The 57671-nt window shown below is 28.5% G+C and carries 62 protein-coding genes and 1 tRNA gene; 34 read left to right on the top strand and 29 right to left on the bottom strand.

Annotated elements, in window-relative coordinates; translation table 11 throughout:
• Positions 1–68: 68 nt before the first annotated feature.
• The 3 genes from proS to rpsT all read left to right on the top strand — a co-directional run bounded on the left by proS (position 69) and on the right by rpsT (position 2017).
• Positions 69–1547 (top strand): proline--tRNA ligase, encoded by a 1479-nt coding sequence (gene proS / locus ABJG40_RS01210; protein ID WP_348022753.1) that lies wholly within the window; start codon positions 69–71, stop codon positions 1545–1547.
• 108 nt (positions 1548–1655) lie between these two features.
• Positions 1656–1727, top strand: a tRNA-Glu gene (locus tag ABJG40_RS01205).
• Between the two features lie 38 nt (positions 1728–1765).
• Entirely contained in the window at positions 1766–2017 is a 252-nt protein-coding gene (rpsT, locus tag ABJG40_RS01200) for a 30S ribosomal protein S20 (RefSeq protein ID WP_249981932.1), read from the top strand.
• A gap of 224 nt (positions 2018–2241) precedes the next feature.
• On the opposite strand, the gene rodA is transcribed toward rpsT, so the two are convergent.
• The 9 genes from rodA to ABJG40_RS01155 all read right to left on the bottom strand — a co-directional run bounded on the left by rodA (position 2242) and on the right by ABJG40_RS01155 (position 10277).
• Positions 2242–3522, bottom strand: a complete 1281-nt coding sequence (rodA, locus tag ABJG40_RS01195; protein WP_348022752.1) for a rod shape-determining protein RodA — start codon at positions 3520–3522, stop codon at positions 2242–2244.
• Positions 3503–5389 carry a penicillin-binding protein 2 gene (gene mrdA, locus ABJG40_RS01190; RefSeq protein WP_348022751.1) on the bottom strand — a complete coding sequence of 629 codons (1887 nt, stop codon included), beginning with the start codon at positions 5387–5389 and terminating at the stop codon, positions 3503–3505. The genes rodA and mrdA overlap by 20 nt, the downstream gene beginning before the upstream one ends.
• Positions 5389–5892 carry a rod shape-determining protein MreD gene (gene mreD, locus ABJG40_RS01185; protein WP_348022750.1) on the bottom strand — a complete coding sequence of 168 codons (504 nt, stop codon included), beginning with the start codon at positions 5890–5892 and terminating at the stop codon, positions 5389–5391. The genes mrdA and mreD overlap by 1 nt, the downstream gene beginning before the upstream one ends.
• Positions 5885–6715, bottom strand: coding sequence for a rod shape-determining protein MreC (gene mreC / locus ABJG40_RS01180; protein ID WP_348022749.1), 831 nt, complete (start codon positions 6713–6715; stop codon positions 5885–5887). The genes mreD and mreC overlap by 8 nt, the downstream gene beginning before the upstream one ends.
• A 17-nt stretch (positions 6716–6732) precedes the next feature.
• Complete coding sequence (locus tag ABJG40_RS01175) at positions 6733–7761, bottom strand: rod shape-determining protein (RefSeq protein ID WP_348022748.1); 1029 nt, start codon at positions 7759–7761, stop codon at positions 6733–6735.
• Between the two features lie 78 nt (positions 7762–7839).
• Positions 7840–9366: a bifunctional phosphoribosylaminoimidazolecarboxamide formyltransferase/IMP cyclohydrolase gene (gene purH / locus ABJG40_RS01170; protein WP_348022747.1), complete on the bottom strand. Its 1527-nt coding sequence runs from the start codon at positions 9364–9366 to the stop codon at positions 7840–7842.
• Between the two features lie 92 nt (positions 9367–9458).
• Positions 9459–9587, bottom strand: coding sequence for a hypothetical protein (locus ABJG40_RS01165; RefSeq protein ID WP_348022746.1), 129 nt, complete (start codon positions 9585–9587; stop codon positions 9459–9461).
• Positions 9588–9605: 18 nt separating this feature from the next.
• Entirely contained in the window at positions 9606–9734 is a 129-nt protein-coding gene (locus tag ABJG40_RS01160; protein ID WP_348022745.1) for a hypothetical protein, read from the bottom strand.
• A gap of 87 nt (positions 9735–9821) precedes the next feature.
• Entirely contained in the window at positions 9822–10277 is a 456-nt protein-coding gene (locus tag ABJG40_RS01155) for a GAF domain-containing protein (RefSeq protein ID WP_348022744.1), read from the bottom strand.
• Positions 10278–10326: 49 nt separating this feature from the next.
• On the opposite strand from ABJG40_RS01155, the gene xrtF reads away from it, so the two are divergent.
• The 5 genes from xrtF to ABJG40_RS01130 all read left to right on the top strand — a co-directional run bounded on the left by xrtF (position 10327) and on the right by ABJG40_RS01130 (position 14523).
• Positions 10327–10863 (top strand): exosortase family protein XrtF, encoded by a 537-nt coding sequence (gene xrtF / locus ABJG40_RS01150; protein WP_348022743.1) that lies wholly within the window; start codon positions 10327–10329, stop codon positions 10861–10863.
• Positions 10860–11291, top strand: a complete 432-nt coding sequence (locus tag ABJG40_RS01145) for an exosortase F system-associated protein (protein ID WP_348022742.1) — start codon at positions 10860–10862, stop codon at positions 11289–11291. Before xrtF ends, ABJG40_RS01145 begins: the two co-directional genes overlap by 4 nt.
• Before the next feature lie 44 nt (positions 11292–11335).
• A complete protein-coding gene (locus ABJG40_RS01140) occupies positions 11336–11737 on the top strand; it encodes a hypothetical protein (protein ID WP_348022741.1) in 402 nt (133 codons plus the stop codon).
• Between the two features lie 74 nt (positions 11738–11811).
• A complete protein-coding gene (locus tag ABJG40_RS01135; protein WP_348022740.1) occupies positions 11812–14076 on the top strand; it encodes a carboxypeptidase-like regulatory domain-containing protein in 2265 nt (754 codons plus the stop codon).
• A 36-nt stretch (positions 14077–14112) separates the two neighbouring features.
• Positions 14113–14523, top strand: a complete 411-nt coding sequence (locus ABJG40_RS01130) for a cation transporter (RefSeq protein WP_348022739.1) — start codon at positions 14113–14115, stop codon at positions 14521–14523.
• Between the two features lie 207 nt (positions 14524–14730).
• Here ABJG40_RS01130 and gcvP read toward each other — a convergent pair whose 3' ends face one another.
• Positions 14731–17616, bottom strand: coding sequence for an aminomethyl-transferring glycine dehydrogenase (gcvP, locus tag ABJG40_RS01125; protein WP_348022738.1), 2886 nt, complete (start codon positions 17614–17616; stop codon positions 14731–14733).
• 188 nt (positions 17617–17804) lie between these two features.
• On the opposite strand from gcvP, the gene ABJG40_RS01120 reads away from it, so the two are divergent.
• Positions 17805–18626 carry a hypothetical protein gene (locus tag ABJG40_RS01120; RefSeq protein WP_348022737.1) on the top strand — a complete coding sequence of 274 codons (822 nt, stop codon included), beginning with the start codon at positions 17805–17807 and terminating at the stop codon, positions 18624–18626.
• A 140-nt stretch (positions 18627–18766) separates the two neighbouring features.
• The gene (gene serA, locus ABJG40_RS01115; RefSeq protein WP_348022736.1) at positions 18767–20659 is read left to right on the top strand and encodes a phosphoglycerate dehydrogenase; all 1893 of its coding nucleotides are present in this window, start codon (positions 18767–18769) and stop codon (positions 20657–20659) included.
• Positions 20660–20848: 189 nt separating this feature from the next.
• Here serA and ABJG40_RS01110 read toward each other — a convergent pair whose 3' ends face one another.
• A complete protein-coding gene (locus tag ABJG40_RS01110) occupies positions 20849–22036 on the bottom strand; it encodes a C40 family peptidase (protein ID WP_348022735.1) in 1188 nt (395 codons plus the stop codon).
• Positions 22037–22134: 98 nt separating this feature from the next.
• On the opposite strand from ABJG40_RS01110, the gene kynU reads away from it, so the two are divergent.
• From kynU to ABJG40_RS01070, 8 genes are all read left to right on the top strand, one after another.
• Complete coding sequence (gene kynU, locus ABJG40_RS01105) at positions 22135–23394, top strand: kynureninase (protein WP_348022734.1); 1260 nt, start codon at positions 22135–22137, stop codon at positions 23392–23394.
• The gene (locus ABJG40_RS01100) at positions 23395–24804 is read left to right on the top strand and encodes an NAD(P)/FAD-dependent oxidoreductase (protein WP_348022733.1); all 1410 of its coding nucleotides are present in this window, start codon (positions 23395–23397) and stop codon (positions 24802–24804) included.
• 91 nt (positions 24805–24895) lie between these two features.
• The gene (locus ABJG40_RS01095) at positions 24896–25216 is read left to right on the top strand and encodes a GIY-YIG nuclease family protein (RefSeq protein WP_348022732.1); all 321 of its coding nucleotides are present in this window, start codon (positions 24896–24898) and stop codon (positions 25214–25216) included.
• A 31-nt stretch (positions 25217–25247) separates the two neighbouring features.
• On the top strand, positions 25248–25772 hold the full coding sequence (locus ABJG40_RS01090; protein ID WP_348022731.1) for a DUF1697 domain-containing protein: 525 nt from the start codon (positions 25248–25250) through the stop codon (positions 25770–25772).
• A 1-nt stretch (position 25773) separates the two neighbouring features.
• Complete coding sequence (locus ABJG40_RS01085; protein ID WP_348022730.1) at positions 25774–26910, top strand: FAD-dependent monooxygenase; 1137 nt, start codon at positions 25774–25776, stop codon at positions 26908–26910.
• Positions 26911–26912: 2 nt separating this feature from the next.
• Positions 26913–27131, top strand: a complete 219-nt coding sequence (locus ABJG40_RS01080) for a DUF6500 family protein (RefSeq protein WP_348022729.1) — start codon at positions 26913–26915, stop codon at positions 27129–27131.
• A 19-nt stretch (positions 27132–27150) separates the two neighbouring features.
• Positions 27151–28323, top strand: coding sequence for an aminotransferase class V-fold PLP-dependent enzyme (locus ABJG40_RS01075; RefSeq protein WP_348022728.1), 1173 nt, complete (start codon positions 27151–27153; stop codon positions 28321–28323).
• Positions 28324–28358: 35 nt separating this feature from the next.
• The gene (locus ABJG40_RS01070) at positions 28359–28886 is read left to right on the top strand and encodes a 3-hydroxyanthranilate 3,4-dioxygenase (protein WP_348022727.1); all 528 of its coding nucleotides are present in this window, start codon (positions 28359–28361) and stop codon (positions 28884–28886) included.
• A 65-nt stretch (positions 28887–28951) separates the two neighbouring features.
• On the opposite strand, the gene ABJG40_RS01065 is transcribed toward ABJG40_RS01070, so the two are convergent.
• The 15 genes from ABJG40_RS01065 to dnaK form a co-directional block, all read right to left on the bottom strand.
• Positions 28952–29575 carry a hypothetical protein gene (locus ABJG40_RS01065; RefSeq protein WP_348022726.1) on the bottom strand — a complete coding sequence of 208 codons (624 nt, stop codon included), beginning with the start codon at positions 29573–29575 and terminating at the stop codon, positions 28952–28954.
• 11 nt (positions 29576–29586) lie between these two features.
• Entirely contained in the window at positions 29587–30207 is a 621-nt protein-coding gene (locus tag ABJG40_RS01060) for a DUF2306 domain-containing protein (RefSeq protein ID WP_348022725.1), read from the bottom strand.
• Position 30208: 1 nt separating this feature from the next.
• Positions 30209–30628: a DUF2141 domain-containing protein gene (locus tag ABJG40_RS01055; RefSeq protein ID WP_348022724.1), complete on the bottom strand. Its 420-nt coding sequence runs from the start codon at positions 30626–30628 to the stop codon at positions 30209–30211.
• 77 nt (positions 30629–30705) lie between these two features.
• A complete protein-coding gene (locus tag ABJG40_RS01050) occupies positions 30706–31509 on the bottom strand; it encodes an alpha/beta fold hydrolase (protein ID WP_348022723.1) in 804 nt (267 codons plus the stop codon).
• A 143-nt stretch (positions 31510–31652) separates the two neighbouring features.
• Positions 31653–33809: a carboxypeptidase-like regulatory domain-containing protein gene (locus tag ABJG40_RS01045; protein ID WP_348022722.1), complete on the bottom strand. Its 2157-nt coding sequence runs from the start codon at positions 33807–33809 to the stop codon at positions 31653–31655.
• Between the two features lie 105 nt (positions 33810–33914).
• Positions 33915–34544, bottom strand: a complete 630-nt coding sequence (locus ABJG40_RS01040) for a GyrI-like domain-containing protein (RefSeq protein WP_348022721.1) — start codon at positions 34542–34544, stop codon at positions 33915–33917.
• 10 nt (positions 34545–34554) lie between these two features.
• A complete protein-coding gene (locus tag ABJG40_RS01035) occupies positions 34555–35472 on the bottom strand; it encodes a helix-turn-helix domain-containing protein (RefSeq protein ID WP_348022720.1) in 918 nt (305 codons plus the stop codon).
• The gene (locus ABJG40_RS01030; protein WP_348022719.1) at positions 35459–35821 is read right to left on the bottom strand and encodes a hypothetical protein; all 363 of its coding nucleotides are present in this window, start codon (positions 35819–35821) and stop codon (positions 35459–35461) included. Before ABJG40_RS01030 ends, ABJG40_RS01035 begins: the two co-directional genes overlap by 14 nt.
• A gap of 1 nt (position 35822) precedes the next feature.
• Positions 35823–36131 (bottom strand): hypothetical protein, encoded by a 309-nt coding sequence (locus ABJG40_RS01025; protein WP_348022718.1) that lies wholly within the window; start codon positions 36129–36131, stop codon positions 35823–35825.
• Positions 36132–37427, bottom strand: coding sequence for an NAD(P)/FAD-dependent oxidoreductase (locus tag ABJG40_RS01020; protein WP_348022717.1), 1296 nt, complete (start codon positions 37425–37427; stop codon positions 36132–36134).
• A gap of 44 nt (positions 37428–37471) precedes the next feature.
• Complete coding sequence (locus ABJG40_RS01015) at positions 37472–38347, bottom strand: hypothetical protein (RefSeq protein WP_348022716.1); 876 nt, start codon at positions 38345–38347, stop codon at positions 37472–37474.
• Complete coding sequence (locus tag ABJG40_RS01010; protein WP_348022715.1) at positions 38347–39783, bottom strand: MBOAT family O-acyltransferase; 1437 nt, start codon at positions 39781–39783, stop codon at positions 38347–38349. The genes ABJG40_RS01015 and ABJG40_RS01010 overlap by 1 nt, the downstream gene beginning before the upstream one ends.
• 32 nt (positions 39784–39815) lie before the next feature.
• On the bottom strand, positions 39816–40343 hold the full coding sequence (locus ABJG40_RS01005) for a hypothetical protein (RefSeq protein WP_348022714.1): 528 nt from the start codon (positions 40341–40343) through the stop codon (positions 39816–39818).
• A gap of 163 nt (positions 40344–40506) precedes the next feature.
• Positions 40507–41922 (bottom strand): RICIN domain-containing protein, encoded by a 1416-nt coding sequence (locus tag ABJG40_RS01000; RefSeq protein WP_348022713.1) that lies wholly within the window; start codon positions 41920–41922, stop codon positions 40507–40509.
• 535 nt (positions 41923–42457) lie between these two features.
• The gene (gene dnaK / locus ABJG40_RS00995) at positions 42458–44362 is read right to left on the bottom strand and encodes a molecular chaperone DnaK (RefSeq protein WP_348022712.1); all 1905 of its coding nucleotides are present in this window, start codon (positions 44360–44362) and stop codon (positions 42458–42460) included.
• Between the two features lie 252 nt (positions 44363–44614).
• Between dnaK and ABJG40_RS00990 the strand changes: the two genes are divergently transcribed.
• Both ABJG40_RS00990 and ABJG40_RS00985 read left to right on the top strand, forming a co-directional pair.
• Positions 44615–44953: a DUF2853 family protein gene (locus ABJG40_RS00990; protein WP_348022711.1), complete on the top strand. Its 339-nt coding sequence runs from the start codon at positions 44615–44617 to the stop codon at positions 44951–44953.
• Positions 44954–45039: 86 nt separating this feature from the next.
• The gene (locus ABJG40_RS00985) at positions 45040–46464 is read left to right on the top strand and encodes an L-serine ammonia-lyase (RefSeq protein ID WP_348022710.1); all 1425 of its coding nucleotides are present in this window, start codon (positions 45040–45042) and stop codon (positions 46462–46464) included.
• Between the two features lie 71 nt (positions 46465–46535).
• Here ABJG40_RS00985 and yaaA read toward each other — a convergent pair whose 3' ends face one another.
• The gene (gene yaaA, locus ABJG40_RS00980; RefSeq protein WP_348022709.1) at positions 46536–47294 is read right to left on the bottom strand and encodes a peroxide stress protein YaaA; all 759 of its coding nucleotides are present in this window, start codon (positions 47292–47294) and stop codon (positions 46536–46538) included.
• A 203-nt stretch (positions 47295–47497) separates the two neighbouring features.
• On the opposite strand from yaaA, the gene ABJG40_RS00975 reads away from it, so the two are divergent.
• The 11 genes from ABJG40_RS00975 (at position 47498) to ABJG40_RS00925 (ending at position 53710) form a co-directional block, all read left to right on the top strand.
• The gene (locus ABJG40_RS00975) at positions 47498–48037 is read left to right on the top strand and encodes a sigma-70 family RNA polymerase sigma factor (protein WP_348022708.1); all 540 of its coding nucleotides are present in this window, start codon (positions 47498–47500) and stop codon (positions 48035–48037) included.
• 41 nt (positions 48038–48078) lie between these two features.
• Positions 48079–48615 carry a hypothetical protein gene (locus tag ABJG40_RS00970; RefSeq protein WP_348022707.1) on the top strand — a complete coding sequence of 179 codons (537 nt, stop codon included), beginning with the start codon at positions 48079–48081 and terminating at the stop codon, positions 48613–48615.
• 71 nt (positions 48616–48686) lie between these two features.
• On the top strand, positions 48687–49562 hold the full coding sequence (locus ABJG40_RS00965; RefSeq protein ID WP_348022706.1) for a hypothetical protein: 876 nt from the start codon (positions 48687–48689) through the stop codon (positions 49560–49562).
• Positions 49563–49614: 52 nt separating this feature from the next.
• On the top strand, positions 49615–50091 hold the full coding sequence (locus tag ABJG40_RS00960) for a hypothetical protein (RefSeq protein ID WP_348022705.1): 477 nt from the start codon (positions 49615–49617) through the stop codon (positions 50089–50091).
• A gap of 7 nt (positions 50092–50098) precedes the next feature.
• Positions 50099–51004 carry a hypothetical protein gene (locus ABJG40_RS00955; RefSeq protein ID WP_348022704.1) on the top strand — a complete coding sequence of 302 codons (906 nt, stop codon included), beginning with the start codon at positions 50099–50101 and terminating at the stop codon, positions 51002–51004.
• A 68-nt stretch (positions 51005–51072) separates the two neighbouring features.
• Positions 51073–51399, top strand: coding sequence for a metalloregulator ArsR/SmtB family transcription factor (locus ABJG40_RS00950; protein ID WP_348022703.1), 327 nt, complete (start codon positions 51073–51075; stop codon positions 51397–51399).
• Positions 51400–51413: 14 nt separating this feature from the next.
• Complete coding sequence (locus ABJG40_RS00945; RefSeq protein ID WP_348022702.1) at positions 51414–52037, top strand: protein-tyrosine-phosphatase; 624 nt, start codon at positions 51414–51416, stop codon at positions 52035–52037.
• A 6-nt stretch (positions 52038–52043) separates the two neighbouring features.
• Positions 52044–52496, top strand: a complete 453-nt coding sequence (locus ABJG40_RS00940; protein ID WP_348022701.1) for a DUF6428 family protein — start codon at positions 52044–52046, stop codon at positions 52494–52496.
• 1 nt (position 52497) lies between these two features.
• Positions 52498–52986 (top strand): N-acetyltransferase family protein, encoded by a 489-nt coding sequence (locus ABJG40_RS00935; RefSeq protein ID WP_348022700.1) that lies wholly within the window; start codon positions 52498–52500, stop codon positions 52984–52986.
• A 203-nt stretch (positions 52987–53189) separates the two neighbouring features.
• Complete coding sequence (locus ABJG40_RS00930; RefSeq protein WP_348022699.1) at positions 53190–53423, top strand: CopG family transcriptional regulator; 234 nt, start codon at positions 53190–53192, stop codon at positions 53421–53423.
• Entirely contained in the window at positions 53423–53710 is a 288-nt protein-coding gene (locus tag ABJG40_RS00925) for a type II toxin-antitoxin system RelE/ParE family toxin (RefSeq protein WP_348022698.1), read from the top strand. Before ABJG40_RS00930 ends, ABJG40_RS00925 begins: the two co-directional genes overlap by 1 nt.
• A gap of 135 nt (positions 53711–53845) precedes the next feature.
• Here ABJG40_RS00925 and ABJG40_RS00920 read toward each other — a convergent pair whose 3' ends face one another.
• Both ABJG40_RS00920 and ABJG40_RS00915 read right to left on the bottom strand, forming a co-directional pair.
• Positions 53846–54886, bottom strand: a complete 1041-nt coding sequence (locus ABJG40_RS00920) for an RluA family pseudouridine synthase (protein ID WP_348022697.1) — start codon at positions 54884–54886, stop codon at positions 53846–53848.
• A 44-nt stretch (positions 54887–54930) separates the two neighbouring features.
• Positions 54931–55488, bottom strand: coding sequence for a PASTA domain-containing protein (locus tag ABJG40_RS00915; RefSeq protein ID WP_348022696.1), 558 nt, complete (start codon positions 55486–55488; stop codon positions 54931–54933).
• A 92-nt stretch (positions 55489–55580) separates the two neighbouring features.
• Between ABJG40_RS00915 and ABJG40_RS00910 the strand changes: the two genes are divergently transcribed.
• From ABJG40_RS00910 to ABJG40_RS00900, 3 genes are all read left to right on the top strand, one after another.
• The gene (locus ABJG40_RS00910) at positions 55581–56561 is read left to right on the top strand and encodes a D-alanine--D-alanine ligase (protein ID WP_348022695.1); all 981 of its coding nucleotides are present in this window, start codon (positions 55581–55583) and stop codon (positions 56559–56561) included.
• A 90-nt stretch (positions 56562–56651) separates the two neighbouring features.
• Positions 56652–57110, top strand: a complete 459-nt coding sequence (gene coaD, locus ABJG40_RS00905; protein WP_348022694.1) for a pantetheine-phosphate adenylyltransferase — start codon at positions 56652–56654, stop codon at positions 57108–57110.
• 17 nt (positions 57111–57127) lie between these two features.
• Positions 57128–57671 (top strand): hypothetical protein (locus tag ABJG40_RS00900; RefSeq protein WP_348022693.1); only part of this gene is annotated, 544 nt, incomplete at its 3' end.

The raw sequence follows: 57671 nt of genomic DNA, 5'->3' as shown, positions 1-57671 counted from the left end.
AAACAGATAAAAATCTTTAACAAAACTTACACTTTAAAGGTAACAATTTTTGTGCCAAACTTTTTATTATGAGTAAACATTTAACAAAGAGAGCAGACGATTATTCTAAATGGTATAATGAGTTAGTAGTAAAAGCAGACTTAGCAGAGAATTCTGCTGTTAGAGGTTGTATGGTTATAAAGCCTTATGGTTATGCAATTTGGGAAAAAATGCAAACAGAGCTTGATAGAATGTTTAAAGAGACTGGGCATGAAAATGCTTATTTTCCTCTTTTCGTTCCTAAAAGTTTATTTGAAGCTGAAGAAAAAAATGCAGAAGGTTTTGCTAAAGAGTGTGCTGTAGTTACACATTATAGATTACAAAATGATCCTGATAATGAAGGGAAATTAAGAGTAGATCCAGAAGCTAAATTAGAAGAAGAGTTAGTTGTTAGACCAACTTCTGAAGCTATTATTTGGAATACTTATAAAGGGTGGATTCAATCTTATAGAGATTTACCATTATTAATTAATCAATGGGCAAATGTTGTACGTTGGGAGATGAGAACTCGTTTATTTTTAAGAACAGCAGAGTTCTTATGGCAAGAAGGTCATACTGCACATTCTACAAAAGCAGAAGCTGTTACAGAGTCTAAACAAATGCAAGATGTTTATGCTGAATTTGCTGAAAATTTTATGGCAATGCCAGTTGTAAAAGGTGTAAAATCTGATAGCGAACGTTTTGCAGGTGCAGAAGATACTTACACTATAGAGGCATTAATGCAAGATGGAAAAGCATTACAAGCTGGAACAAGTCATTTTTTAGGTCAAAACTTTGCAAAAGCATTTGATGTGAAGTTTACTTCTAAAGAAGGAAAACAAGAATATGTTTGGGCAACTTCTTGGGGAGTTTCTACACGTTTAATAGGTGGTTTAATTATGACGCATTCCGATGATAAAGGATTAGTATTGCCACCAAAATTAGCTCCTATTCAAGTTGTAATTGTGCCTATTTATAAAGGTGAAGAACAATTAGAAGCTATTTCAGAGAAAATGAATGTAATTGTAAAAGAATTACGTAAAAAAGGTATTTCTGTTAAGTTTGATACAAGAGATACTTATAGACCTGGAGCAAAATTTGCTGAATATGAATTAAAAGGAGTGCCAGTAAGAATTGCTATTGGAAATAGAGATTTAGAAAATGGTACTTTAGAAATAGCCAGAAGAGACACATTTGAGAAGCAAACAATTGCTCAAGATGATGCAGTTTCTTTTATTGAAAATCTCTTAGAAGAAATACAGGATAATTTATTCTCTAAAGCTGTTAACTTTAGAAAAGAACATACAACCGTAGTTAACGATTTTAAGGAATTTAAAAAAGCTATTAAAAATAAAGGAGGTTTTGTTTCTGCTCATTGGGATGGAACAGAAGAAACAGAAGATAGAATAAAAGAATATACGAAAGCAACTATTAGATGTATACCTAATGATGCGAAAGAAGAAGAAGGAGTATGTGTTTTAACAGGTAAACCATCTAAAAAAAGGGTTCTTTTTGCAAAAGCATATTAAATTTAAAAAAAAAAATAATTTTTTTTTTGAAATTAGTTGCAGAAGTTAAAAAAGGTTGTATATTTGCACCCGCAATTGAGACATATTTTAATATCTATTAATTGTTATGGTCCGTTCGTCTAGGGGTTAGGACGCATGGTTTTCATCCATGTAACACGGGTTCGATTCCCGTACGGACTACAAAGTTTTAATTATAAAAAACTAATAAATTAAGAATTATGGCAAATCATAAGTCAGCATTAAAAAGAATTAGAAGTAACGAATCTAAAAGATTACGTAACAAATATCAGCATAAAACAACTCGTAATGCTGTAAGAGACTTACGTTCTTCTGAAGATAAGAAAGAGGCAGAAGGTAAATTAGGAAAAGTTATTTCGATGTTAGATAAGTTAGCTAAGAACAATATTATTCACAAGAATAAAGCTGCTAATTTAAAATCTAAGTTAACAAAGCATGTTGCTGCAATGTAAGATTTTACAATTATAAGATATCAAAAACTCTGAATTATATTCAGAGTTTTTTTTGTTCTAATTTTAACTATAGTTTACTTTAAGGTTACAAAATAAAATAAATGCTATGGAGTAAAACCCATTTAAAACGGTTTATTAAACGCTAGAGTCAAAATTTTACTCTATTATATATTCTTAAAAAAGATAAATATAATTAAGAGTAAGTGATTTTATAAAAATCTAAATTACCAATCGTAATTTTTATGAGCATCTAGTCTGATAAAAATAAAAAGTAGTACAGTAAATCCCCAAAGAGAAGAACCTCCATAGCTAAAAAAGGGGAGGGGTATGCCAACAGTAGGTAACAAGCCAATAACCATCCCAATATTAACGATTATATGAAAAAATAAAATTGAAGCTACACTATAACCATAAATTCTACCAAACTTATTAGAATGTGTTTCAGAAAGGTAAATAATCCTATAAAGCATTAACATAAAAAGAACGATTACAAAGCTACTACCTATAAAACCCCATTCTTCACCAACAGTGCTAAAAATGTAATCTGTGTGTTGTTCTGGTACAAAATCTCCTTTTGTAATATCTCCTTTTAAAAAACCTTTCCCAGTCCAACCTCCAGAGCTAATTGTTAATTCTGATTGATGAGAGTTATAGCCAATGTTCTTTGTGTCAGTTTTAAGTCCTAAGAGAACTTCAAAACGATCTCTATGATGTTGTTTAAAAACTTTGTTGTAAGCAAAATGGGTTCCAAAAATAAAAAGAGTAGTTGTTAAATAAATAGCTAAAACTTTATACCAGTTGAAACGAATAAATCTTTTTCCTCCTTTGTAAATAGCGTAAAAGGTTCCTATTGTTACTAAAAATAATAGAAAAATTAAAATAGTTACATACCCAAAGAAGATAGTTAATATAAAAATAAGGATAAGTAATGTGCCTAAAATGGTGTAGTTTAAAGTAAGACCTTCTCTATTTAATACAAAAAAGAAAGCTAAATATATTAGAGCAGAACCAGCATCTGGTTGAAGTGTAATTAATATTGCAGGAGTAAAAATAATTATAAAGGCTTTTATCTGATTTTTGATTAAGCTTAGGTTGTATTGTCTGTCACTTAATAATTTTGCTACTGCTAAAGCTGTAAATGCTTTTACAAATTCTGATGGTTGTAAACTCATTGCACCAAAATTAAACCAAGATTTTGCACCATTTATTTCTTTTCCTAGGGGAAATAAAAGAACTAAAACTATTAATGAAATAACATAAAAGATACTAGAAAATCGTTCGTAAAACTTCGAATTAAAAAATAGAATAATAACAATTAGCGGAATGCTTAAAAGAATCCAAAGTATTTGTTTTCCATATTTAGTAGAAAAATCTAAAATTTGATAATTATCTTCAGTTTTAGAAGCTGCGTAAATATTCATCCACCCAAAACCAACAAGAGTAATGAATAGAAAAACCAATATCCAATCTATATTTGCAAAAATATTATTTCGTTCCTGACGCAATTTCTTTTGGTTTTTGATTTAACTTAGTATAAATGTCTTGTAAACTCAAGTTTAGCATATTCTGTTCTCTATATTTATTTGCTTTAGAGATTTCTCCATTTAAATATTTTTCAATTAATAAGCTTGTAATAGGTGCCGCAATTGTAGAGCCATAACCACCATTTTCTACAAAGATTGCTAAGGCAATTTTAGGGTTTTCTTTTGGTGCAAAAGCAACTAATATAGAATGATCTGGGAGTTGAATTTTTTGCCCCTCTATTCTAATAAAATTTTCAGCAGTTCCTGTTTTTCCGCAAATTTCTATGCCATTTACTTGACTAAATTTTCCGGTACCTGTTTTAAAAACTTCATGCATAGCTTCAATAACTGGAGTAAAATGCTTTTTATCAATAGTAGTGTGTTTGGCTTTTGTGAACTTCGAGTTTTCGATAGCTTTTTTATCAACCTCTTTTAAAATATGAGGAGTATAAAAATAACCTTTATTAGCAATTGCAGCCGTAAAATTTGCTAATTGAATAGGTGTTGTTAAAACTTCTCCCTGACCAATTGCATTAGAAATAGTTGTAGAACCATTCCAAGAGTATCTGTATGCATCGTCGTAATATTTACCTTGTGGAATAAAACCAGGGCTTCCTGCGGGTAAATCGTACCCTAGATAATTTCCTAAACCAAAACTAGAAATATGTTTGTGCCAATTATCTAATCCTTCTGAAGGTTTGTTATTTTTTTCTACTATTCTCTTATATGTATTCGAAAAAAAACTGTTACAAGATTTAGCAATTGCAGTTTTAAGTTTTATAGGTCTTCCTATAATGCCACAATGACACTTCATAAAATCAGTAGATTTTTTACCATATTTATATCCATGATAACATTTAAAAGAAGTTTTATCATTAATAACATTTTCTTGAAGTCCAATTAAGGCATTCATCATTTTAAAAGGAGAACCAGGTGCATATGCAGCTAATAAGCCTCTATCATAAGAGGGTCTACTAATGGTGTCATTAAACAATATAGTTGAATTTTTAGAGCGTTTTCTACCAACTAACATATTTGGGTCATAAGAAGGAGCTGTAACTAAAGTTAATATTTCTCCAGTTGCTGGTTCAATAGCAACAATCCCCCCTCTTTTGCCAGACATTAATTGTTGAGCATATACTTGTAAATCAATATCTAAAGTTAAAGTTAGGTCTTTCCCGTTTTCAGGAAGAGTATCATATTTACCATTTAAATAAGATCCTGTAACTTTATTTAAATTGTTTCTTTGAAGAAGTTTTTTTCCTTTTTTTCCTCTTAAATAATTTTCATATTGTTTTTCAATTCCATCTTTACCAATTAATTCTCCTGGTTGATAATAGTTGTTTTTTTTTGCTAAAACTTCGTTTACTTCACCAATATAGCCCAAAACATTTGCGGCAGCATTTATTGGATATTCTCTAATAATTCTTTTTTGAATAAAAAAACCAGTGTATTTATGTAGTTTTTCTTGTAAAAAAGCAAAATCTTCTTTTGCTAATTGCTTAAGAAATACCGAAGGTAAATATGGTGCGTAATTTTTAGCTTTTTTAAATCTCCTTAAAAAATCAGTTTTGTTAATTTTTAAAAGGTTACAAAACTCTAAAGTATCTAGAGTTTTAACCAGATTTGGTTGCACCATAACATCATAAGAAAGCTGATTGGCAACCAAAAGCTTTCCATTTCTATCATAAACATAACCTCTTTCTGGATAATCGTATTCTGTTTTTACAGCAGAATTATGTATTGGATCATAATTTGAGCCTCTAATTATTTGTAGTTGAAAAAGTCTTCCAATAAAAATAACTCCAATTAAGGTTATTAAAAAATAGAGTAAAAAACTTCTTTTCATTATTCGCTTTTAGTAAAAATATAGTTGCCAAAGAAAAATAAAATCAACGTAAATACACTAGAATATAAAGTATTAAAAAAAACCATTGATAAATTTTGAAAACTAAAATTAGCAAAAGAAAAATAGATAAGGTGATGAATTAATGTTAAAGTTACTACATAGTTAAAAACTTTTCCAAAAGACTCTGATTTAAGTGTAAAAAAAGGATAGTCTGCAGGTATTTTTCTAAAATAAACATTAATAAAAAATAGTCGGATGTATGCAATAAATAAAGTTGAAAAAGCGTGGATTCCTCCTGAGTCTGAGAAAAAATCGACAAATAGACCTAATAAAAAACTAAAAAACAGAAAAGAAAATCTTTTTTCTTTTAAGGGGAATAAAAATACAAATGCGATATATAAATATGGATTTATGTAACCAAGAAAGTTAATATTATTTAATACTATTACTTGCAGTAATAATAAGAAAACAAAAAATAAAATTTGATTTATACTTTTATTCATTGCTTATGTTTTCTAAAGATTTAATTTCCTCTTTATGTAAATTTTTTATAATGTAAACATGTCTTAAATTACTCATGTCATTAAATAATTTAACATCTACCTTGTTGTCTGCTGTGTTTCCTTTATTAATTTTCGAGATAGTTCCAATTGGTATACCTTCAGGGAAAATAGTAGATTTTCCACCAGTTTCAATAGTGTCTCCAATTTTTAAAGGAGCTTGTCTAGGAATGTCATGTAATTGTACAATATTATAGTTTGTGCTGTTCCATTTTAATGTGCCGTAATAAAAAGTATTCCCTTTAAGACGAGCGTTAATTCCGCTGTTTTTATTTAGAATAGACTGAACTCTTGTATAATTATTTGATGTGTTTTCTGTAATACCAATAATTCCTAAACTATTAATAACAGCCATTTCTTTATCAATATGATCGTTTTTACCTTTATTGATAGTTAAAAAATTAAACGTTTTAGAATAGTTGTTATTGATGATTTTTGCCTCTGTATAGACGTATTTTTGATGATATTTTAAAGAATCTATTACAGTAGAATCGTTGTCAAATCTAACAGAAATATTTTTTTCGATTGAGTTTCTTAAACGAGTGTTTTCTTCAGATAAACGTATGTTTTCTGATTTTAAATTTAAATATTCTGATGAGTTTGAAATTGTTGTAAAAATGCCTCCTGTAATATTATTGGCAGAGTTAACAAATTTACTTTTATGAAAATTAAGATTATTAAAAGTGAATGCAAGAGCAATAAACTCTAACAATAAGAAAAACAGAAAATATTTAAACTTCTGAAAAAAATAGATAATCTGCTGCATTGTTAGACCTTAAATTACTATTTCATTAAAACATTCTTGTATTTTTTTAATTCTTTTAAAGCAATTCCAGTTCCACGAACTACAGCTCTTAATGGGTCTTCTGCAACATAAACTGGTAAGTCTGTTTTTCTAGATAAACGTTTATCTAAACCTCTTAACATAGAACCACCACCTGCTAAATAGATACCAGTATTGTAAATATCTGCAGCCAATTCTGGTGGCGTTTTAGACAAGGTTTCCATTACAGCATCTTCAATTCTTAAAATAGATTTGTCTAATGCTTTAGCAATTTCTCTATAAGAAACTTGTACCTGTTTTGGTTTACCACTCAACAAATCTCTACCCTGAACTAACATTTCGTCTGGTGGAGTTTCTAAGTCTTCAGTAGCAGCACCAATCTGAATTTTAATTTTTTCTGCAGTGGTTTCACCAACATGTAAGTTGTGTTGTGTACGCATATAATACATAATATCACTAGTAAATAAATCACCAGCAACTTTTACAGATTGATCACAAACAATACCACCTAAAGCAATTACAGCAATTTCTGTTGTACCACCACCTATATCTATAATCATATTTCCTTTTGGCTCCATAATGTCTATACCAACACCAATTGCGGCAGCCATAGGCTCATAAATTAAATAGATTTCTTTAGCATTCATATGTTTAGCAGAATCACGTACAGCACGTTTTTCTACTTCTGTAATTCCAGAAGGAATACAAATTACCATTCTTAAAGCCGGTGGAAATAATTTCTTTTTAATTGAAGGAATTTGTTTTACAAATTCTTTAATCATTTGTTCTGATGCTTCAAAGTCAGCAATAACTCCATCTTTTAATGGACGAATAGTTTTGATATTTTCATGGGTTTTTCCTTGCATTAAATTAGCTTCTTTACCAATTGCAATGATGTTACCAGAAATTCTGTTTCTTGCAACTATAGAAGGACTATCAATAACCACTTTTCCGTTGTGAATTATTAATGTGTTTGCGGTTCCTAAATCAATCGCAATATCCTCCGTCATAAAATCGAAAAAACCCATAAATTATCTTTGTTGTATTATTTTTGATGTATTCTTACAAACTTACTAAATTTCTGAGTGTAAATAACATCAAATTTATTAATGTTTAAAATGTCTTGTACCTGTCATAACCATAGATAAATTATTGTCATTACAATAATCTATACTTAATTGGTCTTTAATAGAGCCTCCAGGTTGAATAACACTTTTTATACCTGCTTTGTCTGCAATTTCTACACAATCTGGAAAAGGGAAAAAAGCATCACTTGCCATTACGCATCCATTTAAATCGAAGTTAAAAGAAGTTGCTTTTTCTATTGCTTGGTTTAAAGCATCAACTCTACTTGTTTGTCCTGTTCCTCCTGCTAATAATTGTTTGTTTTTAACAAGAATAATCGTGTTAGATTTTGTGTTTTTACACAATTTAGAAGCAAATAATAAATCATCTAACTCATTTTGAGTTGGTTTATTGTTTGTAACATAAGTTAAATCTTCTAATGTATCAGTAATACTGTCTTTATCTTGAACTAGAGAGCCATTTAAACAAGTTCTTACAGTAGTTGTAGGTAGTTCTACTTCTTTTTGAATTAAGATAATTCTGTTTTTCTTTCCTTTTAAAACAGCCAAAGCATCATCAGAAAAAGATGGAGCAATTACAACTTCACAAAATAAAGTATGAATTTCTTCAGCAGTTTCTTTATCAATTTCTGTATTAGCAATTAAAATTCCACCAAAAGCAGAAACAGGATCTCCTGCTAAAGCATCTACATAAGCTTGTTTTATAGTGTCTCTTTGCGCAAAACCACAAGCATTGTTGTGTTTTAAAATGGCAAAAGTTGGTGCTTCTCCTTTAAATTCTGCAATTAAATTTACAGCAGCATCTACATCTAACAGATTGTTATAACTTAATTCTTTACCATGAAGTTTATCAAACATTGCTTCTAAATCTCCAAAGAAATATCCTTTTTGATGTGGGTTTTCTCCATAACGTAAAACTTTAGATTTTTGTTCACTAGCTTTGTATGCAATTTCATCTTCATTAAAATAATTAAAGATTGCAGTATCATAGTGAGAAGAAATATTAAATGCTTTTGCAGCAAATTTCTTTCTCTGAGATATTGTAGTTACTCCATTATTCTCTGAAATAATATTTAAAAAATCATCATACTGACCCATAGAAGAAACAATAAAAGTATCTTTAAAATTCTTAGCAGCAGCTCTAATTAAAGAGATTCCTCCAATGTCAATTTTTTCTACAATATCTTGTTCAGGTGCTCCAGATGCAACTGTTTTTTCAAACGGATATAAATCTACAATTACTAAATCTATTTGCGGAATATTAAACTCAGCTAATTCAGCAACATCACTTTCGTTTTCTTGTCTGTTAAGAATTCCTCCAAAAACTTTTGGGTGTAGCGTTTTAACTCTACCACCAAGAATTGATGGATAAGAAGTAACCTCATCTACAGGGATCACGTTTATCCCTAAATCTTTAATAAACCTTTCTGTTCCTCCTGTAGAGTAGATGGTTACATTTAATTCATTTAATTTTTTCACTAACGGCTCTAAACCATCTTTGTGAAATACCGATATTAATGCGGATTTAATTGTTTTTGAACTGCTCATTTTGTGTTGTCTTGTTAAGATTTGCAAATTTAATAAAAGCAAACTTAAAAAGACAACAAAAGATAGTAACAAAACGAGCAAATAGTTAACAACTAATCTACTTGAACTCGAGTTTTAAAATGTTCTACTAATGTAGAATAATCTCTAGGTGTTCGTTTGTCTTGTTTTTTTTCTAAAAACGGAAGCATTTTCAGCAAAATGCTGTTCGACTGTTTTTTCATAATTAGGGGATTAAAAAGTTATTCTGCGTTTTCTATAAAGTCGTTAAACCAAAAGATAATTTTGTCTATAAAAGAAGTTTTACTTCGATAAAGATTAGGGTTTTTGTTGTTAGATACAACGTAGGTGTTTTCTTCTTTTTTTCTCATTACTTAGGGGATTAATGATTAATAGAATGGTTAAATAGACATTTATTAAGAAACAAACTTACTTAAAAATAAATAAAAAAACAATTTTTATTCTAAAATATTTACTACTTTTTTGCAGATATATTCTAAAAGTTCTTCATCTTTTTTTGTAAAAATATTTGCAGTATGAGAATCTATGTCTATTTGACCAATATTTTCGTTATTTACAAAAATTGGTATTACAATTTCAGATTTTACTTTCCATCCACATGAGATGTAATTATCTTGTTCAGAAACGTCTTGTACAACAAAATTCTCATTACTCACTGCAACTTGTCCGCAAATACCTTTACCAAAAGGAATGATAACATGTTCTGTTTCTTCTCCTGTATATTGTGCTAATTTTAATTCTTCTTTGTTGCCGTTTTTAAAATAAAATCCAACCCAATCATAATAAGCTATTTCATTTTCTAAATAATCACATATAGTTTGTAGTTTTTCATCCCGAGATTTATTGGATAAAATAATTGTATCTATTTCTTGTTGTATTATATCTATATTCATTTTGTATATTCGTAATGTAAATAATTTGCTAAATTAATTAAAAATCATTTTGAAGAAACATAAAAGTATCATCATTTTTTTGTTAAAGTTCTTTGTTACATATTTTTTGTTGGTTTCAATTTATAATACTTACTTACAAAAATCTCAAAAGAAAGATAATTTTTATCAAACGTCATCAATTACGGCAGCTGTTGCTAATCAAACTGTAGATGTACTTTCTGTTTTTAATTATAATGTTAAAGCAGCTCAACACGATAAAGAAATGTCAGTTAAGTTGATAATAGAAGGTAAGTATACTGCAAGAGTTATAGAGGGTTGTAACTCTATTAGTTTAATTATTTTATTTGTTTCTTTTATTGTTGCTTTTTCAGGTTCTTTAAAGGCAACTATTTTATTTTCTATTTTAGGTAGTGTTTTTATATATGTTGTAAATGTTTTAAGAATCGCTTTTTTAACGGTTATGATTTATAAATATCCTAATCAGGTGGGGGTTTTACATGATTTAATTTTTCCGGCAATTATTTATGGAACAATATTTTTACTTTGGGTTCTTTGGGTTAATAAGTTTTCTAATTATAAAAAATGAACAAATACATAAAATTTTTTTTGGCTTTTACCTTAATTCTATTATTGTTTTTAGTAAGAGGATATGCTTCTAAATTATTTTATGATCCGTTAATGGAGTATTTTAAGAATGATTATTTGTATAAATATATTTACAATATAGATATCTGGCGTCTTACTGTAAATATGTTGTATAGGTATACTTTAAATTCTTTAATTTCTTTAGGGTTAATTTGGGTTTTGTTTGAAAGAAAAGATTACTTTAAATTTTCAGGATTTTTCTTTATGCTGGCATTTATGATTTTAATAGTTGTATTTGTAATTCTTATAAGAGATGATTTTGAAAGTGGTTATTTGCTACCTTTTTATATTCGTAGATTTATAATTCATCCAATTTTTTTATTAGTTCTTCTTCCTGCATTTTATTATCAAAAACTACACAGAAGATAATTTAACATCATATTAATTTTAGATTTTGTAATTTTACATTTATAATGAAGCACAGTATATCTAAAATATCCTCAATTTTATTAGCACTTTTAGTGTTGTTTTCTACCTTTTCTTTTACGGTAGAAAAACATTATTGTGGAGAGTTTTTAATGGATGTTTCTTTTATAGGTGATGCTGTAGATTGCGGAATGGATATGGAAAAAATTTCTGCAAAAAAGAGAGGTTGCTGTAAAGATGAAGTGCATCATATTGAAGGTCAAGACGAATTACAACAAACTTCAGTTGATGAATTCGATTTTTCAAAACAACAGTTTTTAGCATCGTTTTATATTACTTATAATGATTTATTTATAGAGATTCAATCTAAAGAAATAAACTATAAAGACTTCTCTCCACCTGAAATACTCAAAGATTATCAGGTTTTACATCAATCTTTTTTAATTTGATATTTTTTTTTAACAAACCAGATTCATCTTTTTAAGGTGATAAAGAGTCATGTTATTAAATAAAAATCAAAACAATGAAAAAAATAATATTAAGGAGTTTCTTACTACTTATTCCATATTTAATCTTTTCTCAAAATACTTTAAAAGGTAAGATTATGGAAAAAAATAAACCCAAAAATAATTTAGGAATAGAAGGTGTTAGTGTGCATTGGTTACACACAAATATTAGTGCAATTACAAATAAAAAAGGATGGTTTACAATTCCTTATAAAACTGAATACAAAAAATTAGTTGTTAGTTACTTAGGTTATAAAACAGATACAGTTTCAATAACAAATTTAAAACCAATTCATCATTATTTAACAATAGAAAGTGAATTGGAAGAAGTTATTGTTAGAACAAAAAAGAAAACAATATTCAAATCGTTTTTATCTACAGCCAATGTTTTTACGGTTAATGCAGATGAGTTATTAAAAGCAGCTTGTTGTAATTTAGCAGAAAGTTTTGAAACAAATCCATCTATAGATGTTAGTTTTTCTGATGCTTTAACAGGAACAAAACAAATACAAATGTTAGGTTTAACAAGTCCGTATTTGTTAATTTCTCAAGAGAATATTCCATCTGTAAGAGGAGCATCACAAGTTTTTGGGCTCACATTTACACCAGGAACTTGGGTAGAAAGTATTCAAATAACAAAAGGAGCAGGATCTGTTGTAAACGGATATGAAAGTATTTCTGGGCAAATAAACGCAGAATTGGTAAAGCCTTTTTCTGACAATAAATTCTTTTTAAATGCATATTCATCTCTAAATGGAAGGCTAGAGTTAAATACACATTTTAATCAAAAAGTTTCCGATAAATGGCAAACAGGTTTATATATTCATGGAGATTATAGAGGAGAAAAGTTCGATAAAAACAACGATAATTTTTTAGATAACCCTTTATCAAATCAAGTAAATGTTATGAATCGTTGGCAATATGTAGATGCAGAAAAAGGATGGGTAAGTTTTGTAAACATTCGTTTTTTAAATGATAAAAAACAAACAGGTGAAATTGATTTTAATCCAGATACTGATAGGTTATTTCCAAGTTCTGTACCAACTGCTAATGATACTTGGGGAAGTGAAATAGATACAAGGCGTTTTGAAACTTCAGCAAAATTAGGATATGTTTTTCCAGAATTACCTTTTCAAAGTATAGGTTTTCAAATGGCTTACAGCAACCATCAACAAGATTCTTATTTTGGACAAAAAATTTACGATATAGAGCATGAAAGTATATTTTCTAATATTATTTTTAATTCTATCATAGGAGACACCAGAAATAAATTTAAAACAGGTCTTAGTTTTACACATGATAATTATGAAGAGTTGGTAAATATTACTAATTATAATAGAAAAGAAACATCTGCAGGTGCCTTTTTTGAGTATGCGTATGATAATTTAAACGATTTTAGTTTAACTGCAGGTTTACGAGTAGATACACATAATTTATTAGGAACTTTTTTAACACCAAGAATTCATGCAAGATATGTTCCTTGGCAAAATAGTGTAATAAGAGCTTCTTTAGGAAGAGGAAAAAGAAGTGCAAACATTTTTGCAGAAAATCAACAATTATTTGCGAGTTCTAGAGAGATTAATATTGATAACTCTGGAGGAGATATTTATGGATTGAATCCTGAAATTGCATGGAATTATGGAGTTTCATACATGCAAAAATTTAATATTTTTGATAGAAAAGGAGATATTACATTCGATTTTTATAGAACAGATTTTAATAATCAAGTTGTTATAGATTGGGAAAATCCACAAGAAATTTCTTTCTATGATTTAGACGGAAAAAGTATTGCAAATAGTTTTCAGGTTGAATTAAACTATAATATTGCACCATTTTTTAATTTTAGAACGGCCTATAAGTATTTTGACATTTCTACAGATTATAAGTCTGGTAATTTGCAAAAACCAATTCAGCCACAAAATAGATTTTTTGCAAATCTGTCTTATGAAACTCCTCAAAAAGACAATGGTTCTCAATGGAAATTTGATGCAACTTTTAATAGTATTGGTAAACAACGTTTACCCAATACAATGTCTAATCCTGTTCAATATCAATTACAAGAATATGCTAGTGCATATCAGATGTTAAATTTGCAAATTACAAAAGTGTTTTCTGATAAATTTGAAGCTTATGTTGGTGGAGAAAACCTAACAAATGTTCAACAGAAAAATCCTGTTTTAGCAAGTGATGATCCCTTTGGTTCAAATTTTGATACTACAATAGTGTATTCACCCATTTTTGGAAGAGCGGTATATACAGGTTTAAGGTTTAAAATAAAATAAATAGTTAGATTAAGTATAATAATAAAAATATTAAAGATGAAAAAAATAATATTCATATTTAGTTTGTTTTTGATTGGGTTTACTATTCAATCACAAGAAGTAAAAAAGAAAAAAAATGCAAAAGTATCTTTTGAAGTAGATGGAATTTGTGGAATGTGTAAAAAACGAATAGAAACTGCTGCTTTAAAAACAAAAGGTGTAAAGTTTGCTCTTTGGGATGTTAGTTCTCATCAATTAAATTTAATTATGGATGAACGTAAAACAGATGTTTTAACAGTTCAAAAAAACATTTTAAAAGTTGGTCATGATATTATTTTGGATAAAAAGAATAAGTTGTCTGCCACAGAATTAGCTTATAATTCTGTTCATCCATGTTGTAAATATAGAGATGAAGAAATAATATTAGATCATAGTGGGGAGTTAAAAAAACAAAAGAAAAAAAATTAAAGTAAATTATTTTTTTATGCTTTTTAATAGGTTCATCATTTGTTAGAGATGATAACCTTATGCAGGTTTAATCAGTTTAAGTTTTAAAAAAACATCTAAATTTTGATGACTTAAATTTGTAAAAGTAACATCAACTTGTGTAATTTTATTTACATTAAAACCGTTTCTTTTTTAAAACGGTTTTAATGTTTGTATGCAGGCTTTGTCTTACATATAATCTTCAATAGGGTTGCAAGAGCAATTTAAGTTTCTATCTCCAAAAGCGTCATCAACTCTTCGTACAGAAGGCCAAAATTTGTTATCAGCAATATAATCTAAAGGAAAAGCAGCTTGTTTTCTAGTGTATGGTAAAATCCATTCATCAGTAGTTAACATTTCTTGTGTATGAGGTGCATTTTTTAAAGGGTTGTTAGCATCTTCTTTTGTTGCATTCGTAATTTCTGTTCTAATAGCAATCATTGCGTCACAAAAACGATCTAATTCAGCTATAGATTCAGATTCAGTTGGTTCTATCATCATAGTTCCTCCTACAGGAAAAGAAACTGTTGGTGCATGAAAACCGTAATCCATTAAACGTTTTGCAATGTCTACAACTTCAATTCCGTTTTGTTTAAAATCACGACAATCAATAATCATTTCGTGTGCAGCTCTGTTCATTTCACCAGTATACAAAGTATTATAATGTCCGTGTAAACGTTCTTTTATGTAGTTGGCGTTTAAGATGGCGTTTTTGGTAGAGTCTGTCAATCCTTTTGCACCTAACATTGTAATGTATCCATAAGAAATTAAACAAACTAAAGCAGAACCCCAAGGAGCAGAAGAAATTGCAGTAATTGCATTTTCTCCTCCAGTAGCAACTACAGGATTTGTTGGTAAATAAGGCACTAATTGTGGAGCAACACAAATTGGGCCAACTCCAGGGCCACCACCACCATGTGGAATTGCAAATGTTTTGTGTAAGTTTAAATGACAAACATCTGCACCAATTGTTGCAGGGTTTGTTAAACCAACTTGCGCATTCATATTTGCACCATCCATATAAACTTGTCCGCCATTATCATGGATAATTTGCGTAATTTCCCTAATTGCTTTTTCGTAAACCCCATGTGTAGAAGGGTATGTAACCATTAAAGCAGCTAGGTTTTCTTTGTGTACTTCTGCTTTTTCGCGTAAATCGTTTACATCAATATTTCCTTTTTCATCTGTTTTGGTAACAATTACTTTCATGCCTGCCATTACAGCAGAAGCAGGGTTAGTACCATGAGCAGAAGCAGGAATTAAACAGATATTTCTATGAGTATCTCCATTTGCTTGATGAAAAGCTCTAATTGTCATTAAACCAGCAAACTCACCTTGTGCACCAGAATTTGGTTGTAAAGATGTGCCAGCAAAACCAGTAATAATATTTAACTGATGTTCTAATCTTTTTAAAACTTGTTGATATCCTTCTGCCTGATTTAAAGGAACAAAAGGATGAATGTTTCCCCATTGTGGGTTACTTAAAGGTAACATTTCTGAAGCAGCATTCAGTTTCATTGTACAAGATCCTAAAGAAATCATAGAATGATTTAAAGCTAAATCTTTACGCTCTAATTTTTTAATATAACGCATCATATCTGTTTCTGATTGATACGTGTTAAATACTTGGTTTTCTAAGAAAGGTGTATTTCTTTTTGTGGTTTCAGGTATAACTTCAAAATCAGAATTAAAAGACTCATGTGTTAAAATTTGATTGAAATTACCTACATTTTCTGCTTCAGAAGCATCTGGTTTTTTCTTTAATTGACCGAAAATGGTAAATAATTTCATTAAATCTTTTTGGGTGGTTGCTTCATTTATAGAGATAGAAATATGTTTGTCATCTATATAATTAAAGTTAACTTTAAAAGATTCTGCAATCGATTTTAGTTTAATACAATCTACTTCTATTAATAAAGTATCAAAATAAGAAGTGTTTTTTTGATTAAAACCTGCCTTTTGTAAGTAATCTGCTACTAATTTTGTTTTATTGTGAACGGAATCTGCAATAAATTGTATACCTTCTTTACCATGATAAACAGCATACATTCCTGCCATTACAGCTAATAAAACTTGTGCAGTACAAATATTAGATGTCGCTTTTTCTCGCTTTATATGTTGTTCTCTGGTTTGTAAAGCCATACGTAAAGCGCGTTTACCACTTCTGTCTTTGGTAACTCCAATAATACGTCCAGGAATACTTCTTTTGTATTTGTTTTTAGTAGCAAAATAACCAGCATGTGGGCCACCATAACCTAGTGGAATCCCAAAACGTTGTGTAGTACCTACAACAACGTCTACTCCAAATTCTCCTGGAGCTTTTAATTTTGCTAATGATAAAATATCTGCAGCAACTGCAACTTTTATATTATTTTCATTTGCTTTTGCAACAAATGCAGAATAATCATATACTTGACCATGTTTACCTGGATATTGTAAAATTGCTCCGTAAAAGTCATCAGAAAAATTGAATTCTTCATGGTTACCAATTACCAATTCTATACCAATGGGAATTGCTCTTGTTTGTAAAACAGATAAGGTTTGTGGTAAAATTTCTTCAGAAACAAAAAATTTATTTACGCCAGTTTTCTTTTGTTTTCTTTCTCTAACATCATATAATAAAGCCATAGCTTCTGCAGCAGCTGTACTTTCATCTAACAAAGATGCGTTTGCTAATTCCATTCCACTTAAATCACAAACCATGGTTTGAAAATTTAACAAAGCTTCTAATCTACCTTGTGCAATTTCTGCTTGGTAAGGTGTGTAAGCTGTATACCACCCTGGGTTTTCTAGAATATTACGCTGAATAACACTTGGCACAATGGCTTCGTGATATCCTAAACCGATGTAAGTTTTAAAAACTTTATTTTTTTCAGATAGATTTTTAATATGTGCTAAGTATTCATATTCACTCATTGCAGGAGCTAAATCTAACTCTTTTTTTAAACGAATATTTTCAGGTACAGTTTGGTAAATTAACTGTTCTAAATTGTCAACTTTTATAGTTGATAGCATTATTTCTTGTTCCTTTTTATTAGGGCCAATATGTCTATTTTGAAACGAATTTGTATTCATTAATTAAAGTTTTAATTAGGCTTTTTTTAGCCAATTTAGTTTATTGTTATGAATAATTTAAAAACTATTGAATTTTGCGCTGCAAAAATAAGGATTTTATAGGTTTGTTTTTTGGGTGATTTTAATAAAAAAGAATGTAATTATTAACCATTTTAAAAGGTTATGAACATAAAAGCTATTTTTGTGATATGAAATTTTTAAAACTAGTATTCGATTTTTATTTAAATGCAAGTATTCATGTTGCTTTATCTGTTTATGCATTTTTAAGAATTACTGAAGTATATTTTAATTTACCTTATAATAATCATCTTAATTATTTTGTCTTTTTTGGCACTATTACTGGCTATAATTTTGTAAAATATGCAGGTGTTGCAAAATTGCATCATAGAAGTTTAACTAAAAGTCTAAAAACGATTCAAGTTTTTTCTTTTTTTTCTTTTTTAGCTTTAGGTTATTATGTATTTCAAATTGCTATTGAAACTATTTATTATACAATTCCTTTTACTTTAATTACCATTTTATATGCAGTTCCTTTTTTAAGTGGTTTTGACAAAAATTTAAGGCAAGTAAGTTATTTAAAAATTATAGCAGTAGCTTTAGTATGGTCAGGTTTTACGGTTTTAATTCCGTTAGTAGATGCAAATAAAGAAATTATCTTAAATGTTTATTTATTAATGCTACAGCGTTTTTTAATTGTGGTAGTTTTAATACTTCCTTTTGATATAAGAGATGTGATGTATGATGCTATTTCGTTACAAACAATACCAAAGAAAATAGGAATAGAGAAAACAAAAAAACTTGGATTAATAATGTTGATTTTTTCTTTGGTTTTAGAATATTTTGTTTCAACACAACAAATTTTAAAAACACCTTTTATGATTTTTGTTTTTTTAATGATCATTTTCTTAATGAGAGCAAAAACAGACCAATCTAAATACTATAGTTCTTTTTGGGTAGAGTCGCTACCAATTGTATGGTGGTTAGTTCTTTTAGGATTTCATAATTTTTAAGGATTAAATTCGTTTTTTTTATAAATAAATTTCAATATTCTTAAAAAATAAAATAGATATCATAAAACTGTAATATAGCTTCATATTTCTCTACTATAGTTGTAGATTTACTGACTTAAATTCAACAAAGATTTAAAGTAATGATTACCACAAAAAGAAATTATGTTTTCGATTTTGATAGCACTTTAACAAAAGTAGAAGCGCTAGACGTTTTAGCAGAAATTACGCTAGAGAACAACCCTAATAAAGCAGCAATTATTCAAGAAATAATTGATATTACCAATTTAGGAATTGATGGTGAAATATCCTTTACAGAATCTTTAGAAAGAAGAATTAAACTTTTAAATGCAAATAAAGCAGACTTATCTGGTTTAATAGTTGCTTTAAAAAAACAAGTTTCTAAATCTATAGAAAGTAATAAAGAGTTTTTTGAAAAGTACGCAGATAATATTTATGTTATATCTTGTGGCTTTAAAGAATTTATAGATCCTATTGTAAAAGAATACAATATACCTTCAGAAAGAGTGTATGCAAACACATTTGAGTTTGATAAAGATGGAAAAATAGTAAGTTTTGATGCTAATAATCCTCTTTCTCAGCACAATGGAAAAATCAAGTGTTTAAAAGACATGAACCTAGAAGGAGAAATACAAGTTATTGGCGATGGGTATAGTGATTATGTAACTCGTGAAGCTGGTATAGCAGATAAGTTTTTTGCCTATACAGAAAATGTTTCTAGAGAAAAAACTACAGAAAATGCAGACCATATTGCCCCAAATTTAGATGAATTTTTATACGTTAACAAGTTGCCAAGAAATATAAGTTACCCAAAGAATAGAATTAAAATTTTATTATTAGAAAACGTACATTCAGATGCTTTTAAAAAGTTATCTGAAGATGGTTTTTCTGTAGAAACAGTATCTAAAAGTTTGTCTGAAGATGAGCTAATAGAAAAAATAAAAGATGTACATGTTTTAGGAATTCGTTCTAAAACACAAGTTACACAAAAAGTTGTTGATGCTGCAGAAAAATTAATGGTAGTTAGTGCTTTTTGTATTGGTACCAAACAAATAGATTTAGAGGCGTGTAAAGAAAAAGGAATCGTTGTTTTTAACGCACCTTATAGCAATACACGTTCTGTTGTAGAATTAGCGATCGGAGAAATTATTATGTTAATGCGTTCTGTGTTTCAAAGAAGTACAGAAATTCATAACGGACAATGGAAAAAAACAGCAGAAGGATCTAAAGAAGTTCGTGGTAAAAAACTAGGTATTGTAGGTTATGGTAATATTGGTAAGCAATTATCAGTTTTAGCAGAAGCTTTAGGTATGGATGTTTGTTATTATGACGTAGAAGATAAATTATCTCTAGGAAATGCAACTAAAATGAGTTCTTTAGAAGAGTTGTTGGCAATTTCAGACGCCGTAAGTTTACACGTAGATGACAATGCAGCGAACAAAAATTTCTTTGGCGAAAAAGAAATATCTCAAATGAAAGATGGGGCAGTATTAGTTAACTTAGCTAGAGGTTTTGTAGTAGATATCCCTGCATTAGTAGCTGCTTTAAAGAGTGGTAAAATAGCAGGAACAGCTATTGATGTTTATCCGTCTGAACCTAGAAAAAACGGAGAATTTGTTACAGAACTACAAGGTTTGCCAAATGTAATTTTAACACCTCACGTGGGCGGTAGTACAGAAGAAGCACAAAGAGATATTGCAGATTTTGTACCAAGTAAAATTATGGCTTATATAAATTCTGGTAATACTGTAGATGCAGTAAATTTCCCAAATATTCGTTTGCCAAGACAAACAAATGCACATCGTTTTTTACATATTCATAAAAATGTGCCAGGTGTTATGGCTAAAATTAATAAAGTTTTAGCAGAATACGATTTAAATATTAATGGTCAATATTTGTCAACAGACCCTAAAGTAGGGTATGTAATTACAGATTTAGATAAAGAATATAACAAAGAAGTTTTAGATAAATTAAGAAACGTAGAAGGAACAATTAAATTTAGAGTTTTGTATTAATCTACGTATTTGTAAAATATAAAAACACCCTTTAGGTTTTAATCTAAAGGGTGTTTTTTTTGAAGCTATTTCCTGCTTTCCATTATATCTTTTTTATCGTTCCTCAAAAAAAGGATGTCATTTCAATCAGGGCTAACAGTATTTATTAGCTTTCTATTTATCCGACAATAAAATTCTTTATAAATTAAATTATAGTTTTAATTCTTTTTTTAAATCAATAATCAATTTATCATCCACATTTAAATAACGTTTGCTACCCAAATATCTATTCTTATTAAAATCATCGTAATTGGCTTCGTTTTCATTCATAGAACTCAAATGTACATTTCCTGAAGAATGAATAAATTCCATTTTGTCATTTCCTAACCAAATACCAACATGAGTTACACGTTGTTTTTTATCTGCAGTAGCTTTTCTTCCAAAAAATAGTAAATCACCTTTTTCTAAATCAGAAAAATCAAGATTTTCATCTACAGTTTTTCCAGCATTAATTTGTTGAGAAGCATCTCTAGGAATGATAAAACCATTCATTAAATACACCATTTTTGTAAAACCACTACAGTCAATTCCTTTGCTAGAAGTTCCTCCCCATAAATAAGGAAACCCAATCATGGTTTTTGCAACTTCTTCAATGTTCTCTTTTGTAGATTCCAAGTTTTGTAACCAAGAAGAATATCTTGTTCCTTCCTCTTTTTTAATATAACCAATCCTGTTATCAGGGTATTTTACCTCATAGAAACTATTATCTTGAGAAATATAATGTAAAATTCCACCTAAAGTAATATCAGAAACTATTTTAGAATTGTTAGATTTATCAGCATAGACATAGCCAGAAGTTTTAGTATAAATTATTTTTTTACGCTGATTCCAATTGTCATAATTTTCTTTATTCATTCTAGTAATTCCACCTCTATCTACCCAAGAAATATATTTATCTGGAGTTTGAACTCTATAAAAATCACCTTTTTTATCCAACACTTTTAAAGTCATCCCTAACAAACCTTGTGTACCTAATTCTGCAGAATGTTTTGGTTTTGATCTAATATTTATTACAGAATTTTTAGCAATAGCATATTGTAAATTTCCAACAGCAGAATCAGGTAAAACACGTACGTTATTAGTGAATTTTAAATTTCTATTTTTTAAACTATCTAATAAAATAGAAAATACTTTTTTAGAAGTTGTTTCTCCTTCTAAAATTATTTGATTGTCAACTTGTTCAAAATTGATATCAAATAGTGCCACTCTTTTATCAGGAGCAAATTCAGCTTTAAGATTAGCATGTATGTTTTTAACTTCAGAAATGGTATTATCTAAGTTATTACAAGAAAACAGCACTAGTAAAATAAGTAGCGAAAAATGTTTTAATAATTTCATTAAATAGGATTTTTAGCTAAAGTACAAAAAATCAAAACTCAAAAAAATTGAATTCTCTAAAGGATTGTTTTATATTTGAAATAAATCATTTTAACTCAATGCAATACCAAGACTCGTTAGCATTTGCTAAACAACAAGATAAAGAAGATTCACTTTCTAATTTAAGAAAAAAGTTTCACATTCCTAAAGATAAAAATGGAAACGATTGGTTGTATTTTACAGGAAATTCATTGGGGTTACAGCCAAAATCAACTAAAGAATATATCAATCAAGAATTAGAAGATTGGGCAAATTTAGGAGTAGAGGGGCATTTTGAAGCTAAAAATCCATGGATAAAATACCATGAATCTCTTAATGTAAAAATGGCAAAAATTGTAGGAGCAAAACCTATTGAAGTTGGTGTTATGAATACGCTTACAACAAATTTGCATTTGCTAATGGTGTCTTTTTACAGGCCAACAAAAAAAAAATATAAAATTGTAATAGAATCAGATGCTTTTCCTTCAGATAGATATGCTGTACAATCACAATTAAAATTTCATGGTTTTTCTGAAGATGATGTTATAGAATGGAAACCAAGAAAAGGAGAAGAACTTTTAAGAATAGAAGATTTAGAAACAATTGTTTCTGAACAAGGAGGTGAAATTGCTTTGTTGTTAATTGGAGGTGTAAATTATTATACAGGTCAGTATTTAGATTTACAAAGAGTTGCAGAAATTGGACATTCTAAAGATTGTATTGTAGGAATTGATTTAGCACATGGAGCTGGAAATATTCAACCAAACTTACACGATTCTAATGTAGATTTTGCAGCTTGGTGTACGTATAAATATTTAAATGCAGGTCCAGGAAGCTTATCTGCAATATTTGTGCATGAAAAACATGCAAAAAATAAGGATTTACCACGTTTTGCAGGTTGGTGGAATCATAACAAAGAAACACGTTTTAATATGCGAATGCCTTTTGATGTTATGGATGGTGCAGAAGGTTGGCAGTTAAGTAATCCACCAATATTATCTATGGCAGCTATAAAAGCTTCTTTAGATATGTTTGATGAGGTTGGAATGGATGTTTTAAGAAAAAAATCAAAAAACCTAACAGGTTATTTCGAGTTTTTAATCAATGAAATTGGTTCTGAAGATATTAAAATTATCACACCAATAAATCCAAAAGAGAGAGGCTGTCAATTATCAATTCAAGTTAAGAATGCTGATAAAAGTTTACATAAAAAACTTACAGAAAATCATATAATTACAGATTGGAGAGAACCAGATGTTATACGTTGTGCGCCAACGCCAATGTATAATACTTATGAAGATGTGTTTAGGATGGTTTCAATTTTAAAAGAGTTGTTATAAATGAACAAAAAAGATAAAATAGTAATTATAGGTGCAGGTTTATGTGGTTCTTTATTAGCCTTAAGATTAGCACAAAGAGGTTATAAAATTGAATTATTTGAAAGTAGACCAGATCTTAGAAAAGTAGATATTTCTGCTGGTAGATCTATCAATTTAGCATTGTCAGACAGAGGTTTTAAAGCTTTACGATTGTGTGGAGTAGAAGAGCAAGCAAAAGAAATCTGTATGCCCATGTATGGTAGATTAATTCATGACAGAAAAGGAAATGAGTTTTCATCAAATTATTCGGGAAGAGAAAACGAATACATCAACTCTATTTCTAGAGGAGATTTAAATGGCGTTTTATTAACAGAAGTAGAAAAGCACAAAAATGTTACGTTATATTTTAATACGAGAAGTAAAAAAGTAGATTTAGATAATGCTACTGTTTACTTTACAAATTACTTAACCAATAAAGAAACTATAGTAAAAGCAGATGTTATTTTTGGAGCAGATGGAGCAGGTTCTTCACTAAGAAAAAGTTATTATTTAGAAAAGAAATTCTTGTTTAGTTTTTCTCAAAACTATTTAAATCACGGTTATAAAGAGTTAGAAATTCCTGCAAGTAAAAAAGGTAAACATCAAATAAGTAAAGAACATTTACATATATGGCCTCGTGGAGATTTTATGTTAATTGCTTTACCAAATTTAGATGGTAGCTTTACAGTAACCTTATTTTTAAGTTATAATGAAGGCGAATTTAATTTCGAAAACTTAACGTCAGAAGAAAAAATAACACAGTTTTTTGAGCAAGAATTTCCAGATGCTTTAAAGTTGATTCCGAATATAAAAGAAGAATTTTTAAACAATCCAACAGGTGTTTTAGGTACTGTAAAATGTTCACCTTGGTTTTATCAGAACAAAACTACGTTAATGGGAGATGCTGCTCATGCCATTGTTCCTTTTTATGGACAAGGAATGAATGCTTCTTTTGAAGATATTACTGTTTTCGATGAAGTTTTAGACCAAAATTTAGAAAGTTGGGAAGCTGTTTTTAAAGCCTATCAAAAAGTAAGAAAACCAGACACAGATGCCATTGCAGATTTAGCGATAGACAATTTTCATGAAATGAGAAATCATGTTGCAAATCCTGTTTTTAAAGAAAAAAGAAAATTAGAAATGAGTTTAGAAAAAACGTTTCCTACTGAGTATTTTTCAAAATATTCTTTGGTTACTTTTAATGAAAACATTGGCTATAATGAAGCTCTAAAAAAAGGAAGAGCGCAAGACAAAGTGTTGTTAAATCTAATTGCAGACGATTCAATTCAGACGAAAACAGACATGACAAAACCAGAATTGAGAGTTATTTTAGAGAAAGTAAAAATTGAAACAAATAAGACTTTAGAGGAGGATAAAATAGCTAGATTGTAAAACTAACTAAATGTCTCCTCGAGCGCAGTCGGGAGGATGAAAAATGTAAAATCAATTAAAATGTCTCCTCGAGCGCAGTCGAGAGGTAATTATGAAAACGTATTACGTATACATATTAAAATGTTCAGATAATTTTTTGTACACAGGAATTACAAATAATATAGAAAGAAGATTTGAAGAACATCAAAAAGGATTAAATAAAAACTGTTTTACTTTTAAAAGAAGACCATTGAAATTAATTTTTCATCAAGTTTTTAATGATGTTGAACAAGCTATTTATTTTGAAAAGAAAATTAAGAAATGGAGTTCAAAGAAAAAGTTAGCATTAGCAAATGATGATTTTGATATGTTAAAAATTCTTTCTGAATGTAGAAATGCAACACATTATAAGTATAATTCAGATAAAAAATAGTTCTCGACTGCGCTCGAACAGACAATACAAAATGAAAACATACATTATTTTATTACGCGGAATAAACGTCTCAGGAAAAAACAAACTTCCAATGGCAGATTTACGCACTTTATTAAACGATTTAGGTTTCAAAAACGTACAAACGTATATTCAAAGTGGAAACATTATTTTAGAATCTGAAGAAGGAAAGTCAGTAGTTTGTAATAAAATTAAAGAAGGTATTCAAAGCAAATTCGGTTATGATGTTCCAGTAATTGCAAGAACAATTCCAGAATGGAAAAAAGCAATTGCTAAGTATCCATTTCCAATAGATAATACTAAAATAGTAGCTTTTGTATTTTTAAATAAAAAAGTATATGAAACAAAAATAGATGTAAAAGGTATCAATAACGATGAATATTTAATCGATAATGATATGATTTACATTTATTGTCAATCAGGATTTGGAAAAACAAAACTTTCTAATAATTTGTTTGAAAGAAAATTAAACGTCACAGCAACAACTAGAAATTATAAAACAACCATAAAGTTGTTAGAATTAGCAACAGATTCATAAAATGATGTATACAATTATTGGTGCAGGAATTGGCGGACTTACAACAGCATTAGCTTTTGAGAAGAAAGGAATCGAATATCAAATTTTTGAAAAAGCACCAGTATTAAATGAAGTTGGAGCAGGAATTTGGTTAGCGCCAAATGCATTGCAAGTTTTAGAGAGTTTAGGAGTTCTTGATGAGGTACAATCTCTGGGGAACTCTATTGATAGAATAACAATTGGTAAACAAGATTTATCACCACTTTCAGACAGCTCTCAAGATTTTATAAAAGATATTTTTGGTTATACAACAGTTGCAATTCATAGAGCAGCACTCCAAAAGTTATTATTTTCTAAAATCCCAAAAGAAAAAATATTTTTAAATAAAGGTTTTGAGTCATTTAAAGAATTAGCATCAAAAAAAATAGAAATTACTTTTAATGATAACTCGAAAACGGAAACAGATTTTTTAATTGCTGCAGATGGTATAAATTCTAAAGTTAGAAAACAATTATTTCCAGAAAGTAGTAAAAGATATTCTGGTCAGACTTGTTGGAGAGGAGTTACAAATTACACGTTAAATGAAGAACATTTACATCAAGGCTTTGAGCTTTGGGGAAATAAAATTCGATTCGGAATTTCTAAAGTTGCAAAAGATAAAGTGTATTGGTTTGCAGTTGCTTTGTCTAAAGAAAATCAGAAAAAAGAGGTTACTTTAGTTAAAGGTAAATTATTAAAAATGTTTGCTGAATTTCATCCATTAATTACTGATTTAATAAGTAATACTGAAGAAAGTCAAATTATTAAAAGTGATATTCATGATTTAAAGCCACTAAAAAAGTGGTATAAAAATAATATTTGTTTATTAGGTGATGCAGGTCATGCAACAACACCAAATATGGGACAAGGAGGAGCACAAGCAATTGAAGATGCATTTTATTTAAGCAATGTAATTGCTGATAATAAAGATGGAAATGTGTTTGAGTTATTTCAACAAAAAAGGCAAAATAAAGTCAATTTGGTTGTAAATCAATCTTGGACAACAGGTAAAATGGCGCATTGGAAATATGGCCAAAGTATTCGTAATTTTATATTAAAAAATGTTCCTAAAAGTATTATTAACAAAAAAATGATTGAGTTGTACCAACTTGAAAAATAAAAATGAATAAAGAAATAAAAGAAATAATTATTGCAGTTTGTGATGAGAAAATTGCCAAAAAAGGAACCAATGTTGGTTTGTCTTTTTATGCGTTTTTTAAGAATAAAAATGACAATCCTGTTTTGTTAATGGAAGTTGCCAAATGGTGGATTGAAACGCACAAATTAGATCATTTTGAAAAAGCGATTAAGATTAAGAAAATGATTCAGAATAATTTATAATATATTTTAATAAAAAGTAATGAATATTGAAGACATTAGAAATGATATTTTAAACTATAATGATAAACTGTTTTTTAATAGTGCAAGTTCATCATTACCAGCTACATCAGTTGTAAAAAAAATTACAGATTATTTAATTGAAGAGCAGCAAATAGGTGGTTATAAAATTGAAGAAGAGCGTAGTGAAGATATTAATGGTTTTTATGTGCAATCCTCTAAATTGTTAGGATGTAAACCTAATAATATTGCGTTTGCCTATAATTCTACAGACGCATACAGTAAAGCCTTATTGTCTATTGATTTTAAGAAAAATGATGTTATAATTACGTCAGATGATGATTATGTATCTAATCACTTTCAATTTATTGCATTACAAAAACGAATTGGGGTAAAAATAATTCGAATAAAAACATTAGTTAATGGAGATTTAGATATTCATAATTTTAAAGAGTTAGTAGCTAAGTATCATCCAAAATTAGTAGCAGTTACTCATGTACCTACAAACTCAGGATTAGTACAAGATGTGGTTACAATTGGAGGTATTTGTAGTCAAAATAATATTTTGTTTTTATTAGATGCTTGTCAATCTGTAGGGCAATTAGTGGTTGATGTTAAAAAAATAAAATGTGATTTTTTAGTTGTAACAGGACGTAAATGGCTCAGAGGCCCAAGAGGAACAGGTATTTTATATGTCTCAAATAATGTTTTAGATCAAGGTTTATATCCTTTAACAATTGATGGTAATGGTGCACTATGGAATAAAGAAGATGATTTTGAGATTTTTAAAACTGCAAAACGGTTTGAATTGTTCGAATCTTCAAGAGCATTGGTTGTTGGGTTTGCTGAAGCATTACGTTATTTAAATGCTATTGGAATAGAGCAGGTAGAATCAACAAACAAAAACTTAATTACAAAGTTAAGAACAAATTTAAATGATATTAAAGGGGTAAAAATATTTGATAAAGGTTCTGTTACATCAAGTATTTTAACTTTTAGAAAAGAAGGTAAGTCTTTAGAAGAAATTAAAACTAAGTTTCAAAAAAATAATGTATTTTATAGTGTAAGTGCAAAGCCTTGGGGATTCATAGATTTTGAGAAGAAAGATATAGATTGGGTTATACGTTTATCACCTCATTATTTTAATACAGAAAAAGAAATAAATAAAGTGTCAGAAATAATTGAATCAATTTAACAGTTTTAAATTGAGATAATTTAAAATAATTTAACATGAATTTAGTGCAGCCTTTAAATTTTAAAAAGTGGATAGATGAACATCGTCATTTATTAAAACCACCAGTTGGTAACAAGCAGGTTTGGGATAATGGCGAATATATTGTGATGGTTGTTGGTGGACCAAATAACAGAAATGATTATCATTATAATGAAACACCAGAGTTTTTTTATCAGGTAGAAGGAGATATGGTTTTGAAGATTATTGATGATAATGGAAAACCAGTTGATGTGGAAATTAATGAAGGTGATATTTATTTATTGCCAGCAAAAGTGCCACACTCTCCACAAAGAAAAGCAAATACAGTTGGTTTGGTAATTGAATATCCAAGAAAAAAGAAGATGAAAGATGCTTTGTCTTGGTATTGTGAAAACTGTGGAAATCTGCTGTACAAAAAGAAGTTTAAATTAGAAAATATTGAAGTGGATTTACCAATAATTTTTGATAAATTTTATTCTGACAAAGAAAAATGTACTTGTAACAAATGTGGAACAGTAATGGAAGCACCTGAAAAAATCAAATAGTTTACAGTTTTCAGTAGCAGTTTCTAGTAAGGTAAATACTGCAAACTGCAACTGCTAACTAATTTCTATCCTTGACATTGTTTTAATACAGATTCTGCTCTTTGTAACATAAACTTCGGATAAAATTCAATATCAATTTTTTCTTTTTTACTTAGTTCGATTGCACGTTTTATTTCTGCACAATATGGTTTTGTAGATTTTCCAAAGAATTTAGCAGATCCCATATTCCACTCTGCATTTCCTAAAACAACTCTTGGGTTTTCTGGAGCAATTTGTAATGCTTTAGCATATAGCATACTATTTTTTCCGCCTAAAGTCATTCCGTATTTTTGTCCGTCAAAAGCAATATATCCTAAGTTTAAAAACGCTTGTGTAATTAAAATTTCTGGATTGTTTTCTGAATTTGATTTTGCAACATCTAAAAACTCTTGTGCCTTTGTTAATTTTGCTTTTAGTACTGCTTCATCTTTAAGTCCAAAACTTCCAATAATTTCTACAGTTGCAGCATAATAAAGCGCTAACCAGTTTTCTGGTTCTGCTTTTGATATTCTTTCAAATAATTGTGAGGCTTCTGTCATTTTTCCTTGTTCCCAAAAATCAAATGCTTTTTGCATTCCTTTTTGATATTTTGTTTGCGCAGAAATCCCTGTCGCAATGAAAATTGCGATGATAATTGTAAATTTTTTCATGATGTAAGAGTTTAAATTGTTTTTTTAAATTGATATTTAATAATAAAGTAAGCCACTATAATATTTGGCACCCAGCATAACCAAGCAATTAGTTTGTATGCTGGTAAAAAACCACCCATAATAGGTATGAAGATTGGTAAGTATATTCTTAAAGTTACAGCAGCAAAACAAATGGCATAACTGTAAATCATTAGTTTTTGGTGTTGTATGATATTCCCTTTTTTAATAGTTGTAAAAGCAAATAGCGTTGTTAAAAACCATGCAATTGCCATGGTCATAAATCCTGATTTTGCAATAATACCTCCAGTTGCAAAGTAACCAATATATAAACCTGAAACCCCACTCAATAAAACAGAAATCACATATATTTTACCAATCTTTTTATGAAGTTCTAATTTTTTTAATCTTAGTTTTTTATTGAATTGTAACCAACCAATTAACAATGCAATTCCTCCTAAAATAATGTGTGTGTAAAACATTGTATTCCAAAGATTATTTGCTAAAAGCTCTGATGATTTACTTGCTAATAGACCAAATTTCACATCAGGAACTATGAAGTACACTATTGGATATAGGCCAATTAAAACAGCTAATACAGCTATTATATAATAGGATATTTTTTTTAAAACCATATTAGTTTACATTGATTGTTAAAGTAATGTCTTTAGTTACATTAAATTTAGCGTCTTTGTATTTTGGAGGTCCCATAAAACCAGTTGCATCATTAGACATACCTGTTGGTTCTTTTGGAATTCCTATAAAATTAGTATCCATTTTTTTGTTGTCATTTGCGTCATGAAAGGCAGATACAGCATAAACTCCTGCAGGAATATCTTTTAAAGTAACAGTTGCTTTTTTATCAACTATTTTTACAATAGTTCCTTTTAATGGTTTTTTTAAAAAACTTTCTTCTTTGTTGTAAATGGCAACATATAAATTTCCTTTATCAGATTTCATTCCTTTAAAATCTAAAGTAACTGTATGTTTTTCTTGAGCTGAAGTTGAAAAGATTCCACTAAAAATAAATGCCGTAATTAAAAGTAAGTTTTTCATGATGTTTGTTTTTTGATGATTCAAATATCTGATCTTTCTAAGTGAATTACACAAGAATAATACCGAATTGTTATTTTTTATTGCTGAATTGTAATAAGAGCATTTATTTGTTTAAAAACTTTTTCAGTTTCTAAAGTTAATGCTTCTAAATGTCCTTTTTCTGAGACAAAGAATTTTTTAGGTTCTAATGCATTTTTATAAACTATTTCAGACTGATTTATTGGAATGGATTTATCTATTTTTCCATGAATAATTAGTTTTGGGACATTTTTAATTTCTTTTATTTCTTCTTTGGAAGGATACATATTTCCTAATGTATTTTCTAAAAAAGGATGAACTTCTACAGGAGCAAATAATTTAGCTACATCTGCAAATGATGCAAAACCACCATCTAAAATTAAAGCAGCTACATTTTCTTGATGTTTTTTTGTAAAACTTGTTGCAATTTGACAACCTAATGAAGCACCATAAACTACTAGTTTTGTATTTTTTATGGCTTCTATTGATTTCATTTTTGTATAAACAGTTTCTACGTCTTTCAAAATATTTAGATGTGTTGGTTTTCCTGATGATTTTCCATAACCTCTAAAGTCTACAGCATACACTTGATAATCATTTTTAACCAAAGACGCAATCATATACATATAAGTAGAAATATTCCCACCAGCTCCATGAAAAAATAAAACGGTTGCTTTTGGAGAAGTTTTTGGTTGAAAAAAAGCAGTGTGAATGGAATCTTTTTCTACAGAGATAAAATCTTCTGAATAAGGAATTTTTACTTCTTTCCATTCTTTTTTAGGAAAGTAAAACCTTTCTTCGAATTGTGCATTTGTAAATTGAAAGAAGACAAGAAATAGGATTGTAATTTTTATAGTTTTCATGAAATGTTGTTTTTTGATGTTTAGTTATTTTTGAAATTTTCTGTAAGTTCTTAAATTAGTCTAGCCCTGATTGAAACGGCATCCTTTTTTTGTTTTTCTCAAAAAAAGATATAGTGAAAAGCAGGAAATAGCTCCAAATAAAATTATAAATTATCTAATTGGTTTGTTTTTTTGTTGTCACTAATTGTCCAGAAGAAACCTACAAAAAAGAAGCTGTCTGCATTAGGTATAATGGCTTGTCTATTGAAGTTTCCATTCGATTCTGCAGTGTTTTTGTAATTGTATCCAAACACATTTTGAGTACCTAAAATGTTGTTTACAGATAGATATAATATTTTTTGTTGATCGATTAAATATGCCCAATTTAAACTTAGAGAGTTGTAGTTTTTGGTTTGATTGTTTAAAAAACCAGCTTCATTTGGATTGGTGTAGTTTCTGCCAGAAGCAAAATTATAACTAAAACCAATTTGACTTTTCCAATCTTCTACCCAATGTTTAGCTACCACAGATAAATTATGTTTAGAAGCAAAATTTGGTCTTGCAGCAGTAGGATAATTCTTGTAATTTCTTTCTGTATCTAAGTATGAATAAGAAACCCAATAATCTGTGTTTTTTATTTTATCATTTTGTCTCCAAAAAATATCTACTCCTTTAGCAAAACCAGTTCCGTTATTGTTAAAATTGCTTGTAAAAATTGGTGTATTATCATCGTATTTTACCAAGTCTTTATAATCTTTGTAGTAGGCTTCAATTCTAAAAATTTGACCTTGTTTTACAGATTGATAATTGGCAATTAAATGTGATGTGTTTTCTGCTTTAAAATCTTGACTAAATTTTAAGTATTCGTTTTTAGGATTCTGATAAAACAGACCATAAGCTAATGAGAACTGTGAGTTTTTTCCAGATTTGTATGCTATTGATGCTCTTGGAGAAATTGTAAACCCATTTAATAATTCTGAGTTTTCTGCACGAATTCCGATTTTTGTAGCCAATTTTTTAGAAAAGAAAATGTCTGTTTCGGCAAAAGAAGCAAATAGGTTATTGTTAAATCCGTATTCGAATTTATTGCTGTTATTTGGTGTGTAATCTTCATTAAAATCGGTTACAAAATACTCAGATCCAAAACTGATTTTAAATCGATTAGAAAACTGCTTTTTTAACTTCGCTTTAAAATGCATTGAGTTTTCTGTATTGGTTACTAAATCGTCTATAATTTTAATATTAGAATGATCGTTTGTAAAACTAAAACCAGTTTCAAGTTTCCAATTATCACCAAATCTATTCTTGTAAGAAGTATTAAAATAAAGGTTTCTGTTTTTTAATCCGAAACGAAAACCATCAACAAAATTAATGTCATCTTGTATCACATCTAAGTCTGAATAGCTAAAAGCACCATATACTTTTAGTAAAGATTCGTTTTTTAATTTATGTCTGTACACCATTTCTCCATTTAAAGCTTGTACAGGTTTTTTCCAAGTATTTCTATCAGGAAAAGCTTCTTGATATGGAGCTAAATTAATATAAGATGCATTTACACTAAATGAATTATTGTCCCAAATTTGTGTATTTCCTATTCCTAAGCCTAAAGTCATAAAAGATAAGTCTGTTTTTTCTTCTATAGGTTCATCAATGGTGTTGAGTTGTAAAACGCTCGATAATGCTTGTCCATACTCTGCAGAATAACCACCTGTAGAAAAAGACATTCCTTTAAATAAAAACGGAGAAAATCTTCCGCGAGTTGGCATATTGTTTGGGCTAGCTGCATAAGGTGTAAAAACACGAATACCGTCTATAAAAATTTGAGTTTCTTCTGCTTCTCCTCCTCTTACAAATAAACGTCCATCTTCATCTACTGTAGAAGTTCCTGGTAATGTTTGAAAAGCACCCATAACATCACCTAAAGCACTTGCTGTTGTAACTATATCTAAAGGTTTTAGAACAGTAACTTTGGCTTTTTCACCAGCTTCAAAAGTTCCTGCATTTATAACAACTGCGTCTAAAGAATTTACATCGTCTTTTAATTTTACTTTTAAATTTTTTAGTGATGTAACATCGGCAGTTTTAATATACGTTTCAAAAGAAATAAAAGAAATAACTAAAGTTTGTTTACCTTTTTCTGAAGTTAAAAAAGAGAATTCTCCTTTATCATTGGTTGAGGTTCCATCATAAGTTCCGTCTAAATAAACATTGGCTCCGTTTATAGGATTGTTTTTAGAATCGGTTACTTTTCCAGAAATCATTGTCTGTGCCATTAATGAAAATTGGCAAATTGTAAATAATATAAATAGTATTCGTTTCATCAGTATTGGTTTTTTTTGATGATACAAAGATGTGGAGCTATTCGTTCTTAAAATAAAAACAAATACCGAGTTGTAATTTTTAAATGATGAGTTGTAAAAAAGAAATTATTGGACGTTAAAACGTAAAACCGTTTTCAGTTTTTCTGCAGATACTTTTCTAAAGTCTGATAAATAAATTTCTCTATGAATTTTAGAAACTCTTTTTAAACCTTTATTTTTAGTGAATTCTTCCATGATTTTAAAAGTAGCAGGTTCATCATCATAAGAACCTATATGAAGCATTTGTACACATTTTCCTTCAGTAATTTTTTCGAATTTTACTTTATCGAATAAATAATTTGGTTTCTTTAGTTTAGTTTTTTCAATAACCTCTATAACATATTCTTTCGTAATAAAATTGGGTTGACGAATCATTAGCGTAAAAACCAAATCGTCTTTATTTAGTTTCGTGTTTTCTGTATAATTCTTTTTTGCTTCTTCAGTAATATCCCAAACACCTTCTAAAGGATACACAGTATAATCGTAATAATTTTCTAAAACAGGATTCTTTTTCAACCCCATTTTAATTCCGTAACAAATAGGATATAAAGCACCAATATATTCTGCAAATTCTGAATTATTTGGATTTCCTTTTCCAGAAATAGTTAAGAAATTAAACTCATGAATTGTAATTAGTTCTGGTTTAACTTTAGGAATGTAAAGTTGTTTTTCTTTTTTTCTCCACTCGTGTTTCATCAAAAATATTTTATAAAATAGGAATACATAAATCTACAATAAACTTATTTTCTGGATGTTCTGCAGCGTTATTATAATAAATTTCAAATGGATCAACTTCAGATTTTTTGTATCCGTTTTCTACCATAAAAGCAAATGAAGATTCCCATGCTTGTTGAAACTCAAAAGGAGCAATTTCTAATCTAGAAACAATGCATTTTGTAGGGCTTAATATTTTTAAATTTACTTCGCCATCAAGCTCAATAGGATCGTTTAAAACGATAGAAGCACTCATTCTTATATTATTTGGATTTGTAATTTTAGGACTGTCATGATAAATAGTAACCATTCTGGTTTGTTCGTTTATCAATCCTTTTGGAGTTGCCCATTTTACCAATTTGTTATATATACTTCCAATTGCTTCAATTCTTCCTTTATGAGAAATAGCTGCTAAATCTAATCTTGGATTTGTTTTAATTTCTGGAGTTGTTTTCATTTTTAACCAATTTAAAGCGTCGTTTACATTGCAAAGATATTGCTCAAAAGTAACAGTTACTTTTCCTATCTTGCTTTCTGTTTTGCTAATCTTGCTATATTTTTCTGGACTTTCTTCTTTGAATTTGTTGGGTGAAATACCATAAAATTTCTTAAACGATTTTGAAAATGCAGACAAATTATTATATCCTACAGCTTCTGCAATTTGTGTAATATTTTTTTCTTTTTGATGTAATAAATACGCAGCAGCTTTTTCAATTCTTTTTCTATTGATAAAATTATGAACTGTTTCTTTCACTACTAGTTTAAATAATCGGTGAAAATGAAAAGGTGAGAAATGGGCTTTTTCTGCAATGATTTCTAAAGATAATTTTTCTGATAAATTACTTTCAATAAATATAATTGCGGTATTTAAGCGAGCAATATTTTCTTTGGCAATTTTAGAAGGAATCATTTTTAAGTTTTTGTAGATAGTAGAATAAAAATCCACTTGCAAAGTATAAAATAATATCTACAACATCTTTGGTATATCTTGCTAAATATTTTGGGAATATGAATTCAAATAAAATACTATACATCAAACATAAATAAAAAATAATGGGTAAGCTTAAAGTATAGTTCTCATTATTTTTAGTCCATTTTAAAACTTGTAAACAGATATAAAGTACAATGGGAATGATTAAAAAATCATTTACATAATGACGAGTAATTCTTGGTAATTGAATATTTAAAAAAGCAGAAAAGTAAATAAAGGCTCCAATAATTATGGAGAAAATAATGTAATAAGAAAGAATTTTTTTCATATTAACCTGCTGCTACCATTGCAATAAACCAAGCTAAACCTGCGCCAATTGCGCTTACAACCATAATCGCAGAATACAATATCCAACCAATAATTTTATATAATATGAAAGGATGTTTTTTTAAACGTTCTGCCAAATTAGGGTTTTCTAATTTGTGTATTGCAGCATCAATTTCTGCTTTTTTTACAGCAAGTTCCTTTTTTTCTCTTTTCTTTTGATGAGAAATTAAAGTATTGCAGTTGCTGCAATAATCATTATTAGTGTTAAAAACACCACAATTAGGACATTTAATGATTCTTTTTACTGCCATTTATTTTCTAAAGCTAAAACTATTTTTATTTTTATAAGGTCTAATAATTAAACGAGTTTCTCTATCAAAACGGATATAGTTATACACCCAATTTAGAAAAACGATGGCTTTGTTTCTAAAACCGATTAAAGAAAATAAGTGAACAAACATCCAAACAAACCAAGCAAAAACTCCTTGAAATTTCCATTTAGGTAAATCTACAACTGCTTTATTTCTACCAATAGTTGCCATAGAACCTTTGTCGTTATAAACAAATGCTTTCTGTTCTTTGTTAAATAATTTTGCGATAATATTTTTTGAAACTAATTTTCCTTGCTGAATGGCAGGTTGAGCCATCATAGGATGCCCATAAGGATTTTCTTCAGATTTCATACAAGCAACATCTCCAATTGCATACACATTTGGGTGTTCTATAACTTGGCTGAATTCATTAACTTTAATTCTAGCAGCTCTTTCAATTACGCATTCATTATTTAAGCCGTCAATCATTTTACCTTTTACTCCAGCTGCCCAAATAACAGTTTCTGCTTTAAAATGATCTTCACCTTTTGTGGTTACAGTTTTACCATCATAATCTAAAACGCGTAAATTTTTCCAAACATTTACACCTAATTTAATTAGAAAATCTTCAGCTTTTTCTGAAGCTTTTGCACTCATTCCTTTCAGTAAACAAGAAGAACTTTGAATTAAATTAATCTGCATTTGACGAATATCTAAATCAGGATAATCTTTTGGTAAAATCCCTTTTTTCATTTCAGCTAACGCCCCAGCTAATTCAACTCCTGTTGGTCCACCACCAACAATTACAAAATTCATTAAGGAGTTTCTTTTTTCTAAATCTGATGTTAATAAAGCTTCTTCAAAGTTTTCTAAAATTAAACTTCTAATGTTTAAAGACTGAGGAATTGACTTCATTTCCATGGTATGTTTTTGGATATTTGTATTTCCAAAAAAATTGGTTGTAGAACCTGTAGCTATAATTAATTCATCATAATCTAAATCTCCAATTGAAGTTTGAATGGTATTCTTATCAGGATTTATTTTTTCAACATCAGCTAATCTAAAATAGAAGTTTTCAACGTCATTAAAACGCTTTCTTAAAGGAAAAGCAATAGAATCTGGCTCTAAACCTCCAGTAGCAACTTGATACAATAAAGGTTGAAATGTATGATAATTATGTTTGTCAATTAAAACAACTTGTAATTCTTGTTCTTCTAACCCTTTTGCAGCTGCTAAACCTGCAAATCCGCCACCAATAATTACAACTCTTGGAAAACTAGTTTGTGGAATGTTCATGTTTGTAATTGTTTTTTTATACTATTTATTTTATAGGGATAAAGTTAGTTTTTTAGATCAAAATCTCTGATTAACATTTCTGTAAATTTAGTTGCTCCAAATTTATTTAGATGGTCTGCATCTTTAAAATATTTTACTTTTTTAATTGAATCTATGTAATATGCAATATCGTTTTTCTTTAATGTTTGTTTAAAAACTTCTTGATTTTTTACATTGTAATAAGGTGATGTGTATAAAATAAGATTTATTTTTTTAGATTTTCCAAATTCCTTAATTTCATTAATTAATTCAGAAGAATATTTATTTTTGAACTGAACACTTGTACTGTCTTTTTTCATTACAGACTCAAGCCCTATGTAAAAAGCTTTTTCTCTATTTTTATTTCCTATTTTAAGTAATAACTCCCTATAACCAATTTTGTAACCATAATTCATATATCTATAAAAAGGAAATTTAGAATCTCCATAATAATCTACATCATATTTTTTTAAATGCTTTTCTACTTCAGGATATTTAATAAATGGCATAAAGTAGCTTGCACCAATAAATGATTTTTTGTTACGTTCTATTAAATCAGATTCATCAACTTGAATAAAGTATTTTTCTGCTTTTATATTTTGCTCAATTAAAAGTTTTAAGGCTAGAAAAGATTCTGTTAATGTTTGACCTGAAGTTCCTAAGTTTAAACTCTCTTTTCCAGTTTCTTTATTAATTAAAGGTGTATTTACATGAAATTCTACTCTTGAAGATCCTAAGAAAATAAAATCATATTGTTTGTTTTTGTTCTGAAATATAAATTCGATTTTGTTTCTAACACCTTTCTTATTTATATAAATATTGGTGTAAACAATATCTAGTATAAATAATAGTACTATTATTATTAAAATTCTAATAGCGATATATGTCGTGAACTTTTTCATTAAAATTGAAAATAGATAAAACTTGAATGATTCGTAAATTGACCGAAAATGAATAACATTATTACAATTAAAAGTTCATTTATATTTTTGAATCTTCCTTCAAAAGGAGTTTCTTTATTTCTATAAAACCATTCAAAAAAACAAAGTATCGGAATTAAAAATAAAATTTCAAAGGAATATCTTTCTAAACCACCAATATAATCTATTTTTAAAGCGTTTTGATTGCTAAAGATTCCAGATATATATTTCCAAGCTTGATTAACAGTTTCTGCCCTAAAAAAGATCCATGCTAATGTGGTTAATATAAAAGTGGATACTATTTGAAATATTTCTTTAAAAGATGGGAAGTATTTATTTTTAGATACAATGTCTGTGTTTACTCTATTTTTATTAGTCAATAAAAGAGGCAAAAAGAAAAGAGCATTCAAGCCACCCCAAACAATGAAGGTCCAATTAGCTCCATGCCAAAAACCACTTACTAAAAAGATTATAAATACATTTCTTATTTGTTTCCATTTAGGTCCTTTAGATCCTCCTAATGGTATATATAAGTAATCTCTAAACCAAGTTGATAATGATATGTGCCATCTTCTCCAAAATTCAGCAATATCTCTTGAAAAGTAAGGGTAATTAAAGTTACGCATCAGTTTAAAACCAAATAACCTTGATGTTCCAATAGCAATATCTGAATATCCAGAAAAATCACCATAAATTTGAAAAGCAAAATAGATTGCTCCTATAATTAATGTTAAACTAGATTGCTCTTGATAAGTGTCAAAAATCTCATTGACATAAATAGCACAATTATCTGCAATTACTATCTTTTTAAAAAGTCCCCATAAAATTAACTTAACCCCAGAAACTGCCAAATCATATTTAAATTTCCTTTTTTGATAAAACTGAGGAAGTAAGTTAGTTGCTCTTTCTATTGGGCCTGCAACTAATTGAGGGAAAAAAGAAACAAAGCTTGCAAATGCAATAAAGTTTTTTGTGGGCTTTAATTTTTTTCTAAAAATATCTATTGAGTAACTTAAAGTTTGAAACGTATAAAAAGAGATTCCTACAGGTAGAATAATGTTAAGTGAGCTTTTATTCATAGAAATACCTAAACTAGACCAAGCATCTATCCAATTGTCTATAAAAAAGTTATAGTATTTAAAAAATCCTAAAACACCTAAATTAAAAAGTATGCTAAACCAAAGTAAATATTTTCTTTTATTTAGAGCTTCTGTTTTATTTAAAAGTACTCCAATTGTATAATCTATTATTGTGCTTAGAAAGATTAATCCTAAAAATTTCCAATCCCACCAACCATAAAAAATATAACTAGCAATTAAAATAAAAAAATTTTGTAGTTGTAATTTTTTAAATACAAACCAATAGAGGAAAAATACTATTGGTAAAAAAAATAAAAACTCAAAAGAATTAAATAACATTTAAAAAGTTGTCTTTTTACAAAAATACATTTTTATTGACGTTGTTTTCGTTTTATTTCTTGTAATGTTTTAGTAGAACTAATAAAATCTGAAACAACTCTTATTTTTACAGTTTTAATGTCTTCATCAAAATATTGTGCCCATTTATCATCATTTAAAAGATGATTTAATTGTTTTACCCTTTTTTGAGCATCAGAAAATGTGAAAAAATAGTTTGTAGTATTTTCTTTTTTGGGTTGAATTTTAGCTGTTTTGTTTTCAAAATCAACTGCAATAAAAAAGTTTTTTTCTGATGAATTAATAGGGTAGAAGTCATTCCAGTTTGCATAACCAATTACAATTTGTTGGTTTTTGTAATTATCATTAGAAATTAATTTCCATCTGCAATTGGCAACTCTTCCCCAATGATTCGATTTTCTGTAAACCCCTTTAGCTGTATAGTAATACGCACTTTCTGATTTACTCTTGTAGTTTGTGTCTTCAGGGAAATCAAAATTATCTATTTGTATAAATTCACAAAAAGTGTGTTTAAAGAAATTGGTTTTGTTATATGTTTTCAAAAATTAGAATTTAAACGTCAGTGGCGAATTTAATGAAGCAATTTGTAATATCATAAAAGAGATTACTCAATTTCTAGCAGTAACATCAAAAAACGCAATCAGATTAATGATTGCGTTTTAATAGTTAAATGTCAGAATCTAAGCTTATTTTTATAATAGACTATTAATTAGCTTTTATAAACTCCCATTTTGTAGCATTTCCTGTCCAAGAGGTAGGAACTTGATTAATTCTTATATCTGTATCTGTAGTATGTGTACTTAAATCATTTCCATTAATTGAACGCATTTTTTTTCCAGACTGACGATTCAACACATATGAATATGTACCATCTATATCATCAATTTGCCATTGTACATAAGTTCCTGAACCAGAGAAAGAATTGGTAGCGTAAATATTAGAATAGTTATTATTATTGGTTGGTCTAAAATACATTCCAGAACCTTTATTTTTAAACCTTACATATCCGTTATCTGTAGGTACAATTTCCCATTGAGTATAATCTCCTGTGTAACTTGTAGGTGTCTGAACCATTAATGTTCCATCAACCCCATCACTATATGGTTTAATTCTATCTCCACTTTGTTTGTTTTGAATATAATAATATTGTGTTATTTTATCTTTTAGCTCTTGTCCTCCAGAATTTAAAGCTCCTGTAGTTTTACTAATCGTATTCCAGCTATTATATAGTACCAAACCATCTACTCCAGCATCAATAGCAGCATCTATTCTAGTAGCTACACCTGAGAATTTTTCATAATTATTAGTTTCTGAATCCCAAACAGGTAAAGAACCTGATTCTGAAATAAAAGTACTCCACGAAGAATGGTTAAATCCTAAGTTATGAGTAGTAGACACTGTAATATAATTTTCAATATTAGTATCTTGAAGAACCTCTATTCCTGCTGGTATGCCCCAAGTACATGATCCTATTAAATCAGCTCCATTTACTTGACCATATAATTCAGAATACACATTATTAATTTGTCCAGCATACCATGCATCACCAGGTTTTCCATCTTCATTAAAAGGACTAATCCAATCGCATTCATAATCTTGTGCAAAAGCTTTTATACGAGTAACCAACGCATTTTTAGAGGCTGTATTATTAACAGGAGAAGTAGCTCCGTTAAGAATTCCATTAGCTATCCTTTGACCTCCAGAAGTTTGTGCCGGATTTGCAAAAATATTGAAACCTCTAGCTACAGCCTCATTATAAAGATAATCGTACATAGTCTCATTTGGGTTTACATTATCTGCAAAAATAGCTATACGTATACCGTTTACTCCCATTTCTTCAAATCCATCAAGCAAATAGTCTACTTCTGTAGTGGTTGCTAATGCATTTGTTATTTGTGCTTGTTTTACATCTCCTAAAACATTCTCTAAATTTCCGACATAATGATGGCCAGCAGATGAAGTTTTAAAATTACTAGTTGTTTGAACTTGTTTTGTTTTTGATGTATTTATGGCGTTGTTTGGTGTTAAATCATATAAGGCCTCTTCACTTGAGCATGAGTATATAAATACTATAGAAATAATTAACAAAGAGTTAATTAATATGTTTTTAATTTTTAACATTTTTAACATTTTTAGAGTTATTAATTAGTTGATAATAGTTGTTTGCAAACATATCTATGCATAGTTAAAAAAAACATTTTTTTATTGTAGTATAAAATTAAAGAAATTTGATATATGAAACATTAGTGCCCTGTATTTGAGATAAAAATAATATTTATATTCAAAAAATGTGAAATATTTATTTTTTTACATTGAATATAGGTAATGTATCAAATGGTAGTTTTAAGTTGTTGATTTGTTTTTAAAATTATAGTAATAGTAAATACTACTTAATTTTTTTGAATAATTTGATATTTGAAGTTTAAAAGGTAATTTTTATGGATTAGAATTTTGTGATTTCAGATTTGATATTTTATTAATTACTATAACTAATTTAGAAAAATTTTAGAGGGAGTTAATTAAAAATAAAAAACGCAACCAAATTAATGGTTGCGTTTTTATTATTTTAAGAAAATATGATTTTCTTGTAGAAGATCCCTCTTTTCATCGGGATAAGTTCAATAACGAATTTTGATACATCAAAACTCTATTTTGTTTACTTTACTTCTTCAAAATCTACATCTTCTACATTGTCTCCTTGATCTGTATTTCCTTCTGGTTGTTCTTGTTGAGCTCCAGCATCTGCACCACCTGCAGCTTGTTCTGCAGCATACATTTCTTCAGAAGCAACTTTCCAAGCTTCATTAATTTTTTCCATAGCAGCATCAATTTGTGCTAAATCTTTAGATTCATGAGCAGCTTTTAATTCTACTAAAGCAGCTTCAATTGGTCCTTTTTTATCATCAGATAATTTATCACCAAATTCTTTTAATTGCTTTTCTGTTTGAAAAATCATAGAGTCAGCTCCATTTACTTTTTCAGCAGTTTCTTTAGCTGTTTTATCTGCATCAGCATTTGCTTCTGCATCTTGTTTCATTTTTTCGATTTCTTCTTCAGATAAACCAGAAGAAGCTTCGATTCTAATCTCGTGAGATTTGTTAGTTCCTTTATCTAAAGCAGAAACTTTAATAATACCATTGGCATCAATATCAAAAGTTACTTCAATTTGTGGAACACCTCTTTGTGCTGGTGGTAAACCATCTAAATGGAAACGACCAATTGTATTATTATCTGCAGCCATTGCTCTTTCTCCTTGTAAAACGTGGATTTCTACAGAAGGTTGGTTATCAACAGCAGTTGAGAATACTTGAGATTTTTTTGTTGGGATTGTTGTGTTTGCATCAATTAATTTTGTGAAAACATTCCCCATAGTTTCAATACCTAAAGATAAAGGTGTAACGTCTAATAACAATACATCTTTTACATCACCAGTTAAAACACCACCTTGAATTGCAGCACCTAAAGAAACAACTTCATCAGGATTTACACCTTTACTTGGTGCTTTACCAAAGAATTTTTCTACAGCTTCTTGTATTGCAGGTATTCTTGTAGAACCACCAACTAAGATAATTTCATCAATTTCTGAAGTTGATAAATCAGCATTTTTTAATGCAGTTTTACAAGGTTCAATTGTTCTTTTGATCAAATCATCAATTAATTGCTCAAACTTTGCTCTACTTAAAGTTCTTACTAAGTGTTTTGGTCCGCTAGCAGTAGCAGTTACATAAGGTAAGTTAATTTCTGTAGATGTAGAACTAGATAATTCAATCTTTGCTTTTTCTGCAGCTTCTTTTAAACGTTGTAAAGCCATAGGATCTTCTCTTAAATCCATGTTTTCATCAGCTTTAAACTCTTCTGCTAACCAGTTAATAATTTTTTCATCAACATCATCACCACCTAAATGTGTATCACCATCTGTAGCTAATACTTCAAAAACACCATCACCTAATTCTAAGATAGAAACATCATGTGTACCACCACCAAAGTCAAAAACAACAATTTTTTTATCATCATGGGCTTTGTCCATTCCATACGCCAAAGCAGCAGCAGTTGGCTCATTAATAATTCTTTCTACTTTTAAACCAGCAATTTCACCAGCTTCTTTAGTAGCTTGTCTTTGTGCATCGTTAAAATATGCAGGCACAGTAATAACTGCAGCAGAAACATCAGTACCTAAATAGTCTTCAGCAGTTTTTTTCATTTTTTGCAATACCATTGCAGAAATTTCTTGCGGTGTGTATAAACGACCATCAATATCTACTCTAGGTGTATCATTATCTCCTTTTACCACCTTATAAGGTACTCTTTTTACTTCTTGTGAAGATTCAGAAAATTTATTTCCCATAAAACGTTTAATAGAATAAACAGTTTTAGTTGGGTTTGTTACAGCTTGTCTTTTTGCTGGGTCACCAATTTTACGTTCTCCTCCTTCTACAAAGGCAACAATAGATGGTGTTGTTCTTTTTCCTTCAGCATTAGGAATAACAACTGGCTCATTACCTTCCATAACAGAAACACATGAGTTTGTTGTTCCTAAATCGATTCCAATTATTTTACTCATAATAATTTATTTTATATTAATTTTTTAAATTCAATTTTACATTTTCATTATAGTCAAAGGCTGTGCCAACTGCTTTTTGGCTTGAAAATGTCAGTTTTTTTAAAAAATATTTTAAATTGATGTGACATTATGACACAAATTGTATCTAAAGTAATGAACAGAAAGATTATTTGAAATCACTTTTAATTTTCTTATATTTGGATAGTTCAAAAGGAATTATAATTTTTATTAAATAACATTAAACAAAATAACATGAGTAAATTCGACGAAAAAGTAGCACAATATTCTAAATTTATGGAAGAAAAAGGACTAAAATTTGATGCAGATTTATTAAAAGCTGTGACAAAAGGTTTAGGACCTTCTATTTACAAAAGAGATGCAGAAACTGTATCTGGTTCTGATGCAAAAGAATTAGAAACTGTTAAAAAGAACTTTTTAATGAAAAAGTTAGGTTTAGAAGATAGCCCAAAATTAGATGAAGCTATTGCTAAAGTTATTGAAGCTATAGGAAAGTCTGAAAGAACTAAATATAGAGCTGTAGTTTACTATATGTTAGCTGTTGAATTTGGAAAAGAAGATATTTATAGTTAATCTGTAATTATATATATGATAAAAAATCCAGCTCAATTGAGTTGGATTTTTTATTTTTACAATTATTTTATCTTTAAATATTACGAATGTCGCAATTTATTAGTGTTTTTGATATGTTGAAAATTGGTGTTGGTCCATCAAGCTCACACACATTAGGTCCTTGGAGAGCAGCTCAAGATTGGGTTTTAAAATTAAGAGAAAACAACTTATTAGAAAAAATAGATACCATTAAAGTAGATTTGTATGGTTCATTGTCGTTAACTGGTAAAGGACATGCAACAGACTTAGCAATTCTATTAGGGTTAAGTGAAGCAGATCCAGAATACATACCTATTGAAGATATTGCTATAATTGTAGATAGAATTAATACACAAGAAGAAATTTTTTTTAAAGGAGGTAAAAAAGTGACTTTTTATAAAAATTCAATTATTTTTAATAAAGAGTTTTTACCATTTCATTCTAATGGTGTTACTTTTAGAGGATTCTTTAATGGTCAAGAAATATCAACAGAAACTTATTTTTCAATTGGTGGAGGTTTTATTGTTCAAGAAAATAATAATCTAGAAGAAGAAATTGAAATCAATAAACAAAATTTTCCATTCCCAATTAATAAAGCAAAACAATTAGAAGATTATTGTGAAAAAGAAAAAATGTTAATCTCTGATATTGTTTTTAAAAATGAATTAGAAATTAGTTCTGCAGATAAAATTGATTTTGAACTACATAGAATTTGGAACACCATGTTAGAATGTATGTATATAGGTTGCCATACAAAAGGAATACTTCCAGGAGGATTAAAAGTAAAACGTAGGGCTGCTGATATACAAGAAAAGTTAATTAAAGATGCAAAATATTCTAATCCAACAGAATGGATTACAGCAATTAGAAGTTCTGAAGTAAAGTTTCGTGAAATTTTAAAATGGGTAAGTTGTTTTGCTTTGTCTGTAAATGAAGTAAACGCTTCTTTAGGTAGAGTTGTTACAGCACCAACAAACGGAAGTGCAGGTGTAATTCCTGCTGTTTTAATGTATTTTCTAGTAATAGAAAATCATGAAGCAGATTTTAAACAAATAAAACAGTTTTTATTAACTGCAGGAGAAATAGGAAGTATTTTTAAAAAAAACGCCACAATATCAGCAGCAATGGGTGGTTGTCAAGCAGAAATTGGAGTTTCATCTGCAATGGCAGCAGGAGCTTTAACAGAATTATTAGGAGGAACACCAGCGCAATCTTTAGTGGCAGCAGAAATTGCAATGGAACATCATTTAGGTTTAACCTGTGATCCTATTGGAGGTTTGGTACAAGTACCTTGTATAGAGCGTAATTCTATGGGAGCAATTAAAGCAATTAATGCTGCAGAAATGGCTTTAGAAACCAATCCAAAAGATGTAAAAGTGCCTTTAGATAAAGTGATAGATACCATGTGGGAAACTGCAAAAGACATGCATAAAAACTACAAAGAAACGTCTGAAGGTGGTTTGGCTATTAATGTTGGTTTAGCAGATTGTTAATCAGTATTCAGTTTCCAGTCGCAGTTTTCATTTAGAAATTGCAAACTGAGACTGAAAACTGTATTCTATTTTTATCGTGTAAAAACCAATTCTGTTTCTGTAGACATTTCTTCTGAAAAACGATATTTATCAACATCAAAACCTTTTAATTCTTCTATAGTTTTTACATTGTTCTCTATAATATAACGCACCATTAATCCACGTGCTTTTTTAGCAAAAGTCATAATCGTTTTATATTCTCCGTTTTTAAAATCTTTAAATACAGGTGTAATCATTGGCACTTTTAAAACCTTTTTAGGAATCACTTTAAAATACTCTAAACTAGCTAAATTAACTAACAATTCATTCTCATTTAGTTCTTCATTTAAAGCTTTAGCAATAGCATCATCCCAAAATTTATAAAGGTTTTCTTTTTTACCTACTTTTAAACGCGTACCCATTTCTAAACGATAAGGCTGTATTAAATCTAAAGGTTTAAGCAAGCCATATAAACCCGATAAAATTCTTAAATTATTTTGTAATAAAGGTAATTTTTCTTCATCTAAAGAATTAACATCTATTCCCTGAAAAACAGCACCTGTAAAAGCATAAATAGCTTGTTTGGCATTTTCTGGAGTGAAAGGAATTTCCCAAGTTTGGTTTCTATCATAATTCAATCTTGCTAAATCATCAGAAATTTTCATTAGTTCAGATAATTTTTTCTTAGAAAGTGTTTTTAGTTTTTTATTCAATTTTTCTGATTGTTCTAAAAAACGAGGTTGCGTATGTAAACTGGTAGGTACTTTACTTTGGAAATCTAAAGATTTTGCAGGCGATATTATAATTTTCATCTTTTTTTAATTAAAGATTTTAACACTATTATTTGTTTGATAAAAGTACAAATGATTGCAAGATTTTAAAAAGAAAAAGCGAGATAAAATTGATATTCCTATTTAAAAAATTGATAGAAATACTAAAAGTATATTTATTTGAATTGAAAAATCAAACTAATTGAATTATCTTGTGTCTAAGAAAATAACTAACATATATTTCATTGAATAAAGACGCAGAACTTGTAAAAAAGTTAAAAGATGCTACACAAAAAGATGCTGCTTTTAGTGAGCTTTTAGACGTCTATCAAGAACGCTTGTATTGGCATATTAGAAAGATTGTTTCAACTCATGAAAATGCAGATGATGTCTTGCAAAATACCTTTATTAAAATTTATAAAGGCATTCAAAATTTTCGAGAAAAAAGTACTTTGCATACTTGGATGTATAGAATTGCATACAATGAATCGATTCGTTTTTTAGAAAAAAATAATAAGATTAATTACAATAATATAGATGAGGTTTCAGAATTTCATCTAGAAGTAGTATTTGAAGATGAGTATTTTGATGGAAATGATATTCAGAAAAAGTTACATTTAATAATTAACGATTTTAAACAAAAACAGAAGCGAATTTTTCAAATGAAATATTTTGATGAGATGAGTTTTCGGCAGATTTCAGAAATTTTAAAAGTGCCAGAAAGCACTTTAAAATCCTCTTATTATTCATCAGTAAAAACAATTGAAGAAAAAATATTTTTATAAAACCAAACTATTCTTAAAAAGTTGAGTCTAACTAATATATTATGAAAAAATCAATAGAAAATAACAACAAAAAAAGCTTTTTAAAAGAAGATTTTAAAGGTGATATTTCTAAACAACATAAAAAATATTTAGGAACAGCAGTTCCTGAAGGATATTTTGCGAAATCTAAAATATCAATTTTAGAAAAGATAAAAGTAAACGAAATAATAGAAGTACCAGAAGCAGCTAAAAAGCAAATCGTTTTTTGGATGAAACCTCAGTTTAAATATATGGCTGCAGCATCTTTAGTTTTTCTTTTTGCGTTAACAGTTTGGTTGCAAAAAGCAGACAATAAAACTATAACAGAAACCAATATTGAATTATTATATTTTTCTGATGACGTTTTAATTAATTCTTTATTGGTAGATGATGCTGAGTTAGATTTGTTTGCAGACAACACTTTAATTAACGAAATTATTATAAAAGCAGAAATTACTGAACAAAAAATAGATGATTTATTTTTAAATTCATTGTTTGTAGAAGATTCATTAATAGATATTTATACAGATGATAGTTTTATAGAAACAATTATTTTATAAATTTTCAAACTATTTTAAAAAACGGAGTTCTAAGTAAATAGAAACAATTATTAATAAAAAAATTTACAATTATGAGAACTTCATTTTCTAAAGAAAACATTCTTAAATCAGGTGTTTTATTTTTATCAATTAGCGCATTTATTTTAACAGCAATACTTTTTATATCTTGTTCAGATTCAGAAAGATTAGAAACCATAGCTGCAGATGATGAAACTTTAATTACACAAATAGAGTCAGCATCAACAATTATAGTAGAGTCAAGTAGTTTACCAGCTGCAGCATCAACTGTTTTAAATTCAGATTTTGCAGATAGTTATGTTACAGAAATAAATTTTGCTGAAGCTTTAGGTTATAAAGTAAGTTTAAATACAGATGATGCTTCTAAAGAAGAAGTAGATAGTGATGTTTTTTTCTCTAAAACAGGTAAACAATTAGCAGACGCTAATCAAAAAAGAACAAAGAGAAGAAATAAATGTTTTTCATTTGTTTTTCCTATAGATTTTATAATGCCAGATGATTCTTCAATTACATTAAATAGTTATGATGATTGGACATTAATTAGAGATTGGTATGAAGTTAATACAGATGTTACAGAAAGACCAGAATTATTATATCCTGTAGATGTAACTTTAGAAGACGGAACAATACAGACTTTAATTGATAGTGATGAATTATATGCTGTAAAAGACTCTTGTAAAAAAGGAAAAGACAAAAGAAAATGTTTTAAATTAGTATTACCTGTTAGTTTTACAATGGAAGATGCTACTGTTATTGAGGTTGCAATAAGAAAAGATTTTAAATTATTAAGAGAATGGCGTAAAGCAAATACAGATGCTACAATAAAACCAATTTTAAATTTTCCTTTAGATATTATATATAAAGATGGTACAACTGTAACTTTAGCTGACCAAACAGAATATAATACAGCTAAAGAAGCATGTAATTAATAAATAGTAATTTTGTACTTTAGATGTTAAAGCGTAAAAAAAGAAATTAAAAATGAAATTAAAAACCATCATATATACAGTTAGCTTTATGAGTTTGATGTTATTTAATACAACAGTTTTTGCTCAAAATTCTAATTACGATTTAATTACCAAAGAGCTTACCAAAGACCAAAAGGAATTATTGCAGAAAGAAAGAGAAGTAATGAAGTCTAATAGAGAAGCATTTAAAGCAACACTTACCAAAGAGCAATTAGCAATTCTAAAAGATAAAACCATTTCTAAAAGCGAAATACGAGCTAAGCTTTTAGCAACTTTTTCTAAAGAGCAAAAAGAATTGGTAAGAAACCAGCAAGTACGTTTAAGAAAAACGAGAGATAATTTTAGAAAAACACTTACCGTAGAACAACGCAAGATGTTAAAGCAACGTATAGACAAAATTATAAAAGCAAAAGACAGAGGAGAGTTGAAAGATGGTCTTAGGCAAAACAACGTTAAAGACGGAAAAAAATGGAGAATAAAAGGAAATTAATAAAATAATGATATATCCTTTTCAGGAAGTTAGAAAAGCTATAAAAGTTTTTGGGTTGCTATTGTTTACAATGGCAACCTCTTTTTGTTCTTATGCACAAGAAAATACAAATGATGAAATAGATGGTTTATTAGACGAACTTTTTTTTAATGACCAACAGTTTTTAGATGAATTAATAGAAAGTGATTTTTCCTACAATTTTTTATACACTTCTGTTTTATACAATAGCAATACATTTTTTTCTGGTAGAGATTCTGGAACAGATCAATTTAATATGGTTCCGCAAGTTTCTTATTATCATTCTTCTGGTTTTAATGCAAGTATTTCAGGAATTTATTATCAAAACTTTGCACCAACTTGGGATTTTACAAGTATTTCTGCAGGATATTATAATACCATAGGAAAGCAAAAAATAATGAATTACAATCTTGGTTACACAAGGTATTTTTATTCTGACGGTTATGATAGCTTTACAAATTCTTTAGATGCAAGTTTAGGTATTAGAAATAAAAAGCGCACTTTTGGTAGTAACATGTCTGCTTCTTATTTATTTGGAAGCGAGCAAAGTTTTCAATTAGTTTCTAGTAGTTTTTTAAACTTAACTTTAAAAAGAACATCTAATTTTGCATTGCGTTTAAGACCAAGAATTAATTTTATAATTGCAAAACAAATTTTTACTATTACCGAAATGATAACATTAACTAATGTTACCATTAATAGAACTTTAAATTTTGATGTTTTTAATTTATTAAATACCCAAATTAATATTCCACTTTCTCTATCGTTAAAATCTTGGGACTTTGAGTTCGGTTACAATCTAAATTTACCAAACACAATGGTTTATGAAAATAACCTAAAAAACACCAATTATTTTAATTTTTCTGTTGGTTATTTCTTTACTTTAAGCAAGTAATTTTTTTTTTCATAATTTATAATGCTTGTTTTTTATATTAATCGTAATATTGCAATAAACAAATTAAAGTGGGGCTAACTAAATCAGAAATATTTACAGAAGAACAAAATCAAATTGCTGCTATTGCAAAAGTTTTAGGTCACCCTGCAAGAATTGCAATTTTAGATTTTATAATAAAATTAAAATCTTGTGTTTGTGGAGATTTAGTGAAAGATATTGGTTTGGCACAACCCACAATTTCTCAACATTTAAAAGAATTAAAAAAAGTAGGCATTATTAAAGGTACTATAGAGGGTACAAGTGTCTGTTATTGTATAGATGACGAAAATTTTAGTAAGATAAAAGAGACTTTAAATAAATTTTTAAGTAAAAATCCAACCGAAAACTGTTGTTAATAGTAAAAATAAAAATGAACCAGAACGTATACCAATCAATTAAAAATACTATTTCAGAATTAAATAGTAATACTATTTCTGAAGATAGAAAAAAAGTTTTACAACAATTAGTAGACTATATTCAAGAAAAAGTAGTTGCAAAAAAAGAGGTTAAAATTAATTTTATTTGTACACATAATTCTAGAAGAAGTCATTTAAGTCAAATTTGGGCACAAACAATTGCAAACTATTTGGGTTTTAAAAATGTAGTAACTTATTCTGGAGGAACAGAAGCAACTGCAATGTTTCCAAAAGTACCAGAAACATTAACAAATCAAGGTTTTAAAATTCAAATAATTTTTGAAGGAACTAACCCTGTTTATGCTATTAAATTTCATGATAATTCACATCCAATTATAGGTTTTTCTAAGAAATATGATGATGAGTTTAATCCAAGTTCAGAGTTTGTTGCTGTATTAACTTGTTCTAGTGCTGATGTAGGTTGTCCTTTTATTGCTGGTGCAGAAAAGAGAATACCTATTACCTATGAAGATCCAAAATTGTTTGATGGAACGAATCAACAAGCAGAAAAATACCAAGAAAGAAGTTTACAAATTGCAACAGAAATGTTGTACATATTTTCAGAAATTAAAAAATAAAAGATTATGAAATTATCAGAAATTAAAAACCTCCTTAAAAGTTTAGACAAAATAGGTTTTCAATTACCTAGTGGAGAATTAGTTGCAAGTCATTTTCATGTAACAGAAGTTGGTAAAATTACCAAAGATTTTATTGATTGTGGGGGTAAAGTAAGAAGCGAATCTGTAATTAACTTTCAGTTATGGGAAGAAAATGATTACGACCACAGATTACACCCTGAGAAATTAATACATATTATTGAGTTATCAGACAAGATTTTTAAGTTTGATGATTTAGAAATAGAAGTAGAGTATCAAGGTAAAGACACAATTAGTAAATTCAATTTAGATTTTGATGGCACTAATTTTTTACTAACTACTAAAGTAACAGCTTGTTTAGCTAAAGAAGTTTGTTGTGCTCCAGTAGAAGAAGTTGTAGAAAAAGGTTCTTGTTGTAGCCCAAGCTCTGGATGTTGTTAAAATGAAATTTATAGCAATACATAAAGATAATTACAATCAAGTTGCCGAAATTTATAAAGAAGGTATTGCAACTAATAGGGCTACTTTTGAGACTATTGTTCCAGGTTGGAAAATTTGGAACAACAAGTTTCTTTCTTTTGGTAGAATTGCTATCGAAAAAAATAATAAAATACTTGCTTGGGCAAGTTTATCTTCAACTTCTAAAAGAGAAGTTTACAATGGTGTTGCAGAAGTAAGTGTTTATGTAAAAGGTTCTGAAAGAGGAAAAGGTTTGGGAGAAATGATTCTTAAAGAACTCATTAAAATTAGTGAGCATAATAATATTTGGACACTACAAGCCAGTATTTTTAGAGAAAATAAACCTAGTATACACATACATGAAAAATGTGGATTTAGAATTATTGGTTACAAAGAAAAAATTGCAAAATTACATGGTGTTTGGCAAGATAATATGATGCTAGAAAGAAGAAGTAAAGTTGTTGGAGTTTAATTCTTCTTTTATAAAAATAGGTGTTTTTACTTGTAGATTCTACTTAGAAAAACTTAACTTCTCTAACGCAGATTATAAGTCATCAAAACGGACATCATAATCTCGTCTTAAGTTGGCAGCTATAAAACGGACGAAACTCAAATTGAGTATAAAATTTGTTACATTAATGTTTTTGGTGTAAATTAGCACCAAAATAAAATATTATGGGAAGACAAAGTATTTCGTTCACTCAACCGAATGATGAATGGTTAAAAAGTCAAGTTGACAGAAAAGAGTATTCTACTAAAAGTGAACTTGTAAATGATTTAATTAGACAAGCTCGAAAACAACAAAAACAAATTGACTGGATTAGTGCAAAATTAGAGAAAGCCGAAAATAGCGGATTTACGAATTTAAGCAAAGAACAAATATTAGCGGAATCAAAGTCGTTGACTTAATGGCTAATTATAAAATAAGTAATTTAGCAAAAGAAGATTTAATAAGAATCTATAAATACGGAGTTGAAGAATTTGGAATGATTCAAGCCGATAAATACTTTGATTCTTTCTTTGCAAACTTTGATATTATAGCTGAAAATCCATTTTATTTTGAATCGGTAGATTATATAAAAACAGGATATAGACGCTGTGTTTCTGGTTCAGATAGTATTTATTATAAAATAAATAACAATATAGTGGAAATTATGGCAATAATTGGAAAACAAGATTTGAAAAATATTATCTGAATTGAAAATTACAGTTGCCAACACCTATATAATCCATTCCTAGTTCTAACCTACTTACGAATATTCTATTCGGTTTTCATTTACTAAATTAGTTGCTCAAACACGTAACGAATAATACATCAAACGGTTAGTGAATTATTCCAGTTCTACATCTTTAGAATTCTCAGAATAAGTTTTCCATTTTTCTAAACAGTCTGTAATGTCTTTAGGTACTTCTGAGTTAAATTGCATAAACTCTCCTGTTGTTGGGTGTGTAAAACCTAAGGTTTTTGCATGTAATGCTTGTCTTGGTAATACCTTAAAACAATTATGTACAAATTGCTTGTATTTGGTAAAAGTGGTACCTTTTAAAATATCATCACCTCCATAACGTTCATCATTAAAAAGCGTATGACCAATATGTTTAAAATGGGCTCTAATTTGGTGAGTTCTACCAGTTTCTAACTTGCATTGCACCAAAGTAACATAGGTTAGTCTTTCTATAACTTTATAATGTGTAACTGCGTGTTTGCCAAATTCGCCATCAGGAAAAACAGACATTTGCAATCGATTTTTTAAACTTCGTCCAATATTACCTTCAATGGTACCTTCATCTTCATCAATATTTCCCCATACCAAAGCATAATACAAACGCTCTGTAGTTCTATCAAAAAATTGTTTAGACAAATGTGCCAGAGCAAATTCGGTTTTTGCAACCACTAATAATCCACTAGTATCTTTATCAATTCTATGTACCAAACCTGGTCTTTCATTAGAATTGGTTGGTAAATTTTCTATATGATGTATTAAACCATTTACCAAAGTACCAGAATAATTTCCATGGCCTGGGTGTACAACCATACCTGCAGGTTTGTTTACCACAATTACTGCATCATCTTCATAAACGATATCTAAAGGAATGTCTTCTGCAACCAATAAATTTTCTGCTGGCGGATAAGATAAAACAACTCTAACAACATCATTTGGTTTTACTTTATGATTCGATTTTACAGCAACATCATTCACTAAAACATTTCCTGCTTTTGCAGCTTGTTGTACTTTATTTCTAGTAGCATTTTCTACAAAATTCATCAAAAATTTGTCTACTCTTAAAGGTTCTTGCCCTTCACTAGCAACAAATCTGTGATGTTCGTATAAATCGTCGTTTTCTTTATCTTGTAATTGGTTTTCTTGCATTTTATTTTTTTGGAGTAAAAGTTTTTAGTTTTAAATACTCAATACTAGTTTCCTTTTCCATCGCCTAAAACTAAATCTACAATAGAATTTAGTGGTAATTTATCTCCAGAGTTTAAAGTCTTTCCGTTATAACGTAATCCACGAACAACATCTTTACCAATATCATGCACAAATGTATAGTTTGTACCCACATTTAAACCTTTAGATTTAAGTTGAGAAATGGCTTGTCTTTTTGTTCTTCCATTTAAATCTGGTATTGTAACATCTCTATATTTAGAAGGGTTTAAAGTTAAATATATTTTACGCTTTTCTTTAACAAAATCACCATTTTCTGGTGTTTGTTCTATAACAGATTTCTTTGGATAAGTAGGGTTGTAACTTGCACTATCAATAACAATATAGTCTAAATTCAATTCTTTTAATTTTTTATCTACATCTTCTAAAGACATTTTATGCAAGTTAGGAACTTGTATTTTTTGATCGTGATTTGTAGAAAAACCTAACCAATATTTTAAAGCAAAAATAAACACAAACAAACCTATAATTGCAATAATAATTTGTAAAAAGAAGGATTTACTTTTAATAAATTTAAAAAGACTCATTTTTTTATTTTTAGAAGACACAAAGATATAAAAAGTAAACGTTGCTATTTCTATATTTATTTTGATAAATTTGTTTTATTATTTTACAATCAATGAAAAAGAATATCGCAATTGTTATGGGTGGTTTTTCATCCGAAGTTAATATTTCTCTAACTAGCGGAAATGTAGTTTACAATCATTTAGATAAAGAAAAGTACAATTCTTTTAGAATTCATATTTTAAAAGAAAAATGGGTTGCATTAGATGCTGCAAATAATGAGTATACAATAGATAAAAATGATTTTTCATTTATTTTAAATAACAATAAAATAACATTCGATTGTGTTTTTAATGCTATTCATGGTGCTCCAGGAGAAAACGGAATGTTATTAGCGTACTTTAATTTAATAGGATTAAAACATACATCTGCACCATTTTATCAAATGGCATTAACGTTTAATAAAAGAGATACTTTAAGTGTTGTAAAAGAATACGGAATTAAAACAGCAATTTCTATTTATTTAAATAAAGGAGATGTTATAGATTTAAACCAAATTATAGACAAAGTGGGTTTGCCTTGTTTTGTAAAACCTAATAATGCAGGTTCTAGTTATGGAATTTCTAAAGCCCATACAAAAGAAGAAATTTTACCAGCTATAGAAAAAGCATATAAAGAAGATACAGAAATTTTAATTGAATCTTTTTTAGACGGAATAGAAGTTTCTGTTGGTGTAATTCAATACAAAGGAAAAACTAAAGTTTTACCGATTACAGAAATTGTTACAGAAAATGATTTTTTTGATTACGAAGCTAAATATGAAGGGAAATCTAAAGAGATAACACCTGCAAGATTAACAGCAGAAGAAAGAATAAAAGTTGAAAAAACAGCAAAAAAAGTCTATTCTGTTTTAAATATGTCAGGATTTTCACGTTCTGAATATATTTTAGTAAATTGTGAACCATATTTCTTAGAAATGAATACGGTTCCTGGGCTTACAGAAGAGAGCATTTTACCCCAACAAGCACAAGTAGCAGGAATTTCATTAAAAGAATTATTTGAAAATGCCATAGAAACTTCCCTCAATACCTTATAAATAAAGCAATTTTATTACTTTTATTTAAAAGATATTTTTCTATTTTTATCAATTATTAATTACTAGTCTACAACGTATAAAATAGGGAATATGAAAAGAGCAATTTTTCCAGGTTCGTTTGATCCTTTAACATCTGGACATTATGATATTATTTCGCGTGGAGTCACTTTATTTGATGAATTGATTATTGCTATTGGAGTAAATGCCGATAAAAAATATATGTTCTCTTTAGAAGAACGTAAAAAATTTATTGAAGATTCTTTTGCAGACAATCCAAAAATTAAAGTTGTTACTTATAAAGGTTTAACAGTAGATTTTTGTAAAAAAAATAATGTCGATTTTATTTTAAGAGGTTTAAGAAACCCTGCAGATTTCGAGTTCGAAAAAGCTATTGCGCATACAAATAGAGAGCTTTCTACAATAGAAACCGTTTTTCTTTTAACAGCAGCTGGCACCTCTTTTATTTCTTCCTCTATTGTTAGAGATGTAATTAGAAATAATGGAGATTATACAAAATTAGTCCCTCAAAGTGTAAGAATAAAAAAATAATAAAAATTTTAAAAAAAATGAAAAATTTTGTAGTTACATTAATTTTAATGGTCTTTGCCTTTGTAGGATTTTCACAATCAAATTCTTATTATAAAGTAGGAGATACTTTATTTTATTTAAACAATAGAGCAACTTATGTAAAAACAAATACTTTTGTTATTATTAAAGAAACAAATGTAGGTAAAAATAGTAATGTTTATAATGTTGCAAAATTTGTTTTAGATAGTTCTAAAAATAAATTTACTCTTGATTCTAAGTTTACAACTAATGGTCTTCAGATCTTAAAATCAAATGGAAATTTTGTTTCTTATTATAAGAATGGAAATAAGGCTTCTGAAGGTAATACTTTAAACGGAAAAAAAGATAAAGGAGTTTGGACTTATTATTATGAAAATGGTAAAAAGAAATCTGAAGAAAAATTATCTACAGGAAACTTCTTTAGTGATGAAACTGAAAATTTAATAATTAATTTTTGGGATTCTAAAGGTAATCAAACTGTAACAGATGGAAATGGTTTTGTACAATTTTTAGATAAAGATGGTCTTGTTTTAAAAGGGAGTT

The organism is Polaribacter sp. (assembly GCF_039939415.1).
In the GTDB taxonomy this organism is placed as follows: Bacteria; Bacteroidota; Bacteroidia; order Flavobacteriales; family Flavobacteriaceae; genus Polaribacter.
This window is presented reverse-complemented; position numbering and strand designations above follow the sequence as displayed.

Bases quoted from the DNA above. Each gene is read 5' to 3' on its own strand.
- proS (WP_348022753.1), top strand. From the start codon at position 69: ATGAGTAAACATTTAACAAAGAGAGCAGACGATTATTCTAAATGGTAT.
- rpsT (WP_249981932.1), top strand. From the start codon at position 1,766: ATGGCAAATCATAAGTCAGCATTAAAAAGAATTAGAAGTAACGAATCT.
- mrdA (WP_348022751.1), bottom strand. From the start codon at position 5,389: ATGAAAAGAAGTTTTTTACTCTATTTTTTAATAACCTTAATTGGAGTT.
- mreD (WP_348022750.1), bottom strand. From the start codon at position 5,892: ATGAATAAAAGTATAAATCAAATTTTATTTTTTGTTTTCTTATTATTA.
- mreC (WP_348022749.1), bottom strand. From the start codon at position 6,715: ATGCAGCAGATTATCTATTTTTTTCAGAAGTTTAAATATTTTCTGTTT.
- ABJG40_RS01175 (WP_348022748.1), bottom strand. From the start codon at position 7,761: ATGGGTTTTTTCGATTTTATGACGGAGGATATTGCGATTGATTTAGGA.
- purH (WP_348022747.1), bottom strand. From the start codon at position 9,366: ATGAGCAGTTCAAAAACAATTAAATCCGCATTAATATCGGTATTTCAC.
- ABJG40_RS01165 (WP_348022746.1), bottom strand. From the start codon at position 9,587: ATGAAAAAACAGTCGAACAGCATTTTGCTGAAAATGCTTCCGTTTTTA.
- ABJG40_RS01160 (WP_348022745.1), bottom strand. From the start codon at position 9,734: ATGAGAAAAAAAGAAGAAAACACCTACGTTGTATCTAACAACAAAAAC.
- ABJG40_RS01155 (WP_348022744.1), bottom strand. From the start codon at position 10,277: ATGAATATAGATATAATACAACAAGAAATAGATACAATTATTTTATCC.
- ABJG40_RS01145 (WP_348022742.1), top strand. From the start codon at position 10,860: ATGAACAAATACATAAAATTTTTTTTGGCTTTTACCTTAATTCTATTA.
- ABJG40_RS01140 (WP_348022741.1), top strand. From the start codon at position 11,336: ATGAAGCACAGTATATCTAAAATATCCTCAATTTTATTAGCACTTTTA.
- ABJG40_RS01135 (WP_348022740.1), top strand. From the start codon at position 11,812: ATGAAAAAAATAATATTAAGGAGTTTCTTACTACTTATTCCATATTTA.
- ABJG40_RS01130 (WP_348022739.1), top strand. From the start codon at position 14,113: ATGAAAAAAATAATATTCATATTTAGTTTGTTTTTGATTGGGTTTACT.
- gcvP (WP_348022738.1), bottom strand. From the start codon at position 17,616: ATGAATACAAATTCGTTTCAAAATAGACATATTGGCCCTAATAAAAAG.
- ABJG40_RS01120 (WP_348022737.1), top strand. From the start codon at position 17,805: ATGAAATTTTTAAAACTAGTATTCGATTTTTATTTAAATGCAAGTATT.
- serA (WP_348022736.1), top strand. From the start codon at position 18,767: ATGATTACCACAAAAAGAAATTATGTTTTCGATTTTGATAGCACTTTA.
- ABJG40_RS01110 (WP_348022735.1), bottom strand. From the start codon at position 22,036: ATGAAATTATTAAAACATTTTTCGCTACTTATTTTACTAGTGCTGTTT.
- kynU (WP_348022734.1), top strand. From the start codon at position 22,135: ATGCAATACCAAGACTCGTTAGCATTTGCTAAACAACAAGATAAAGAA.
- ABJG40_RS01100 (WP_348022733.1), top strand. From the start codon at position 23,395: ATGAACAAAAAAGATAAAATAGTAATTATAGGTGCAGGTTTATGTGGT.
- ABJG40_RS01095 (WP_348022732.1), top strand. From the start codon at position 24,896: ATGAAAACGTATTACGTATACATATTAAAATGTTCAGATAATTTTTTG.
- ABJG40_RS01090 (WP_348022731.1), top strand. From the start codon at position 25,248: ATGAAAACATACATTATTTTATTACGCGGAATAAACGTCTCAGGAAAA.
- ABJG40_RS01085 (WP_348022730.1), top strand. From the start codon at position 25,774: ATGATGTATACAATTATTGGTGCAGGAATTGGCGGACTTACAACAGCA.
- ABJG40_RS01080 (WP_348022729.1), top strand. From the start codon at position 26,913: ATGAATAAAGAAATAAAAGAAATAATTATTGCAGTTTGTGATGAGAAA.
- ABJG40_RS01075 (WP_348022728.1), top strand. From the start codon at position 27,151: ATGAATATTGAAGACATTAGAAATGATATTTTAAACTATAATGATAAA.
- ABJG40_RS01070 (WP_348022727.1), top strand. From the start codon at position 28,359: ATGAATTTAGTGCAGCCTTTAAATTTTAAAAAGTGGATAGATGAACAT.
- ABJG40_RS01065 (WP_348022726.1), bottom strand. From the start codon at position 29,575: ATGAAAAAATTTACAATTATCATCGCAATTTTCATTGCGACAGGGATT.
- ABJG40_RS01060 (WP_348022725.1), bottom strand. From the start codon at position 30,207: ATGGTTTTAAAAAAAATATCCTATTATATAATAGCTGTATTAGCTGTT.
- ABJG40_RS01055 (WP_348022724.1), bottom strand. From the start codon at position 30,628: ATGAAAAACTTACTTTTAATTACGGCATTTATTTTTAGTGGAATCTTT.
- ABJG40_RS01050 (WP_348022723.1), bottom strand. From the start codon at position 31,509: ATGAAAACTATAAAAATTACAATCCTATTTCTTGTCTTCTTTCAATTT.
- ABJG40_RS01045 (WP_348022722.1), bottom strand. From the start codon at position 33,809: ATGAAACGAATACTATTTATATTATTTACAATTTGCCAATTTTCATTA.
- ABJG40_RS01040 (WP_348022721.1), bottom strand. From the start codon at position 34,544: ATGAAACACGAGTGGAGAAAAAAAGAAAAACAACTTTACATTCCTAAA.
- ABJG40_RS01035 (WP_348022720.1), bottom strand. From the start codon at position 35,472: ATGATTCCTTCTAAAATTGCCAAAGAAAATATTGCTCGCTTAAATACC.
- ABJG40_RS01030 (WP_348022719.1), bottom strand. From the start codon at position 35,821: ATGAAAAAAATTCTTTCTTATTACATTATTTTCTCCATAATTATTGGA.
- ABJG40_RS01025 (WP_348022718.1), bottom strand. From the start codon at position 36,131: ATGGCAGTAAAAAGAATCATTAAATGTCCTAATTGTGGTGTTTTTAAC.
- ABJG40_RS01020 (WP_348022717.1), bottom strand. From the start codon at position 37,427: ATGAACATTCCACAAACTAGTTTTCCAAGAGTTGTAATTATTGGTGGC.
- ABJG40_RS01015 (WP_348022716.1), bottom strand. From the start codon at position 38,347: ATGAAAAAGTTCACGACATATATCGCTATTAGAATTTTAATAATAATA.
- ABJG40_RS01010 (WP_348022715.1), bottom strand. From the start codon at position 39,783: ATGTTATTTAATTCTTTTGAGTTTTTATTTTTTTTACCAATAGTATTT.
- ABJG40_RS01000 (WP_348022713.1), bottom strand. From the start codon at position 41,922: ATGTTAAAAATTAAAAACATATTAATTAACTCTTTGTTAATTATTTCT.
- dnaK (WP_348022712.1), bottom strand. From the start codon at position 44,362: ATGAGTAAAATAATTGGAATCGATTTAGGAACAACAAACTCATGTGTT.
- ABJG40_RS00990 (WP_348022711.1), top strand. From the start codon at position 44,615: ATGAGTAAATTCGACGAAAAAGTAGCACAATATTCTAAATTTATGGAA.
- ABJG40_RS00985 (WP_348022710.1), top strand. From the start codon at position 45,040: ATGTCGCAATTTATTAGTGTTTTTGATATGTTGAAAATTGGTGTTGGT.
- yaaA (WP_348022709.1), bottom strand. From the start codon at position 47,294: ATGAAAATTATAATATCGCCTGCAAAATCTTTAGATTTCCAAAGTAAA.
- ABJG40_RS00970 (WP_348022707.1), top strand. From the start codon at position 48,079: ATGAAAAAATCAATAGAAAATAACAACAAAAAAAGCTTTTTAAAAGAA.
- ABJG40_RS00965 (WP_348022706.1), top strand. From the start codon at position 48,687: ATGAGAACTTCATTTTCTAAAGAAAACATTCTTAAATCAGGTGTTTTA.
- ABJG40_RS00960 (WP_348022705.1), top strand. From the start codon at position 49,615: ATGAAATTAAAAACCATCATATATACAGTTAGCTTTATGAGTTTGATG.
- ABJG40_RS00955 (WP_348022704.1), top strand. From the start codon at position 50,099: ATGATATATCCTTTTCAGGAAGTTAGAAAAGCTATAAAAGTTTTTGGG.
- ABJG40_RS00945 (WP_348022702.1), top strand. From the start codon at position 51,414: ATGAACCAGAACGTATACCAATCAATTAAAAATACTATTTCAGAATTA.
- ABJG40_RS00940 (WP_348022701.1), top strand. From the start codon at position 52,044: ATGAAATTATCAGAAATTAAAAACCTCCTTAAAAGTTTAGACAAAATA.
- ABJG40_RS00935 (WP_348022700.1), top strand. From the start codon at position 52,498: ATGAAATTTATAGCAATACATAAAGATAATTACAATCAAGTTGCCGAA.
- ABJG40_RS00930 (WP_348022699.1), top strand. From the start codon at position 53,190: ATGGGAAGACAAAGTATTTCGTTCACTCAACCGAATGATGAATGGTTA.
- ABJG40_RS00925 (WP_348022698.1), top strand. From the start codon at position 53,423: ATGGCTAATTATAAAATAAGTAATTTAGCAAAAGAAGATTTAATAAGA.
- ABJG40_RS00920 (WP_348022697.1), bottom strand. From the start codon at position 54,886: ATGCAAGAAAACCAATTACAAGATAAAGAAAACGACGATTTATACGAA.
- ABJG40_RS00915 (WP_348022696.1), bottom strand. From the start codon at position 55,488: ATGAGTCTTTTTAAATTTATTAAAAGTAAATCCTTCTTTTTACAAATT.
- ABJG40_RS00910 (WP_348022695.1), top strand. From the start codon at position 55,581: ATGAAAAAGAATATCGCAATTGTTATGGGTGGTTTTTCATCCGAAGTT.
- coaD (WP_348022694.1), top strand. From the start codon at position 56,652: ATGAAAAGAGCAATTTTTCCAGGTTCGTTTGATCCTTTAACATCTGGA.